At 61.6% G+C, this 57,671-nt stretch carries 47 protein-coding genes and 3 pseudogenes (1 of these 50 running past the window's edge); 13 read left to right on the top strand and 37 right to left on the bottom strand.

The features are described from left to right. Nucleotides 1-2,943, top strand: partial view of an efflux RND transporter permease subunit gene (locus tag ACODSP_RS23370; RefSeq protein WP_488967943.1) — the 3' portion only. Its footprint begins 237 nt before the window's first position; only the last 2,943 of its 3,180 coding nucleotides appear in the window; its start codon lies off the left edge, out of view; it ends in the stop codon at nucleotides 2,941-2,943. A gap of 53 nt (nucleotides 2,944-2,996) precedes the next feature. Here the strand turns inward: ACODSP_RS23370 and ACODSP_RS23365 are convergent, their stop codons facing one another. Beyond that, nucleotides 2,997-3,623, bottom strand: a complete 627-nt coding sequence (locus ACODSP_RS23365; protein ID WP_488967942.1) for a DedA family protein — start codon at nucleotides 3,621-3,623, stop codon at nucleotides 2,997-2,999. A 335-nt stretch (nucleotides 3,624-3,958) separates the two neighbouring features. Here ACODSP_RS23365 and ACODSP_RS23360 point away from each other — a divergent pair, with 335 nt between their 5' ends. The 3 genes from ACODSP_RS23360 (at nucleotide 3,959) to ACODSP_RS23350 (ending at nucleotide 6,391) form a co-directional block, all read left to right on the top strand. Then, complete coding sequence (locus tag ACODSP_RS23360) at nucleotides 3,959-5,440, top strand: methyl-accepting chemotaxis protein (RefSeq protein ID WP_488967941.1); 1,482 nt, start codon at nucleotides 3,959-3,961, stop codon at nucleotides 5,438-5,440. A gap of 451 nt (nucleotides 5,441-5,891) precedes the next feature. Next, nucleotides 5,892-6,101, top strand: coding sequence for an addiction module protein (locus ACODSP_RS23355; RefSeq protein WP_416622318.1), 210 nt, complete (start codon nucleotides 5,892-5,894; stop codon nucleotides 6,099-6,101). Continuing rightward, entirely contained in the window at nucleotides 6,101-6,391 is a 291-nt protein-coding gene (locus ACODSP_RS23350) for a type II toxin-antitoxin system RelE/ParE family toxin (RefSeq protein ID WP_488967940.1), read from the top strand. The genes ACODSP_RS23355 and ACODSP_RS23350 overlap by 1 nt, the downstream gene beginning before the upstream one ends. A gap of 51 nt (nucleotides 6,392-6,442) precedes the next feature. Here ACODSP_RS23350 and ACODSP_RS23345 read toward each other — a convergent pair whose 3' ends face one another. Both ACODSP_RS23345 and ACODSP_RS23340 read right to left on the bottom strand, forming a co-directional pair. Beyond that, entirely contained in the window at nucleotides 6,443-7,654 is a 1,212-nt protein-coding gene (locus tag ACODSP_RS23345; protein ID WP_488967939.1) for a tyrosine-type recombinase/integrase, read from the bottom strand. Nucleotides 7,655-8,269: 615 nt separating this feature from the next. Then, a complete protein-coding gene (locus ACODSP_RS23340) occupies nucleotides 8,270-8,620 on the bottom strand; it encodes a type 1 glutamine amidotransferase family protein (RefSeq protein WP_488967938.1) in 351 nt (116 codons plus the stop codon). A 114-nt stretch (nucleotides 8,621-8,734) separates the two neighbouring features. Here ACODSP_RS23340 and ACODSP_RS23335 point away from each other — a divergent pair, with 114 nt between their 5' ends. After that, a complete protein-coding gene (locus ACODSP_RS23335) occupies nucleotides 8,735-10,396 on the top strand; it encodes a hypothetical protein (RefSeq protein WP_488967937.1) in 1,662 nt (553 codons plus the stop codon). Nucleotides 10,397-10,450: 54 nt separating this feature from the next. Here the strand turns inward: ACODSP_RS23335 and ACODSP_RS23330 are convergent, their stop codons facing one another. From ACODSP_RS23330 to drmD, 9 genes are all read right to left on the bottom strand, one after another. Then, nucleotides 10,451-10,627 (bottom strand): hypothetical protein, encoded by a 177-nt coding sequence (locus tag ACODSP_RS23330; RefSeq protein WP_488967936.1) that lies wholly within the window; start codon nucleotides 10,625-10,627, stop codon nucleotides 10,451-10,453. Between the two features lie 98 nt (nucleotides 10,628-10,725). Then, complete coding sequence (gene drmB, locus ACODSP_RS23325) at nucleotides 10,726-12,591, bottom strand: DrmB family protein (protein ID WP_488967935.1); 1,866 nt, start codon at nucleotides 12,589-12,591, stop codon at nucleotides 10,726-10,728. A gap of 9 nt (nucleotides 12,592-12,600) precedes the next feature. Then, on the bottom strand, nucleotides 12,601-16,095 hold the full coding sequence (gene drmA, locus ACODSP_RS23320; RefSeq protein WP_488967934.1) for a DISARM system helicase DrmA: 3,495 nt from the start codon (nucleotides 16,093-16,095) through the stop codon (nucleotides 12,601-12,603). Then, nucleotides 16,092-16,601: a hypothetical protein gene (locus ACODSP_RS23315; RefSeq protein WP_488967933.1), complete on the bottom strand. Its 510-nt coding sequence runs from the start codon at nucleotides 16,599-16,601 to the stop codon at nucleotides 16,092-16,094. The genes drmA and ACODSP_RS23315 overlap by 4 nt, the downstream gene beginning before the upstream one ends. Nucleotides 16,602-16,607: 6 nt before the next feature. Further along, nucleotides 16,608-17,756 (bottom strand): XRE family transcriptional regulator, encoded by a 1,149-nt coding sequence (locus ACODSP_RS23310; protein WP_488967932.1) that lies wholly within the window; start codon nucleotides 17,754-17,756, stop codon nucleotides 16,608-16,610. Nucleotides 17,757-17,940: 184 nt separating this feature from the next. Further along, nucleotides 17,941-18,486 carry a hypothetical protein gene (locus ACODSP_RS23305; protein ID WP_488967931.1) on the bottom strand — a complete coding sequence of 182 codons (546 nt, stop codon included), beginning with the start codon at nucleotides 18,484-18,486 and terminating at the stop codon, nucleotides 17,941-17,943. Beyond that, nucleotides 18,473-19,912 (bottom strand): HD domain-containing protein, encoded by a 1,440-nt coding sequence (locus tag ACODSP_RS23300; RefSeq protein WP_488967930.1) that lies wholly within the window; start codon nucleotides 19,910-19,912, stop codon nucleotides 18,473-18,475. Before ACODSP_RS23300 ends, ACODSP_RS23305 begins: the two co-directional genes overlap by 14 nt. Before the next feature lie 155 nt (nucleotides 19,913-20,067). After that, nucleotides 20,068-24,063 (bottom strand): DNA methyltransferase, encoded by a 3,996-nt coding sequence (locus tag ACODSP_RS23295; protein WP_488967929.1) that lies wholly within the window; start codon nucleotides 24,061-24,063, stop codon nucleotides 20,068-20,070. A gap of 5 nt (nucleotides 24,064-24,068) precedes the next feature. Beyond that, nucleotides 24,069-27,287, bottom strand: coding sequence for a DISARM system SNF2-like helicase DrmD (gene drmD / locus ACODSP_RS23290; protein ID WP_488967928.1), 3,219 nt, complete (start codon nucleotides 27,285-27,287; stop codon nucleotides 24,069-24,071). A 549-nt stretch (nucleotides 27,288-27,836) separates the two neighbouring features. On the opposite strand from drmD, the gene ACODSP_RS23285 reads away from it, so the two are divergent. Continuing rightward, a complete protein-coding gene (locus ACODSP_RS23285; RefSeq protein ID WP_488967927.1) occupies nucleotides 27,837-28,334 on the top strand; it encodes a hypothetical protein in 498 nt (165 codons plus the stop codon). A 690-nt stretch (nucleotides 28,335-29,024) separates the two neighbouring features. On the opposite strand, the pseudogene ACODSP_RS23280 reads toward ACODSP_RS23285, so the two are convergent. From ACODSP_RS23280 to ACODSP_RS23270, 3 genes and pseudogenes are all read right to left on the bottom strand, one after another. Then, nucleotides 29,025-29,489, bottom strand: a pseudogene (locus ACODSP_RS23280) (IS91 family transposase); the annotation flags it as partial. Nucleotides 29,490-29,493: 4 nt separating this feature from the next. Further along, a complete protein-coding gene (locus tag ACODSP_RS23275; protein WP_488967926.1) occupies nucleotides 29,494-30,399 on the bottom strand; it encodes a tyrosine-type recombinase/integrase in 906 nt (301 codons plus the stop codon). 190 nt (nucleotides 30,400-30,589) lie between these two features. Continuing rightward, nucleotides 30,590-31,147: a TetR/AcrR family transcriptional regulator gene (locus ACODSP_RS23270; protein WP_488967925.1), complete on the bottom strand. Its 558-nt coding sequence runs from the start codon at nucleotides 31,145-31,147 to the stop codon at nucleotides 30,590-30,592. A gap of 79 nt (nucleotides 31,148-31,226) precedes the next feature. On the opposite strand from ACODSP_RS23270, the gene ACODSP_RS23265 reads away from it, so the two are divergent. After that, on the top strand, nucleotides 31,227-32,735 hold the full coding sequence (locus tag ACODSP_RS23265) for an MFS transporter (protein ID WP_488967924.1): 1,509 nt from the start codon (nucleotides 31,227-31,229) through the stop codon (nucleotides 32,733-32,735). A gap of 86 nt (nucleotides 32,736-32,821) precedes the next feature. Beyond that, the gene (locus tag ACODSP_RS23260; protein ID WP_488967923.1) at nucleotides 32,822-33,145 is read left to right on the top strand and encodes a DUF1905 domain-containing protein; all 324 of its coding nucleotides are present in this window, start codon (nucleotides 32,822-32,824) and stop codon (nucleotides 33,143-33,145) included. A 713-nt stretch (nucleotides 33,146-33,858) separates the two neighbouring features. Here ACODSP_RS23260 and ACODSP_RS23255 read toward each other — a convergent pair. Further along, nucleotides 33,859-34,699: pseudogene (locus ACODSP_RS23255) on the bottom strand (IS1380 family transposase); the annotation flags it as partial. A gap of 243 nt (nucleotides 34,700-34,942) precedes the next feature. Continuing rightward, nucleotides 34,943-35,968 carry a hypothetical protein gene (locus ACODSP_RS23250; protein ID WP_488967922.1) on the bottom strand — a complete coding sequence of 342 codons (1,026 nt, stop codon included), beginning with the start codon at nucleotides 35,966-35,968 and terminating at the stop codon, nucleotides 34,943-34,945. A 214-nt stretch (nucleotides 35,969-36,182) separates the two neighbouring features. Between ACODSP_RS23250 and ACODSP_RS23245 the strand changes: the two genes are divergently transcribed. Further along, entirely contained in the window at nucleotides 36,183-36,611 is a 429-nt protein-coding gene (locus tag ACODSP_RS23245; RefSeq protein WP_488967921.1) for an IS5 family transposase, read from the top strand. Next, complete coding sequence (locus tag ACODSP_RS23240) at nucleotides 36,563-36,748, top strand: transposase (protein ID WP_488967946.1); 186 nt, start codon at nucleotides 36,563-36,565, stop codon at nucleotides 36,746-36,748. The genes ACODSP_RS23245 and ACODSP_RS23240 overlap by 49 nt, the downstream gene beginning before the upstream one ends. Before the next feature lie 15 nt (nucleotides 36,749-36,763). Here ACODSP_RS23240 and ACODSP_RS23235 read toward each other — a convergent pair. The 8 genes and pseudogenes from ACODSP_RS23235 to ACODSP_RS23200 form a co-directional block, all read right to left on the bottom strand. After that, nucleotides 36,764-36,994, bottom strand: a pseudogene (locus ACODSP_RS23235) (transposase); the annotation flags it as partial. Nucleotides 36,995-37,089: 95 nt separating this feature from the next. Continuing rightward, entirely contained in the window at nucleotides 37,090-37,419 is a 330-nt protein-coding gene (locus ACODSP_RS23230) for a hypothetical protein (protein ID WP_488967920.1), read from the bottom strand. A gap of 74 nt (nucleotides 37,420-37,493) precedes the next feature. Next, a complete protein-coding gene (locus ACODSP_RS23225; RefSeq protein WP_488967919.1) occupies nucleotides 37,494-38,255 on the bottom strand; it encodes a DUF4852 domain-containing protein in 762 nt (253 codons plus the stop codon). Nucleotides 38,256-38,332: 77 nt separating this feature from the next. Next, a complete protein-coding gene (locus ACODSP_RS23220) occupies nucleotides 38,333-38,530 on the bottom strand; it encodes a hypothetical protein (protein WP_488967918.1) in 198 nt (65 codons plus the stop codon). Then, nucleotides 38,527-39,339, bottom strand: a complete 813-nt coding sequence (locus ACODSP_RS23215) for a hypothetical protein (RefSeq protein ID WP_488967917.1) — start codon at nucleotides 39,337-39,339, stop codon at nucleotides 38,527-38,529. Before ACODSP_RS23215 ends, ACODSP_RS23220 begins: the two co-directional genes overlap by 4 nt. A 2-nt stretch (nucleotides 39,340-39,341) precedes the next feature. After that, nucleotides 39,342-39,662, bottom strand: coding sequence for a hypothetical protein (locus tag ACODSP_RS23210; RefSeq protein WP_488967916.1), 321 nt, complete (start codon nucleotides 39,660-39,662; stop codon nucleotides 39,342-39,344). Nucleotides 39,663-39,744: 82 nt separating this feature from the next. Beyond that, nucleotides 39,745-41,823: a matrixin family metalloprotease gene (locus ACODSP_RS23205; protein ID WP_488967915.1), complete on the bottom strand. Its 2,079-nt coding sequence runs from the start codon at nucleotides 41,821-41,823 to the stop codon at nucleotides 39,745-39,747. Between the two features lie 477 nt (nucleotides 41,824-42,300). Then, nucleotides 42,301-42,612, bottom strand: a complete 312-nt coding sequence (locus ACODSP_RS23200) for a helix-turn-helix domain-containing protein (protein WP_488967914.1) — start codon at nucleotides 42,610-42,612, stop codon at nucleotides 42,301-42,303. A gap of 230 nt (nucleotides 42,613-42,842) precedes the next feature. Here ACODSP_RS23200 and ACODSP_RS23195 point away from each other — a divergent pair, with 230 nt between their 5' ends. The 3 genes from ACODSP_RS23195 (at nucleotide 42,843) to ACODSP_RS23185 (ending at nucleotide 47,218) form a co-directional block, all read left to right on the top strand. Beyond that, a complete protein-coding gene (locus ACODSP_RS23195; protein WP_488967913.1) occupies nucleotides 42,843-43,550 on the top strand; it encodes a hypothetical protein in 708 nt (235 codons plus the stop codon). Between the two features lie 355 nt (nucleotides 43,551-43,905). Beyond that, nucleotides 43,906-45,963: an AAA family ATPase gene (locus ACODSP_RS23190; protein ID WP_488967912.1), complete on the top strand. Its 2,058-nt coding sequence runs from the start codon at nucleotides 43,906-43,908 to the stop codon at nucleotides 45,961-45,963. Nucleotides 45,964-46,036: 73 nt separating this feature from the next. After that, complete coding sequence (locus ACODSP_RS23185; protein WP_488967911.1) at nucleotides 46,037-47,218, top strand: tyrosine-type recombinase/integrase; 1,182 nt, start codon at nucleotides 46,037-46,039, stop codon at nucleotides 47,216-47,218. Between the two features lie 378 nt (nucleotides 47,219-47,596). Here the strand turns inward: ACODSP_RS23185 and ACODSP_RS23180 are convergent, their stop codons facing one another. The 12 genes from ACODSP_RS23180 to ACODSP_RS23125 form a co-directional block, all read right to left on the bottom strand. After that, nucleotides 47,597-48,208 carry an SOS response-associated peptidase family protein gene (locus ACODSP_RS23180; protein WP_488967910.1) on the bottom strand — a complete coding sequence of 204 codons (612 nt, stop codon included), beginning with the start codon at nucleotides 48,206-48,208 and terminating at the stop codon, nucleotides 47,597-47,599. Nucleotides 48,209-48,265: 57 nt separating this feature from the next. After that, nucleotides 48,266-48,394, bottom strand: coding sequence for a hypothetical protein (locus tag ACODSP_RS23175; RefSeq protein ID WP_488967909.1), 129 nt, complete (start codon nucleotides 48,392-48,394; stop codon nucleotides 48,266-48,268). A gap of 22 nt (nucleotides 48,395-48,416) precedes the next feature. After that, nucleotides 48,417-48,839 (bottom strand): hypothetical protein, encoded by a 423-nt coding sequence (locus tag ACODSP_RS23170; protein ID WP_488967908.1) that lies wholly within the window; start codon nucleotides 48,837-48,839, stop codon nucleotides 48,417-48,419. Then, nucleotides 48,836-49,174 (bottom strand): hypothetical protein, encoded by a 339-nt coding sequence (locus tag ACODSP_RS23165; RefSeq protein ID WP_488967907.1) that lies wholly within the window; start codon nucleotides 49,172-49,174, stop codon nucleotides 48,836-48,838. Before ACODSP_RS23165 ends, ACODSP_RS23170 begins: the two co-directional genes overlap by 4 nt. Further along, nucleotides 49,174-49,986: an N-acetylmuramidase domain-containing protein gene (locus ACODSP_RS23160; RefSeq protein WP_488967906.1), complete on the bottom strand. Its 813-nt coding sequence runs from the start codon at nucleotides 49,984-49,986 to the stop codon at nucleotides 49,174-49,176. Before ACODSP_RS23160 ends, ACODSP_RS23165 begins: the two co-directional genes overlap by 1 nt. 66 nt (nucleotides 49,987-50,052) lie before the next feature. After that, complete coding sequence (locus ACODSP_RS23155; RefSeq protein ID WP_488967905.1) at nucleotides 50,053-50,331, bottom strand: hypothetical protein; 279 nt, start codon at nucleotides 50,329-50,331, stop codon at nucleotides 50,053-50,055. Beyond that, entirely contained in the window at nucleotides 50,331-50,612 is a 282-nt protein-coding gene (locus ACODSP_RS23150) for a hypothetical protein (protein ID WP_488967904.1), read from the bottom strand. Before ACODSP_RS23150 ends, ACODSP_RS23155 begins: the two co-directional genes overlap by 1 nt. Before the next feature lie 10 nt (nucleotides 50,613-50,622). After that, the gene (locus ACODSP_RS23145) at nucleotides 50,623-51,399 is read right to left on the bottom strand and encodes a hypothetical protein (protein ID WP_488967903.1); all 777 of its coding nucleotides are present in this window, start codon (nucleotides 51,397-51,399) and stop codon (nucleotides 50,623-50,625) included. After that, complete coding sequence (locus tag ACODSP_RS23140; RefSeq protein ID WP_488967902.1) at nucleotides 51,389-54,328, bottom strand: hypothetical protein; 2,940 nt, start codon at nucleotides 54,326-54,328, stop codon at nucleotides 51,389-51,391. Before ACODSP_RS23140 ends, ACODSP_RS23145 begins: the two co-directional genes overlap by 11 nt. Further along, nucleotides 54,328-55,200 (bottom strand): hypothetical protein, encoded by an 873-nt coding sequence (locus ACODSP_RS23135; protein WP_488967901.1) that lies wholly within the window; start codon nucleotides 55,198-55,200, stop codon nucleotides 54,328-54,330. The genes ACODSP_RS23140 and ACODSP_RS23135 overlap by 1 nt, the downstream gene beginning before the upstream one ends. Nucleotide 55,201: 1 nt before the next feature. After that, nucleotides 55,202-56,125 (bottom strand): hypothetical protein, encoded by a 924-nt coding sequence (locus tag ACODSP_RS23130; protein ID WP_488967900.1) that lies wholly within the window; start codon nucleotides 56,123-56,125, stop codon nucleotides 55,202-55,204. Between the two features lie 2 nt (nucleotides 56,126-56,127). Then, a complete protein-coding gene (locus tag ACODSP_RS23125; RefSeq protein ID WP_488967899.1) occupies nucleotides 56,128-57,636 on the bottom strand; it encodes a hypothetical protein in 1,509 nt (502 codons plus the stop codon). Nucleotides 57,637-57,671 lie beyond the last annotated feature (35 nt).

The raw sequence follows: 57,671 nt of genomic DNA, 5'->3' as shown, positions 1-57,671 counted from the left end.
ATGCAGTCCCAGGCCAACAGCGACGGCAACATGGCGCTGACCGTGACCTTCAAGCTGGGCACCGACCCGGACAAGGCCACGCAGCTGGTGCAGAACCGCGTGGCCCAGGCGCTGCCGCGCCTGCCGCAGGATGTGCAGCGGCTGGGCGTGACGACCGTCAAGTCGTCGCCGACCCTGACCATGGTGGTGCATCTGCGCTCGCCCGACGACCGTTATGACATGACCTATCTGCGCAACTACGCCGTCCTGAATGTGCGCGACCGTCTGGCGCGCATTTCCGGGGTGGGTGAGGTGCTGCTGTGGGGTTCGGGCGACTATGCCATGCGCGTCTGGCTGGACCCGCACAAGGTAGCCGAACGCGGCCTGACGGCGAATGACGTCGTCAACGCCATCCGTGAACAGAATGTGCAGGTGGCCGCCGGTGTCATCGGCGCCAGCCCGTCGGTGCCCGACGCGCCCCTGCAATTGTCGGTGAACGCCCAGGGCCGGTTGAAGACGGTGGAGGAATTCCAGGACATTGTCCTGAAGACCGACGCCGGCGCCGTCACCTATCTGCGCGATGTGGCGCGGGTGGAACTGGCCGCCTCGCAATATGGCCTGCGCTCCCTGCTGGATAACCAGCCGGCGGTGGCCATCGCCATCAACCAGGCACCGGGTGCCAATGCGCTGGCCATTTCCGAAACCGTTCGGGACACCATGGCGGAGCTGCAGGCCGACATGCCGGATGGCGTGGAATATTCCATCGTCTATGACCCGACCCGCTTCGTGCAGGCCAGTATCGACGCTGTGATCCACACCCTGCTGGAAGCCATCGCCCTGGTCGTGCTGGTGGTGATCGTTTTCCTGCAAACCTGGCGCGCCTCCATCATCCCGCTGCTGGCCGTGCCCGTCTCCATCGTCGGCACCTTCTCCCTGATGTTGCTGTTCGGCTTCTCCATCAATGCCTTGTCATTGTTCGGCATGGTGCTGGCCATCGGCATCGTGGTCGATGACGCCATCGTGGTGGTGGAGAATGTGGAGCGTAACATCGCCGAGGGCCTGTCGCCCAAACAGGCCACCTACAAGGCCATGCAGGAGGTGAGCGGGCCCATCATCGCCATCGCCCTGACGCTGGTGGCCGTGTTCGTGCCGTTGGCCGCCATGTCGGGCCTGTCGGGCGAGTTCTACAAGCAGTTCGCGATGACCATCGCGATCTCCACCGTCATCTCCGCCTTCAACTCGCTCACCCTGTCACCGGCCTTGTCGGCCCTGCTGCTGAAGGGTCATCATGACAAGCAGGACTGGCTTACCAAGGCCATGAACAAGGTGCTGGGCGGCTTCTTCCGGGGCTTCAACCGCGTGTTTCAGCGCGGGTCCGAAGCCTATGGCAAGGGCGTTGGCGGCGTGGTGCGGCACAAGGGCGCCATGATGCTGGTCTATGTGCTGCTGCTGGGCCTGACCTTCGTGCTGGGCCGGGCGGTACCGGGTGGCTTCGTGCCGGCCCAGGACAAGGAATATCTGATCGCCTTTGCCCAGCTGCCCACCGGCGCCTCGCTGGACCGGACCGAAGAAGTGATCCGCGCCATGACCGACATCGCCCTGAAACAGCCCGGCGTCGATCATGCCGTTGCCTTCCCCGGCCTGTCGGTCAACGGCTTCACTAACTCGTCCTCCGCCGGCATCGTGTTCGCCACCCTGAAACCCTATGAGGAGCGGCAGAAGGACGGCCTGTCGGCCAATGTCATCGCCATGTCCCTGCAGCAGCAGTTCAATGGCGTGAAGGAAGCCTACGTCGCCGTCTTCCCGCCGCCGCCCGTCATGGGCCTGGGCACGCTGGGCGGGTTCAAGATGCAGCTGGAGGACCGCGGCTCCCTGGGTTACGAGGCGCTGGCCAAAGCCGCCAATGATTTCGTGATGAAGGCCCGCCAGACCCCTGAACTGGGGCCGACCTTCAGTTCCTATGAAATCAACGTGCCGCAGCTGGATGTGAACCTGGACCGCGTGAAGGCTAAGCAGTTGGGCGTGCCCGTCACCGACGTGTTCGAGACGATGCAGGTCTATCTGGGCTCCCTCTATGTCAACGACTTCAACATTTTTGGCCGCGTCTATCAGGTGCGGGTGCAGGCGGATGCGCCGTTCCGCGCCCATGCCGATGATATCGGCCTGCTGAAGACCCGCAATGACCAGGGCGTGATGGTGCCGCTGTCGTCGCTGGTGCAGGTGACGCAGAGCTATGGTCCTGAAATGGTGGTCCGATACAACGGCTACACCGCCGCCGACATCAATGGCGGCCCGGCGCCGGGTTACTCCTCCGGTCAGGCCGAGGCAGCGGCGGAGCGGATCGCGGCGGAGGTTCTGCCGCGCGGGATCAAGTTCGAATGGACCGACCTGACCTATCAGCAGATCCTGGCGGGCAACGCCGCCCTGTGGGTGTTCCCCATCTCCGTCCTGCTGGTCTTCCTGGTGCTGGCGGCCCAGTATGAAAGCCTGACCCTGCCGCTGGCCATCCTGATGATCGTGCCGATGAGCCTGATGTCGGCCCTGGCCGGCGTCTGGATCACGGGTGGGGACAACAACATCTTCACCCAGATCGGCTTCATGGTGCTGGTCGGATTGTCGGCGAAGAACGCGATCCTGATTGTGGAATTCGCCCGCGAGCTGGAAACCCATGGCCGAACTGTCGTCCAGGCCGCGATTGAGGCCAGCCGCCTGCGTCTGCGTCCCATCCTGATGACCTCCATCGCCTTCATCATGGGCGTGGTGCCGCTGATCACCTCCACGGGGGCTGGTGCGGAAATGCGTCAGGCCATGGGTGTGGCCGTGTTCGCCGGCATGCTGGGCGTCACCCTGTTCGGCCTGCTGCTGACCCCGGTCTTCTATGTCCTGCTGCGCTTCATGGTCGGCGCGCACCGCAAGCAGCCCGAGCCGGCCCTGCCGGTCGGCATAGTGGCGGCGGGCGATTAACTCTCCAATAAAGCAAAACCCCCGCCGGATCACACCGGCGGGGGCTTTTGTTTTCAGGCCTTCCGCTTGTGCAGCTTATGCCACAGGAACAGCCCGCCCAGCCCCAGGATGGCCAGAATGATCAACGCATCGAACCGATGCAGCCAGGTGCTCAGCGTCGGGTTGGAATGCCATTCATGGCCCAGCGCCATGCCGACATAGGCCAGGGCGAAGCACCAGGGCCAGGAGCCCAGGAACGTATAGATATGGAACGGCACCTTCTTCATGCCCACGATCCCGGCGGGCAGGGCGATGAAGGTGCGGATGACGGGCAGCAGCCGGGCAATGAACACGGCGGCATTGCCGAAGCGGGCGAAGAAACGGTCCGCCATGTCCAGGTCCGCCGCATCCAGCAGCACATAGCGGCCCCAGCGCAGGATGGCCGTGCGCCCCCCATGCCGCCCCACCAGATAGGCCACTTCTGAACCCAGGTTGCAGCCGATGGCTCCCGCCGTCGCCACCAGGATCAGGTTCATCGACCCGGTGGACACCAGATATCCTGCGAACGGCATGATGATTTCCGACGGCAGCGGGATGCAGGCGGACTCGATCGCCATCAGCAGCGCCACCCCGGCATAGCCCATGGCGTCGATCACGGCGATGATGCCGGTGGCCAGGAACTCGATAATATCGCTCAACATACTGTCTGTCCGTTCGCCGGGGCCGCATCCACCCACCGGTGGACCAGTCGCGCTTATATACCGCGCAGGTTAGCGCTGCCAGGGGGCGCCATCATGGGGCTGCCTTGTGCGCGGTTGTATTGGGTGGTCTGGCTTCTGCCCCTACCAGGGGTGGGGTCACCTGTACCAATGTATAGAGTATCTGATCGGCAAATTAGGAAATATTAACGAAGTCGAGTAGTTCAACTATTTCGATTCCAAAGGTTATAACCTTCCGATTTGGTGAATTTTCGGTAAGTTCGACGTATGGTTCTGACAGGTCGATGCGCCCACTGCATGATATCTGGAGGAACGCGATGTTGTTCGGAAATAATTCAGACGCCGAAGCAATCATCTCTGCCCTGAGCAAGGCCCAGGGTATGATCGAGTTCTCTCCGACAGGAGAAATCCTGAACGCCAATGACAATTTCCTGAAGGTCATGGGCTATCGTCTGGACGAAATCAAAGGCCGTCACCATTCCATCTTCGTGGATGAGGCGACGCGCAACAGCCGGGACTACACCCAATTATGGCAAAGCCTGCGTGAAGGCAAGCCGGGTCAGGTGCAGATGATCCGGCGCTTGGCCAAGGGCGGGCGCGAGGTCTGGATACACGGTTCCTATAATCCCGTTTTCGACCGCCGTGGCCATGTCTGCAAGGTCGTGAAGCTGGCCAGCGATGTGACGGCCGACCGGCAGCGGGCGCTGGATGTGCAGGGGCAGTTGGCGGCACTGAACCGGGCGCAGGCCGTAATCAGCTTTGCCATGGATGGCACCATCCTGGATGCCAACGAGAATTTCCTGACGGCCATGGGCTATCGTCTGGACCAGATACAGGGCCGCCATCACAGCATGTTCGTCGATCCGCAGGAGGTGACGACCGACAGCTATCGCTCCCTGTGGGCGGGCCTGCGCGCGGGCCGCTTCAGCCAGGCCGAATATAAGCGTCTGGCTGCCGGTGGCCGCATCATCTATATCCAGGCCACCTACAACCCGATCCTGGATGAGGATGGCAAGCCCGTGAAGGTGGTGAAGTTCGCCACCGACGTGACTGCCGCCGTCGAGGCGCGTCAGCGTAACGAGCAGACCCTGTCGGCGGTGCAATCCTACCTGGGCGATATTGTTTCGGCAGTGGAACAGTCCAATAATCAGGCAGAGAACGCAACCCAGGCATCGGAACGCACCTCCGTCAGCGTCGCCGCCATCGCCAGCGGGTCGGAGCAGCTGGACGCCTCCATCCAGGAAATCGCTCGCTCCATGAGCCATTCCAAATCCGCCACAGAGAAAGCCTTTGAAGAGGCGACCGTGGTCGATGCCGCCACCCAGCGCCTGTTGAACAGCACCCAGTCCATGGATGGGATTGTGAAGCTGATCCAGGATATTGCTGGACGGATCAACATGCTGGCCCTGAACGCCACCATCGAGAGCGCGCGGGCCGGTGAGGCGGGCCGTGGTTTCGCCATCGTGGCCGGCGAGGTGAAAAACCTGGCCCGGCAGGCCGCCAGCGCCACCGCCAGCATCTCAACCGAGATCGTCAGCCTTCAGGGCGCCGCCGGTGACGTGGCGGAGAAGATGGACGCCATCCGGGGTGCCATCGACGCCGTGCGCGGCTATGTGGTCGGCACCTGCTCCGCCGTGGAGGAACAGAGTGCGGTGGCCCGTCTGATGAACAGCACCATGCGCGGCGCCTCGGGTGACGTGGAAAAGATCCACCATTCCATGGACGAAATCGCCCACTCCACCCGCGCCGCCAACCAGCGCATCGGCAATGTCCGCGACGCCCTGCGCCTGATCGCTTAACGCTTGCAATCCCCGATGGCGACCACGCAATGCGGGCCGTACGGACTAAGTAACTGATTTTATGAGGAAAATTGGCGGACCCGAATGGATTCGAACCATCGGCCTCTGCCTTCGGAGCGCCGAGCTTTTTGGCGGAAAAGCACCCAATCATCAAGGTTTCTGCGGGTTTCCGCTTACCGAACTGCACTGATTTTGGCGTCGTTTGGCGGGGGTTTGAGCGATGATTGAGCGATGAAACCTCCATCGCAGGGCCCACCGGCCCACCTCGAGGATCGCGTTCAACACCTCTCGCCTTCCAGCAACGAGACATCACCCCGCCGACAAACGCCGTCGTGCCTGATATCGGCTGGCTGACATGGACATTGCGGAACGGACCGCGCGGGCCCAAATTATGACCTCTGCCGCGGTGGCGAGCCACGGTACGAACGTAGGACGAGTTGGAGTGCCAAGCATGTCGACACTGGATTTCAGCCATCTTACCACCGAGCAGCGGCTCGACCTGATTGCGGACCTCTGCGACAGCATCGACCATGACGCGGTGCCGCTCACCAACGCCCAAGCCGCTGAGTTGGACCGGCGATTGGCCATGTTGGATGCCGAGCCGGGCGAAGGCCGCGACGCCTTCGAGGCGCTGGCCGACCTTCGCCGTCGCCACGCGTGATGCGCGTTCGCCTGACGTCTGCCGCCGAGGCCGAACTGGGCGACGCACTGGCGTGGTACGGCGGCATCCGCGAGGGGCTGGCCGCCCGCTTCCTTGACGAGTTCGAGCGTCTGCTGGAGCGCCTGCGCGACAATCCGCAACAGTTTCCCTGTATACGGCGGGACATTCGCCGCGTCGGATTTCGCCGCTTCCCCTATGGGCTGGTTTTCCGCATCCTCCCAGGCGAGGTGGAGATCGTCGCCTGTTTCCATGACCGCCGCGACCCACGCCAGTGGCATCAGCGCACATGACATGACGGCACCATCCTCATTTGGCCACGGAACTACGCAAATCTTATATCTTCACCCTAAAGGCTGGGGGTGTAATGGATGGGCACGCCTCATCCGTCCACCCTGTCCCAGCGCGTTGCGCACTCTGTCATGCCGTCCATCGTTATGAGCATAGACCCTCTCCGCCGTCTCCATGGTGACATCGACCCATTGACAAGCGTCGAACAGCGGCACGCCAGCTTGCGCCAGATGACTGATACAGGTGTGCCGGAGTATGTGGGGGGTGACGATTTCGGGGTCCAAGCCGGCCGCCCTTGCTGCTGAGGCGAACGAGCGCTTCACGTCCCGGATGGGCCGGTTATGCGGTCCGTACTCGAACAGATGCGTGCGGGTCCGCCGACGGGCATGGCGCAAAAACCTAAGAAGCCGGTCGGGAATCTCCAGTCGCCCACGGCGCTTTGCCGTTTCTACCCGACCCGTGGGGCGAAAATCGATCACGCCTTTTTCGAGATCGACATGTCCGCCGTCGGAATTTGGTGCCCATTGCAGCGTCAAGATCGCCTCTTTCCGGCGTCCCGTGTAGTAGGCGAGGAGAATGAAGAGCGCGAGGTGCCGGCCCGACCTCGCATCCTTCCGCGCCGCCCGTATCAAACGCGCCACCTCTTGACGCGAAAGATAGGCCTCCCGCGGGGCTGATGCGGGCGGACGCCAGACGGTCGGCGCCTCTAGCAGATGGCCTTCCCGCTGGCAGTATGCCAAGGCGGCGGCAAGCGTGGAAAGCTCCCGCCTGACCGTTGCTGGGGACACTGCCACCGACCGGTAGCGGGGAGGATGGGATTCCGGGATACGCTGCCGTTTCTTGCGGGTCTCAAGATATCTGCGACAGGTCTCCCCGCGCACCTCAGACACCGGGATGTCAGCCCAGAACGGCGATAATGCCTGGATTGCCCATCCGATCCTCTGCGGGTCGGCGGTGGTTGTCGCATGTTGCTCTGCGTAGATGGTCAGTACCTGACCACAGGTCACCGCGTCTGATCGCTTCCCCCTGACGGTCGCCATCTCGTTCTCCACCCCGGTCGCGGCCCGCTGCAGGATGAACTTGGCCAGGGCCAGTTCGGCCCCTGCCCTGTCCTCAATCGTGCAGCCGGTGGAGATATCGCGCTTCCCCTTCACTGGATCCTGGAAGCGGATGTACCAACGATGCGCCGTCGATCCGGTCGTACATATCGGTACGAGCCGCGGTCCCATCACGCCCTTACGCGGGTGATTGGTCGGGTGAGCCATCCTTGAATCACCGCGCCTTACGCTTCGTCAACGCATTGGCGACAGCCCTCAGCTTCGTCGCAGATGAACAGCAAGGCGGCCTGTCCTGCCCAGTGTTCTTTCGGGCGTGGGCATCAGGCTGTCTTGCCGTTTGAAGGAAGGCAGTCAGATCGTCATGCGTGACGAATATTCTGCCGGCAATGCGGGTAGGCCGCAACCGACCCGCGGTCACCTCAGCACGCAGGGATCTAGCCGACACCAGTCCGTCAGAGCGAATTATCAATGCCGCTTCATCAAGGGTATAAAGCATTTCATGGCACCTGGAATCTTTGCACCTACTTGGGCAAATGCTCCGGTCCATTCATGGTGATCAGTCCCGATGGATGCGCGCGGCATGCATGGCCGCCTGGCTTTTTTGCGAACCCGAAAGTGCCTGGCGGCTGGCTCCCAAAGCAGCCGATCTACAGTCGTCATCCGCAGTCATCGCGAATGCACCAGCGTTGCGGCTGCTGCTAGGCGCCATACCGGCGCAGGGCGTTGAACCCGTGCCTTCGATCTCGGCTCCAACAGGTTGTCCATCCAGATGGGCCGTCCGATCCAAAGGTCCTTTGCTTGCGTCAGCATCGCGCCCCGATGTCAGGCCTGGGTGCGGATGTCGGGCTCGCGCGCGCAGTAGCGGGTCCTGGCCGCTTCCACGAAGCCGTTTCCGATGGGCTTCACCCCTTCGTCGGGCACCACGCCGGCCTTGTCGAGAAGCGGTTGCGCGGCGGCGCTGAAACCGATGGCCTTCAGATGGCCGAAGGCATCCATCAGCCATTGGATGGCAGCACCCTCTTTTAGGAAGGCCTTGGTACATTCTTTTAGGAAGGCCTTGGTACATTCCTTCGACAGGATCATGGCGACAGCGTCACTGACCGCCTTGACCAGCGTGGCCAGTTCATCCGCGTCGCTGCCGTCATGGATGAGGGAGAAATAGCGATTGAACATGAATATTTCATGGTAAATACAGCAGTGTTTTCGCCAAAAAATGACCCACAGTGATACCTGCCGGGCATCCATTTGGCACCCGTACCCATCCCAGATATGAGGCAAGGTCCCGCCATGGTTGACGTCGAGACGACCAAACTCTGCAGCGAGCTTTACGACATCCTGGGCGCCTGCAACAATGAAGAGCTGGCTCCCATCGTTGATATGCTCACGAAGGCGCAGGTCAGCGTCCTGAAGATCAGCCGGGCCTTCGAACGCCATCACCCGGAGCATGTGCTGTACACCGACCAGATCGGCGACGAGATGTATCGCCTCAGCCTTGAGGCCCTCGGGCGAGGCGGTGGCAGTCGACCGACATACGGCGCCATCGTCAACGGGCTCTGCAAGCGGATCGGCATTCCCGCATCGTCGAACGACACTGAGGCCACCGAGACGCTGCTCCTCAACACCTTCTCGAGGCAGCACCTGTCGACCCTGTCGTCGGCCGAAAGGCAGCTCGTCGTCATCGATGCTTGTGCCGCTGCATCAGACGCAGCCGCAGGCATGTTGAGCTCCGACGCCTGGCGGTTGGTCGCGTCGACCATCATGCAGGTGGCATACTTGCGGAAGAAGCTCACCGGGGAGGGACGGCCGCACACGAAGCCGGGCGACGAACAAGCGGCTGGCGGCGTTCCGGCTCTGGTCGATGACAGTGCGGGGGCGCTCATTGTCCAAACAGAGAACGGGGATCCGATCCTCTCGGTGGCGTACCTTCGCGAGGTCGACGCCGCCGGCTGGCGGGGTATCGACGGCGGCAGCAAGGCCATGCACATGCTTACCCCGATCCTGAAGGCCGTGCAGCCGTTGGTCGCGGCCGACGAGCTTTTGAAGGCAGGCAACTACATGCGCGTTACGGTCCCGCGTGGCGCGAACCTCGTCCATAGCGACAAGTTGGGCCATCTCATCGGGATGGCCAAGGATCAGAAGGGCAGCTTCAAGAGCATACGCCTCGATCCGGCTTCCGTCGCCAAGTTGGCCTCGCCTGCCGCCCTGCTCGCGTTGGCGACCGCCATGGCGGAGCAGCAGAAGCTGGAGGAAATCGAGAGGAGCCTCGCCGAGATCAAGGCCGTGCTCGGCGAGGTGTCGAGGTTCCAAAGGGACGAGCGCCGGTCCGTCCTGACCGGGTCGATCCGCTATTTCAACCAAGTCGCGCCTTCCGTCCTGGCCGGCGAGCTCGGCAGCGAGGTGCTTCACGAAATCGAACGGCACGAGGCCGAGCTCGTCCGGATCCAGGAACACCTTGCTGAGGAGCTTCGCGGCCAGGTTTCGGCCCTCCTCGCGGTCAAGAAGGAAGGGTGGGGCTCCACCACCAAGTATGTGAAGGCGATCGAGGATGCCCAGGCGGCCTTCGACAAGGCGTACGCCGAGCTGTCGTTGTGCATCCGGGCGAGGGCTTGCGGCTACCAGCTGCTGTGCTTCTATCCGGGCCGCGAAACCGGCAAGAGGGCCCGCTTGGAGGACATTAGCGGCGCGCTTTCCGCATTCTCGGTCGCAGGCGAGGCGGTCGTGTCTATGGACCAGGTCCTGCGGGAGAAGATGAAGGGCGTATCGTCGTACGAAACAAAGGCGCTTCTCCTGAACAACGAGAACGTGCTGTTCGACAGGCTGGCCGTTGAGGGCGCGGCGATCCTTGGCGGCTTGGAAAAGGCTCAACGTGGCCTATTGGACCAGGCCGAGCCAATTTCGATCGAACTCAGGATCCAGGACGGGGAGGCCGTCGCCATGCGTATGCTCTAACCTTGAGCTATCGGTTGGGCGGGCGGCTGACCAGCGAGCGAAAGCCCCTCGCAGCTAACTGCCGACCTCCGGGAGGACGACCTCGGGGAAAATCCGGCGAGCGACGAACAGCCCGTAAATCGGCACGCAGGGGAAGCGGCCCGACAGCATGGTGTGCATGGCCCTGTAATGGGTCCCGGCAGTCAGGACGTCGTCGACGATGAAGATGACCTGCGGGATGGGCCCGGCCAATGCTTCGTCGATCCGGTATGTCAATCGGCATTGAAGTTTGGCTCTGACTCAATTTTGATGAAATTCGGGATTGTTTCAAATCAGACTCTTCAACTGGATCAAAAGAATGAAGCATCAGTTCCAGATATGGTTTTGGAGATGAGGCAACGATCTAAGAATAGATTACGGGCTTCACAACTTGTTTCAGCGATCAGTAGGCAGCTATGACAGGCAGCGCCATGAAGAGCACGGTCGTCTGTAGACGAATTGGGTTCATGATCGGCACAGATCGGATCATTTGAACAGAGCGCCAGACGATCCAATGCAGATTTTAGGATTTCAGCAAAACGACTGGAAGCGGCAACCAAACCGCCCAGAGTGCCCTGGCGACCGGTTGTCGCCGTGTAGATTAGAATACCGCATCGGTCGATAACTTCCTTACGCAAGGGGTTCGCCTGCGCGTAAACTCGTTCCTTCAGGCTGGTAGCCGGATAGCCGCATTCCAGCGCGATCTCCATCATAAGAACGTGCGACAAGCTGTGAAGCATCGTATACACGGCACCTCGGCTACCGGGCACTTGACGCCCCCTGGCCGTTTCCCAACGCCTGCGCCCTGCTTCCAGTTGTGCTACACGCACATCAACACCCTTAAGTTTTATCCATTCTGACACTGCGTTTGCGTCAAAATGGATGAACAGACCTTCCCCAAACTGCTCTACTGCTGGCAACCAATCGGTCTTTAAGCTAATTGGTGCACCATCGACCGCAAGGTTGGCATCTTCCAGATCATCATCCAACTCCGTCGGGGCCGCTTCGAAACGCGTGAAGCCATACAGACACGTAACTTCCCGCAACCGATGGACTGCAACGAGGTTCAGTATATCACGGCACCATGGCTCATCCCGCGCGTCCCATGTCGACCGGTGCAGTGTTTCAGCGAACAGCAGAGAATCCAATTCATCGCTTCCAATACTCAATTGACCGGACGCGAGAATATCAAATTCAGCTACCTTAGCTGGCGCCGAAGCACTTTGCTGTACACTGTTGCCAACAAGGCCCAGCCGGATAAATATCTCATCATTTGAGTACTTTTCTAAGGATGCTCTAAGTTTTTGGTTGAAGCGACGCGCCTGACCAACATCATCAGGATTCAAGGCGCCTTTCAGGTCGTCCCAGTTCTCTTGTACTCGGCGAGTAAGCTCATCTTCACCTTCTGGTAGAGAGATGATGGTGACTACTTGAGGGAAGTAGGCATTCGTCGCCGCACGCGTGAGCAGTTTCAGGTTTTCGGTGCATCCATCCGGGTCGCGATCATCAAGCCAGGGACGGGTCCCACGACAAGAGCCCAATCGCCCAGGCTGGAATAATTGCTCCAACGACAAGGCGCGACCGCACTCGCAGACGATCCGGGTATCGCGCGGATCAGCGCTGGTCCCCTTTTCCTCAAGCCACATAGGCTCGCGGCATTGATGTGGACCATGGACAACCCATCGCCAGTTCACATCCTCAATATGTCCTTTTTTACAGGCAGCCACGAAACGAATCGGACTGACATCAGATTTATGGCCGTCATCATGCTGGAATTGACGTTTGCCGCCAGTCGGATTGAGTTCACTCCACTGAACAAGCCGACGACGGCGCTCAGCTGTCTGTCCGGTGGCATCCCGTTCATCGGCATTGCATACGAACCACGTCGGAAAAACGGCCGCCTCCACGCCCAGAACCTGCTGGCCGTTGACGTCCCCGCTGACGGGAGGTGTCCGCAGTGTAAGGTGTCCATCCTCCGGCAGCCTGCCGTTCCTTCTTAAACGTTGCTCAAGTTTTTCAACAAGACGGGGTTCGCGGATCGGCTTGAAGGCATCACCACGGGTATCCCATCGTTCCAGGCCTCCGATGATGACCGAGCGCGTCGGTAGGTCAATCATGGCACCAGGCCCGAAGGTCATGATGATCTGGCTCTGCCGAAGGACGTTCTTATTACTCATCTTGACACCTCAACCCACATCGTCGGCCTGAGCAATCTGCCTCCAGAACGGATCCCGCACCTTCAGGACAGTGTTTGTCTCCACGTCCCGCATGGAGCGACCAGCGACAAACCGCTGGTGGTCAGTGGACAAATTGGGAATAGCGGGGTCCAGAGGCTGATAGAGCAGATGCCGCGGCGCCCCAGATCGGCTGTAGGCCTGAGCCTCGGATTTCCGGACAACGTTGCGCCAAGCATTGAACAACTGGTCAATGGCGTTAACCAGCGCCGGCTTCCCACCTGGAAGGCTGTCCGGCGCGCGCGCAATGATGGCATCACGAACCTTCGCGGCAACGTCCGGCTTTTCGCAGATATCCTGTACTGCGCGTTCCGACGTCAGCCCTGGGTCCAAATGCCGGGCGATAGCGACCACGATCGCAGCCAAGGCGCGATCCAAGGCACGGGCCGCCCACGGCGTCACGCTTGTCGCTTCAACCGACCGATAGAAGGTACGGTGGAAATGCCCGAACTGCTCATAGTGCATACGGTCACGGGGCTTGTGAACATTCAGCACGGTGATGATCAGTCCCGGTTTGGAGGGGGCACGGCCAACCCGGCTTGTGGCCTGGATATATTCCGCCGCGGTCTTGGTCTGTCCCTGCACGATCATCAAGCCAAGGCGCGTGATGTCGAGACCGACGGAGATCATGTTGGTGGCCATGGCCACATCAACGGTAGCCTCTGGGTTTCCGAATGATTGCTCCAGCCGGCGCTTCGCCTCGGCCACCTGGTCGGTCGATACCCGCGATGTGAGTTCGAGCACCTCACCAATCCTGCGATCGGCAAAGGGGTGATCCGCTGGGTATACCCGATTGCGCTTAGTTCCATAGACGGCGGCGCGGGCGCGAACCTCGTCTTCTACGATGCGGCGTGCGCCGCCGAGTTCCCGGAGTGCGTTGAAATAGCATAGGGCTGTCAGATAGGGATCGGCGGGGTTGCCGCGCCCACCACCGGTAGCCTCGTACTGGGCCTGCGCAGCCGCGATCAGCGTCGTGAGCGCCCTGAGGAAAACCAGTTTCGGACCGCGCCCTTGCGCCGCGAGGCCAAAGTAGAAACGGGGTGGATTTTTCTCATCGTTGACGGTTTGGGCAAAAAAGCTGTCCTTGCGGTCAATGCCGGGAGGCGGAAACATCGACGTCTTATGTCTGTCGAACAATGCCTGTACCTGGCCGGCGGCCCTGCGAACGGTCGCCGTGGAGGCCACGATCTTGGGCCGGACACGTCCTGTCGGCCCGTCACGGCTGGCCAGTAGATCGACCGCTACCTCGTAGAGTCCGGCAACCGTCCCCAGCGGACCCGATATCAGATGCAACTCATCCTGGATAATCAGATCGGGCGGCTCCAGCGTGAAGCCGTTGTCCAGCTTTCGTCCGCCGGCCGAGCTGGGTCCGAAGAACCCGATATCGGGCTCAAAGCGGTCCACATTGCGGAAAAATGCACCGCTTTCACCGATCCAGGGCAAACTGGCGAACTTGTCGACCGTGGCGATCAGAAATGCCGGAAGACGGCGGTAGATGGGTTCATCGACCGTTAGGACCGGGAGGGCACGGTCGCCGGTGAAGTCACATGCCGTGTTGACGCAACGGATCTCCATGTTGGTGGGCGCTGACATGTTTGGCACACAGCTGAAACTGTCAGGCGCGAACGGCTTTTGACACCAGGGGCAAACCTTGATCGGTGCCGGCGCCCCACGTCCGGTCTTCTGATAACGGCGCACACGCTTCACAGCCGTGTCATCGCGTCCCTTGTCACCACGACCGCCAAGCCGGTTGGGTGATGCGTCGGAACCGACCCAAAGCCCGATCTCAATCGGCCAATCGCCCAAAAGGCGCCGCCCCCGCGCATCGCGGAATGACGGATCAGTGCGCATCAACTCAAGTGCGCAGACAACACCGGCTGCACGGCCAAGCTGATCCAGCGTCAGCAGGCGCAGCGTGTAGCGCATGATGACGGACAGCCCCGCCCCCAGCACACCATCATTGGACAGACGCCGCATGGCGATAACGAACGCCGCCAAGCCCAAATAGGCCTCAGTCTTGCCGCCACCTGTTGGGAAGAAGAGCAGATCGACGATTTCCCGATCCGGGTGCCCCTTCTCCACCAACGAACGCAAATTCAGCAAGATGAAGGCCAACTGAAACGGACGCCATTTCGGCGCGCGTTGAGCGACCGGATCGCCATCCGGTCCCGCGTTGCGACGACGGGCCGCCCGCGCGATGGCCAAATTCATGATGCGGAACGCGAGCCTGGCACGGTCATTTTCGGCCAGCAGGAGGATACCGTCAGCGATACGACGGCTGGCCGCGCGCATGTCGGTGATAAGGTCACTGGCGGTTTCAAGCCGCCTCTGGGCCTTAATACCAGCTCTTTTTACCTCTTCCTTATCGATCCAGGTATCGTACAGCAATGTCAGCGGCGATAACCTTGCCGCCAAATCCACATTGCCGGCGGCGGCAAGCTCGGCCAGCGTCTCCATCCCGAACTCGACACCCGTGATGTCCTCATTGGGTGCCACCCGCTCGACCTCCGCCTTCGGCAGGAAATCGGTCCAGGCCCGGCGAACCTTGCCGTCTGCATCCACACCCCAGTCGGCGGCGGCATTCCGGCCAACGGCATATTCGCGGACATCGCGGTAATGGAGGTCCGCGACGCGCAGGTCCGTATCCGTGGCATTATAGCCGGAGAGGTCAAACCGCGGCATAATGCCTTCCGGACAGATCACTTCCAACTGCACTTGGAAGGCATAAGCGACGTCCGCATATCGCCTGCGAGCGGTGACGCGCCTGTTAACGAGGAAGATGGTTACCGCCTTGACCTGTTCCCGGCCATTCTCCGGATTGTCGATGGTAAACAAGCTGGAATGCCAGGAGAGTTCAAGGGCACCGCCTCCCATCTGTGGGGCCGCACTTTCCGGAACCAGCTTCTTGTCTCGTTGTTTCTCCAGGCTCACCTTAACAATCTGGCGCCGCGGTTTGCGCACCCAATGCACAGTCGGCAGGGTACGTTGTCCCCCACCGCCGTCGGCCTCATCCATGAGTATCTGCGGCGGCAGGGGCGGTTCGGTGACATAATCGCCCCAGTTCACCGCCACATCGAAAGTCGTCACCGATGCCGGCAACAGCACCGTAATGCCGATGGACGAGGGCAGGAAGCGCCGCTTCACCGTCGGCGGTTCCGGATCTTCGTCATCCTGGGGTATACTGCCTTCAAGGGCGTCTTCGTCTTCTACGAGATCAAGTTCCGGAGATGCGTTCTCCCCCTCTTCCTGGGTAGCGACATTATCCAGCGCCGCCTCCGCAGCCTCTTCCTCGGCAGGCGCGATGAAACCAGTCAGATACCAGCGGGACGGGCTTTCCGACAACACCTCATCCTGAAGGTCTTCATCAGCGGGCATGGGCGCGGGGCCGATCAGGTCGCGGCGCAGCATTTCCACGATGCGGCTACGGACGGTGGTGCTGTCGGTCATCTCGGTACTCCCAGTTCCACGACCAACTGACCAAGCACAGCGGACAGCCATGCTTGCGTAAATTGGTTGCCCAAGGACGGGCGGGCACCCGTTTCCTGAAACAGCTTCTCCAGGCTGACCATCCGGTCCCTAAATCCCAGCGCCACGCCGACCCGAAGGCTGGCCTTGTCCGGGCCGCACAGGATCCAGGCGTCGGGCCGGATCAGCGCATGGCTCCACAGATCGCGTTCACCGGGGTCAAGGTTGGCGCTGCCGGGATATCTGGCCAGCAGCGCCGACCGTTCCGCATCGCCCACGGCATGAATGGCCGCTAGTGACTGCTGAAGCGCCACCTGGTCAATCCGTTGTTCGGGGCGACGCCGTTGAAAGCCGGTATGCGTTTCCTCAACACACTTCTCGACCATCTCCACCTGGAATGTCCCGACCAGGGCGGACCAGGAATGGGTGCGGTGGCACTCGATAACGACGTTGGTGTCGACCAGAAGGGGATGTGGGCGTAATGGCATCGCGGGTCATAACCCCAGCTCGATGTCGATGCCATGGGCCGCGCAGATTTCTGGAATATCATCGATATAGATATCCAACAGGCCGGCAACGCGACGAACAGAAATGAGGCCGCGATCAATCGCCTTTGCCACCACATCCATGAACGTGGCGGAGAATAGCGGCGGTAGGGCAGGAACCTCCCCCCCCCTAGTACGGCGGGCGGTAGCATGGTCGATCAACCAGGCGTCGGTAGATGATAGCAGCTTAAGGGCGACCAGCCGCCACATGACGGCCGGCGCCGAAACCTTCAGCGTATCAGCCACATCCTGGATTTTCTGCGCCACAGCAACCCGGTCCAGCCCGGCCCAGTCACCAAAGCGGGCGATGACCTTGCGCGGCATCAGCAGGGCGGCCGCGAAATTGTTGGCCAGCAGTTCGACCCGCTCCGTCTGGGTCCGCTTGCCCCTCCGGCCACCCGTGGCGGATGACACATCGTCGTCCGCATCCTCCTCGCGGTCGGGTGGCATCTCCTCCCAGGTCAGGATATGGAACAGTTCGTGGGCCAGGTCGAAATGGCGGCGGGACGCCCCCTCATTGCGGTTGATCAGCACGACATCCAGATCGGCCAGATGGCAGGCAGCACCGGAGATACCGCGATCGGCCTCCACCATCAGCACCAGCAGGCCCAACTGCTGCTCCATGCGCTCGCCCAGCCGGTCAGCCGGTACATCACCCAGGTCCAAGCGTTCCGCCATCTGCTCCCCGGCGGCCATGGCATCTTCAAAGCTGCTTTTGGGCGTCAGCTTCAAATTGAGACCGACATAGGAGAGCGGCTTGCCGACCTGGGGGGCCATGTTGCGATAGAAGGCGATCCAGCAGCCGGCCTTGGCCTGATACTGGTCCAGTGTCGCCGGTGCCATCCCCGCCTGCCGGCGCCATGAGAAGGCACCCTCCCGACCCACCAGCCGGAACGGATCCGTGAAATAGTCCAGCGGTGCCTGCAGCACCTCGACCGCTTTCAGCAACTCTTCCGCTGACAGGCCGCGCTGACCGGTTTCAATGGCCGAGAGGGTTTGCCGGTTGTCGAAACCGAACAACTTGGCCAGGGCATCCTGGGTCAAACCCATCTCGTCCCGACGTGTCTTGATCCGGCTTCCGAACAGTTCGTGTGACATGTCGCTCCTCCAATAACTGGAAGATGCGCCACCAAAGCCAGCCTTGCAAGGCAATCTTGCAAAGTTATATTTGCAAGATTGCCTTGCGCCCTGCTACGCTGGAATGCGTCATTCCTGACCAAGATAAGCCAAGATTATGCTGAGTGGTCAGCCCCTAACCCAATGCCAATCTACCAATTAGAAACTAAACAATGGGCGGAAGAGGCACCGGCGTGCTCAACGTCATTAGGGAGCGATATGCATCCTTAGCAGCGGCAAGCCTTTCAGGACTGGCCTTTTCCGGCTTCCGCCGAGCAGTCTCCAGCCAGGGGGCCTCTTTATCACCATTCCCACCGATATTTTCCTCCGAATAGAGGAAGGCAGCTGTGGCAGCCAACTCAAGCTCAATAGCTCCAATCTTCTTCGCCTCAGCAAGGAATCTTGCCCGCCTTGAATTAGCGGGACGTTCAGGAACGGCCTCATCGCCGACCCTATAAATAGAATACCAGCCCCCCCAATCAGTCCGTCGCTCTTCCTCATGAACAAGACGGAGCCCACTGGCTATTTGCATGGCTTCGGATAGCCCCTCACTGAAAGGACCATAATGCCGGTACTCGAATTCGAATTCGTGATCAAAACCCGCCAGTTGGGAAAGGTATGCCACCTTCTGCAAACGTGTCCGACCGACCAGTTCACCTTCAGCGTCACGAACCAAGGCTGCTGCTCGCTGATGGAGATCATACGCTGCCATTGCCCGCCTCCTGTCGCTTCGATGTTCTCACTATGTTCTCTATCATAGAGCGACCTTCACTGTCATCCTCAGATACATATACACGGTACACCTCGTATGTTGCTGCACTCGATACGACGGAGGATAGGTGCGCCATGTCAGCGATCTGACCATCTGCAAGCTGGATGAGTATCTGATTAAGCGGGGTTTTGGAATCCTGAAACCGCTTATAAGGCGTTCGCCGGGACTCATCCACTAAGATGGGAGGCTTATCTGAGGCGCGGTCCTTAATCGTCGCGCTCAATGCGGATAGGATGGACTTACACTGGAGCTGGATTTTCGCATCACGCTCCTTACGGTCAGCATCCGTCATGCCCGCCTGAACAGGAAAATCGAGTTCCACCCTCCGCCGAATGTCAATGCATTTCGGAAGGCGACGCTCACGGAGTCTGAGCGCCTGTTCCATGATCAATGAATCTTCAGCTTCTGCCATCATTGGAAGGGCTCCCCAGAAAACCGTATCATCCAATGATAACGCATTGTCCAGCTTCTCGGGTTCCAAAGCAAATTTGATGATTGGATGTCGTTCAGAAAGCCCCGTTTTCGAGACGTGTCCTTCACGCGCCAAGGAAAAGGTCCGCATCATGAGATGAGTGAAAACCTTCTCTGCTGCGCGTGTCGTCTTGTGCAGATAGACATTTGGATAAAGTTGAAACAGAGAAAGGACGTAATTCTCCGCCGCATGGAATGCCTTCGGCCCCAAAACCAAGGTTTGTACAGACCCGGATCGCTCCTGATCGGCACCCGAAGGTACGTCCCCAAGCTTCAAATTAGCCAGTAGCCACGTAGCATCGACACCGCTACTTTGCACCCCAGTCATCAGCCGATCTCGCTGCATATAGTCAAGGCGGTCAGCATCGAATTGGCTGGAAACCACCGTATCATATAAACTTACTGGGACTTTTCTGCCGATGATATCCGCAACGCTCTTCGAAAAAGCAGGCCCAAGTGTATCGTTCAATATTTCAGAAATTTCACTTTCCAATATTATCTTCTCGCTAACATGCTCATGATGAGCCATTTTTAATTCTAATTTCTTTCCAATCTCTTCAAAAGAATGACTGAACATGCCGTGTCCAACATCATGAACCAAAGCAGCTACCTGTGCCGCGCGAGCCTTATGCTGAATCAACTGATCAGTTTCCCGCTCAATAATTTTCATGAGCTGCCGGGCCATATGAAAAACGCCGATAGAGTGCGCAAATCGAGTGTGTGTAGCACCTGGAAACACAAACTCCGAAAAACCAAGTTGCTTTATCCGGCGCAATCTTTGGAAGGGGCGGGTTTGAATTACTTTCCAAAGGGTGCTTTCAAGATCATCGGTACCGAACTCGATCAAATTATGAAGAGGATCGCGTATACGTTGTTCCTTCAATGGAATCGGCATCTTTTCAAAATCCCTCACCCGACGTTATAATGGACACCAGAACAGGTTCCGACGAGATATCCTTGATTTATCGACCGAAATGGGAGGCATATCAAGTCAATTTGTACCGCTACGGTTGCTTCCCAAATGTCGGAAAGTGAATTGGGAAAAGTGACTTAATCGTATTCAATCGTCTCTTCCAGATCATCCTCGCTTTGTGCCAGATCGATTCCCGCCGCTTTCTCCTCCGCTGCGCGCTCGGCGTTGAGCTTCAACAGGCGGGCCAGCACCTCGTCCCGGACATCGGCGGGCCAGAAGTAGCGGTTCTGGTACTTGGGGTCGTCCTCGTTGTCCTCGGTCAGGAATTGCGGCACGGCCAAGGGGATCAGATCATCCCATCCATAGGCCGCCAGCACCGCATGGTCCATGGCGTCATGCAACTCCCGTAGTTTCACGATATCGGCGGACAGTTCCTCCGGGTCGTGGAAGCGATTGTAGGTCTTGGTCAGACCTTCATTGCGCGTGAGCATGAGTTGGGCGCGGTGGTCAATATATTCCTGAGCAATATATTCTAAACGATTCGCATCACTATCAACGAAAGAAAATGTATAGAAACAGTCACTTGGGGTATACCTAAGATCATCTTTCATCGAAGACGCAAAGAATCTTGTCCACACCTCATGAATTCTTGACTGTATATTGAAAAACTTATCACGAAATTCATCAGAAATGATGACAAGAGTATTAGAATAAATACACCCTCCATCAACAAATGAAAATGACATATGTGGCGTAGCGCCACAATTGATTGCCAAAACAGGAAATCCACTTGTAGAAATGCGAGACAGAGCAACCCTTCGCTCTCCATATCTCCACCAATATTTCCTATATGCAGGCCGCTTATCATCTTCGCGCTGCGGCTTCACCAGCCGCCGCACAATCTCAATCAGATCCGGCCAGTCCTCCGCTACCGGCCCAGGATAGTCCTGCGGCACTGATCCATCGCGCAGGTTCTTCGCCTGCGTCTCTGGCGTCATCAGGAACCAGCCCTCTTCCCGTTCATCGCGGCGCAGCGGCATGTCGCCAAAATCAATCACATACCGGTGATGTTTCTGTTCCGGATGGTTATTGACCTCTTCCCCGCCGATATAGGGGAAAATCCGTTCCGCGTTGCGCGGGTCCTTTTCGATCAGGCGGCGCATGTCGTCCAGAGATGAGGCAGTGCCCTTGGCCGCTGCCGCATCATCGAAGGTGAAGCCCATGCCCAGCACGATGGAACCCTGGAACGCCTTACCCGCGTTAGCCGCCAGACGGGCGGGCGGGTCGTCGCGGTCCCCCTCGACCAGATAGGCAGAGATGCGGCTGACCAGTTTATTGTCCAGCACGGCCTGCGCCATCCTGGCCCAGGCGAAATGCACCACCGACACGACGACGGCGGCCTCCCCCGGCCATTTCAGGCGGCGGACGGCGCGGAAGATGGTACCACCGGCTTTCAGCAGCCGGGCTAGGCCGGTTTCGCGTGTGTCGCCCTGGCCGATTGTGTTGGTGGCGATCAGGCCGAAGGCACCGCCCATCTTGCGGATCAGGTTGCCAGCACGACGGAAGAAATGCGCCACCAGATCGGCATTGCCATGGGACTGCGGATGCAGGGTCTGCAGCCATTCGCCATAGCCGGCGCGATTGCCGGCGGCGATGGTATTCTTGCCGGCAAAGGGCGGGTTGCCGACCATGGTGTCGAAACCGGGGTCGGGCCGGGCGAACACTTCCGGGAATTCCAGTTCCCAATGGAAGGGGCGGATCGGGTGTTCCCCCTGACGCAGGGTCGCCTGATATTGCCGCGCCTTGGCCCAGAACAGGTCGCTGTTGCCGAAGACGGCGTTTTCAACCTCCTGCCGCGCCCGTTCCCGGTCCTTGGGCTTCTCCGCGCTGAAGAAGGCGCCGATGATGGCGTCGCCGACGGCGCGCGCCTCCTCCATCCGCTGCTCGATCTGGCGATGCAGCCGTTCCTGGGTAGCCAGGGTCACATTGTCGGGCGCGTTGCGGATTTCCGCGCGCATGTCCAGAGCCGCGCGGAACCGCTCGTCCACCTGCTGGCGGAACAAGGTCAGGCCGGCCTTGTCGATATTCCAATGCAGATGCGCGATCTGATCCCGCGTCAACCCGACCAAGCTGTCCCCGGTCTTCAGCGCATGGTCCAGGAAGGTGAATTCATGGTCGCGGGCCAGTGTCGCCAGCCACAGGGACAGGCGCGCCAGATCGGTGGCCATGGGGTTGCGGTCAACACCATACAGGCAGCGCTGCGCCACCAGACGGCGGGCATGCAGTTCCTCATCCTCATCCGCCGGGATCAGGGGCCGCGTGTCCGGCCAGCGCGCCCAGGCCGCAACCAGCCGCGTGGCCAGCTGGCGGCACGCCTCCACCAGGAAGGCCCCCGACCCCATGGCGGGATCGCAGACTTTCAATTCCAACACCTGTTCCGGCGTAGCATCGGGCCCCAACCGGGCGAAGGCCGGCTGTAAGGCGTGCACGACGATGGGCTGGGTCAGGCTGCGTGGCGTATAATGGCTTCCGGTACGCCGCCGTTCGTCGGTCGGCTGCAGCAGCGGGGTGCCGGGGGCGGCCACGCGCTTCTGCGGACTGGCCCTTTCATCCACGATGCCGTCCAGCGCCTGTGTCAGTTCCTCCAGGGTCTTGGCCGCCTTCACCGCCGCCAGCTGCTTTGGTGTCAGGGAGGCGCGCCCGGCCTCCTTGACCTGTTTCAGCCGGTCCACCCCCTTGGCCGCCAGCAGCGTGTCCAACTGCACGAAAACCGGCGTGCGGTTGTTCTTGCCGGCACGGATGGCCAGCGAGGGCCCCTGCGCCAGTTCCACCGTGAATCCCATCACGGTTTCATAGACGGAGCCAATCTGTTCCACATCCAGGGTGCGATAGGATAGCCGTTCCCCCTTCAGGGTCAGCAAACCGTCCAGCACGCGCAGCACACAGCCATCGGTGACCTTAAGCACTTGTGCCGGTTCGCCCGCCGCCAGCCGTCCTTCCAAGAAAGGGAACGCCTGGGGATCAAACAGCTTGCCGCCACGCGCACGGATCCATTGGGCTGTCATGTCACCCTGATAGATCAACCGGAAGGTGGCCAGCAGCCGGCCCCAGGCACCCCGCCGCTCCTCCATCGTATCCGGGTTGCGGGCGGCATCCTCCAGTAGCTTGCCGTGCAGGGTCCGCACACCATAGCCTTGCTGATACAGGTCGCGGGCCTCGGCATCGGACCGGGACGGGATCAGATCCCGGTCTTCGGCATAAAGCACGAAGACAAGCCGCATCAGGACGGTCAGCAACCCCTCATACAGATGGTGTGACTTTGATCCCGCCAACTCCCGCACCAAATTGGGATCGGCGGCCGTCAAACCGCGCAGAAGCTCATGCAACGCCCCCAGCACCTGTTCCGACAGCTGTGTGGAGACATGGGCCTGTGCCTCGCGGCTGCTTTTCAGCAGGGCCGGCAGGCGCTGCGGTTCTGCGGCGTTGAACAGGCGGAAGCGGTGCAGCATCAGCTTCAAGCCGCCCAGCATAGGGCGGCCCGCCACGGTCGCCAGCGGCCGCAGGGGGAAGGACAGCCAGCCCGAGGTTTCTCCCTTCGGCACGTAGACCAGCCGGATCTGCGCATCGCTGACCAGAATGCCGGTTTCCACCCCGGTCTCCCGCAACAGGCGCTCGAACCGCTGGTGCGGCGTGGCTTCCCAGCCCTCCAGCGCGTTGCGGTCATCCGGGGCCACACCGGCCTCTTCGATGCGCACCAGCAATTGCCAGCCCTCGGCATCCTTGCCGGCGGCACGTACCGCCCAGGTGGGGATCAGCGTCGTTTCATATTCCGGCAGATGCCGGGACAGGGTATCCGGCACCAAAGGCCCGCCCGGCGCACCGGCGACCAAGGACGACTCCCATCCCAGGATACGGCTGAAAAAGACCCATGGGTCCGCCAGCAGTGGACGGGCCGCGTCACCATCCGCGTCGGTATCTGCCAGCAGCTCCGCGACCGCCGCGCTGTCGCGCTGGGTCTGTTGCTGCGGTGCCAACCCCAGTTCCTTCAGCAGGCTGGAAGCGACAACCAGGCCCACCGGCTGCACATGGTCCAGCCATTCCAAATCCGGATCGAAAGTTGTGATGTTAGTCATGATGGTCAATTCGATGCCGGCCAGAGATAAACCAAACCAACCGGCTCCAGCCGGTGGGCCACAGGCGCGTAGGATTGACGGACACGCGCCGGCTCCTCGGCGATTTCCCGGTCAATCTCCGCTAGGCGTCTTGTCCAATGTGAACGTTCATGATTGCGCTGGCGTCGCTCTTCGTCCCCGACACCGGGCAACAACAACTGATTGGGATTGAACCCCTTTTCCGCCTTCGCGATACGGGTCCGTTGATCCTCGAGCAACTTCGCCAGGGATCGTGCCTCCTCCTCGCCGCGGGCCGCCAGATCCTTGGTTACCTTGGCCAGTTGGGCGGTGGCACGGCTTTCAAATTCGTTACGCAGGTCGGCCGCATCCTTCGGCACCAGGGTACGAAGGCGGGCGATTACCATCGGTGCGGGTTCCCGCGCGTCGCGAAGCGCTTCCTCCAACTGATCCATCGTCGTTTCCAGACCGCGTTCGCCAAGTGGCCGCAGGGATTTACGGTCTCGATCTGTCTCTGTCCAGACGGCAGTGACGGGGATAATCTCCTCGTGCAGGCGCGCCGCACCCGGACCATAGACCGCCAGACGGCCCAGCAGCACGACGCGCGGCTGGGCACCGGGACCGATGATGGCGCAGGCGCGTTGCAGATCGGACTGGAAGCCCTGGGACATGAACCGGGACAGAAGCCGGCGGACCAGCCGATGCTCCAGATGGACTTGCACGACATGCGGGGCATCCGTGCGGTCGTCCTTGATCGGCGGCTCGAAGGAGATGGCGCGCACGGGCGCTTGCTTGCGCCAGTCGCTGACCCTCTCCCCCTTTTTCCGCCGCCGTTCCCGCAGGTCATCGAAGGCCTCACCCCAACTGGAGTCATCCGCGAAGGCCGGGCTGTCCGGATCGAAACGGAAGGTCTGGACCTTGCCCACCTTGTCCGCCTTCAACTCCTCCAGGCGGGCATGGGCCCTGGAAAGAGCGGTGGCCACGACCTGCTCCAACTGGTCGGCCTTGACACCCACGCGCTCGCGCGACCGTTCAAGATGCCGGCGCAAATCATCCAGATCCTTGATCAGCCGATCGTGACGGGCACGCTCCTCATCATCCATCTCGGCGCGGGCAATGGCTAGGCGGGCGGGGTCATCTTCGTCGCGGATGCTATCGGCCAAACGGGCAGCCTTGCCGCGCTCGATACCGTCCTCCGCCAATTTCCTGGTGATACGCTCCTCGATGACCTGGCCAGCCGATCCCAACTGCGTACGAATGCGCTCCGTCTTCCAGACAAGGGCATCCAGAACGACATCCTCCTCCCGCTGGGCATATTTGAAGTATCGGCAGAACACCGTGGGGGATGGCTGCAGCTTACGGTCGATGCGACCGTTGCGTTGCTCCAGACGGGATGGATTCCAAGGGAGATCGAAATGGATCAGGTCATGGCAACGGGTCTGCAGGTTGATGCCTTCCCGCGCTGCGTCCGTACAGATCAGGATGCGCAGCGGTTCCTCGGCAGGGTCGGCGTTGAAGGCTCGCTTCACGGCCTCGCGCCGGTCTGTCCCCGTAATGCCGGTGAAGACACCGATACGCTCATCAATGCGATCGGTATCAGCCAGGGCCTCAGTCAGGCGCCGCTCCAGCCACCTTCTGGTATCTTCATATTCCGTGAAGAGGATGAGACGTCGGCTGTTCCAGGCATCGCCCACCAGCATGGTGTCACGGATCCACTGGACCAGCCAACGCACGCGGCAATCGGGCTTTCCGGCATGCTGCTTCGCCAGGGCGAGCATGTCATCAACAAGTGCGAGTTCAGCATGCAGGGCCTCGGCTGATGCGCCGATTGCTCCCATTTCGGTGGCGGCTTCCGTAGCGGCATCTTCCTCGACTTGCAACATATTCCCGGCGGCGTCCTCCGTCAGATCCAGTGGCAGCTCTTCCAAACCCGCTTCCAGATCGAGAAAGGCGCGCGCCGCGGCTTCCGGTGCCACCTCAACGACGCGGTCGATCGCAGCAGCCAATGATTTACGGTGCTTCTCCAGGGTCTTCGCAAAGGCGTTGATGGAGGAAAGCAATCGCTGCTGCAATCCGACGAAGACCAACTTGGCGCGTATCTGCTCCTTGCGCGGAAGCATGGCCAACCGCTTTCCCCGCAACAACGCATATTCAGACAGTTTGGCGGATAGACGCAGTTCCGGGGTTTCGTCCGGCAGATCATCCAGGAGGATGGGGACGATTTCCCGCTTTGGGAATGATTCTCCCAGGCGTCGAAGGTCCTCCTTCAGTCGCCGGACCATCACAGGCTCCAGGTCCTTGGGCCGGACCTCGACACCACGGGTGAAGCGCTGGGGATCCAGCATTTCCAGCAAGGCGGAAAAACTGTTCGAATGACCATTATGCGGTGTTGCGGACAGGAATAGCCGATGTTCAAACCGGCCCGCCAGATCCCGTACGGCCTTAGTGAACTGGCTGTCGATGGCATACCGCGCTCCACTTGCAGGAGCGGCATGATGTGCCTCATCAAGAATCAGCAAGCCACGCGCCCTGAACGTCCCCAGAATGTCCCGCAAGCCAGCCGTGTAGGTTTCATCCGTCAAAAGACGGTGGGAAATAATGAACCGCGAGCCGGTCGCCCAGGGATTAACCCCGAATCCTCGTAGCCGGCGGAGTTCCGCCAGCCTTTCCCGATCAACCACGGTGAAGCTGAGACCGAATTTGGCCTCCAGCTCCTCTTGCCACTGGAGCGTCATCGCTGGGGGAGCTGCCACGATGATGAAGTCGACGCGGCGGCGCAACAGCATCTCCCGGACAACCAAACCGGCTTCGATGGTCTTGCCCAAGCCAACATCGTCCGCGATCAGCAAATTGACCCGGGGAAGTTTCAACGCCTTGCGCAAGGGGAGCAACTGGTACGCGTCCAATCTGATCCCGGCCCGAAAGGGTGCCTGAAAGAGATCTCGATCAGCAGCCGTTGCCGTATTCCATTTCAAGGTTCGTAAGTATGCGGCAAATGTGGCGGCATCGTCAGTGCCACCGGCAGCGAGACTCGCCCACAAATCATCAGTCAGCACTTTCGTGCCAATCTCTGCTTCCCAAGCGATTTCAAGGGCTTCTCCCTGCGCATCATCCGATATGCATGCCAGTTTGAGAGTCGATAGCCCCATGCCCCGATCCTGTATTGCCTCCACCAACCAGGGGCGACTGCGAACTTCGACGAACTCACCGACTTTGGGCAGCATCATTTCGAACCAATCAAAAGCTGGGGCAGATGGCCGCCCGAATTTCGGATAGGAATTTAGCTTGTATGGGTGCTCGGTGCCACTAATTGCCGCTTATGCAAACAACCATGACGGCGCCCACTATAGCCTTTTGGCGTCAACTACGATCTCAAACCTGTGGATTCAGAGGTGAACCGGCCATCGTTCCGACGTGAATTCAAGGGGCGACAATCCGTGCCAAGGAAGCCGATTGGTACCAGACGCCCTTCCTGCTGCGCCTCTTTCCAGTCACGCTGGTCGCCATGCTATCATTATTGTCGCCATTCCCGCATACGGCGCCAATCCTGACCCGCGGCGGGCGATTTATCAGAGCACGGAGGCGGACTATGATGCTCTGCGCGACTCTGAACACCAATGTGGTCGCCGTGTATTAAGTCGATGGTACGGTAACCTCGGTCGAGATGTTTGATCCGGCCCGATACCAGTTGTTTCTCGCTGACGAGGACGATTTCCGTCGGGCGGCTGGCCGTCCGGAGGGGCTTGAAGGTAACCCGGCATCCAGATCTCGCGGAGTTGGACGTGCTGGTCGGCCAGACACGATCCCTTCGCCGGGGGCTCGACAAGACGGTTCACCTGCCGGCCGGCGATATCCAGGTGCTGGTCGTACATATGAAGAGTGGTTGTTTCGATAATGGCCATGAGTGCGAGGCGTGCGAACAGCTGGCTCAGCAGGTGGTAATCCTCGGCACCTGGATCGACGTCCGATGGGCCGAGGGCGGCGATTTCGTCATCCTCGGCGATTTCAATCGCCGCATGGGCAAGGCGGACGACAGCGTGTGGCAGCAGTTGGATAACGGCCATTCCCCGTTGGTGCTGGCGACCGCCGGCACGCCGTCACCTTGTTGGGGGGCGAATATCCAGACCCCATCGACGATCTCATCTTCAGCAATTGTGCCGATCACCGCCTGCGGTCCGCGCTCCGGCAATGTTGGTCTACATGGAGACGGACAAGGCGGAAAAACCCGCTTATCAGACCATTGCCCCGTGAGCGTGACCCTACGTCGAGCGTAACGAAGGCGCGTCGTCCCTTTACAACAGAGCCACCGTCTCCTTCCGTTGATTGAGAGGAACTGCCGGATAGCCCCCTCCGGCAGGGGCTTGCTGTGCCTGGGCAAGTCTTTCCCTCCCGTTACATCAGGTTTTGACGCTTCGAAAATGGGCGTTTTATGTACACTAGCGAAGAAAGCAGATATCTACCATAAAACACATTAAGTCATTGATATTGCCCACATCTTCGACTGCCAGCTTTTAAGTGCGCCACTAAGCCTGGACGGTAGGCCCATAAAACGCTCTTAACTATTGATATACAACGATCTTCATCGTTTTAAGGACAACCTGCCGGATTGGCGAAGAGGGGGCCCTCCTCTGCGAAAATGGCATTGCCCCCAACCAAGAACTGAACCCAAGGCGACAGATCAGCAAGTTGATCCGCTAGTATCCGACCCTGCTGGCCTTCCATGCCTAAGGGTTGGCTACGCCGCGCGGGCACTGCTGAGTCAAACCATAGTCGCGGCGCTTCAGCATGTCGTCCCGACCGCCGGGGAGGTGGATTGAATACGTTCGAACCCGGTGCCGCGCTTCCGCGTTGTCGGCCGGCCCCATAGAGCGACGTGCCCACGCCGTCAAGCGCACACAAGCGCCACCTGCCATCATCACCTCGATCACCGGCGCTATCGGCAATGGTGGAACTGTCGGCGCGGCCATGGCCGAACCCCAGCTGTGGAGCACGGCGGTGATGCCGATCCTGGCGCCGAGGTGCCTGGGATCGGCGGCGATGGTCAGCATGGTCTGCGCGGCCGCCCTGAACAGCAGATCGTAAACGAGCGCCTTGTTGTGGAAGGCGATCTCGCCGATCTCGGCCGGCAGGGTGAAGACGACATGGAAGTAACCGACGGGCAGCAGGTCGGCCTCGCGTTCGGCAAGCCAGGTACGCGCGGCCGCACCCTGACACTTCGGGCAGTGCCGGTTGCGGCAGGAATTGTAGGCGATGCGCCGATGGCCGCACGCATCGCAAGCCTCGACGTGACCGCCGAGTGCTACAGTGCGGCAGGCCTCGACCGCCGACATGACCTTGAGCTGATGCAGGCTCAGATGCCCCTCATGGGCGGCCCGGTAGGCCGGACCGGCAGAGCGGAAGATGTCGGCGACCTCGAGCGGGGCCGGCACTGTCTCAACTGTCGGGCGTCCCGCTCCCCATCAGGGCCATCAGCCGTTCAAGCGGACTGGCCACAGCCTGGATCGTCCGGGTGGAGACCTTGGTGTATAGGGCGGTGGTCTCCAGCTTGGAATGGCCGAGCAGGACTTGGATCACCCGGATGTCGACATCCTGCTCGAGGAGATGGGTGGCAAAGCTGTGGCGCAGGGTATGCGGGCTCACGCGCTTGCGGATGCAGGCCCGCTCCGCCGCCTCCTGGACGGCACGGTGCAATTGTCGGGTCGAGATCGGTTCCGTCCGGCCTTGCCCCGGGAACAGCCAGCCATGGGGCAGCATCACCCCACGCTGCTTGCCCTCGCGCCACCAGAGGCGGAGCAGGTCCAGAAGCTGCGGGGAGAGCATCGCGTTGCGATCCTTGCGGCCCTTGCCCTGCTCGACGCGGATCAGCATGCGCGTGCTGTCGATATCGTCGACCTTGAGATGAGCTACCTCCGAGACCCGCAGGCCTGCGCCATAGGCGACACCGAGCGCGGCCTTGTATTTGGTCCCCGGTGCTGCCTCCAGCAATCGGGCGGCCTCCTCGACGCTGAGCACATCTGGCAGCTTGCGGTTGTAGCGGGTGACGACCAGGCTCCGGGCCAGATCGGGGCGCCCCAGGGTGACGCCAAAGAGGAAGCGCAGCGCCGAGACGGCGCCATTGATGGACGCCACGCCGACACCATTCTCGTGCTGATGAAGCTGAAAACGTCGGAGCTCCTCGCTGGTCGCGGTGTCGGGCGAGCGCCCGAGGAACGCCGCGAAAGTGCGAACATGGCGCACGTAATCCTGCCGAGTATGCTCTCCAAGCCCCCGGATGAGCATGTCATCGAGCATGCGCTGGCGGAGCGGGCTGACCGGTGTGGAAGGCGAAACATTGTCCATGGCAAGGTTCCTCTCGCATTGAAGGAACCTCCATGGTCAGGCAGCGGTTCAGCCAGGCTCAACGCCTCCCTGTCTCTCGCGACAGCACAACTCGCGCCTATCCCGCGAAGCGGGTTCGTGCATGCGGCGCATTCCAGACACGCAGACCGTCATATCGCTATCCAAAAGCAGTGGCTACTCCGCGTAACCGTCAATCGCTCCTCACAGGCGAGGCTGCCAAGGCCAGGATGTCGGCGAACGTTGCCTTCCAGCTTTCGTCATCAAGGTCGATCAGACCGAAGGCCCGCAGGAAGAACGCCCCTTCGCTGGCCAGGAAGGCCAGGCGCAGTCGGCGCCCCTCCTCGCTGGCCGGATCGATGCCGGCCATGCGGCCATTGTACCAGGCCCTTGTTTCGGCGACCTGTTCCGGGCTTTGCAGCAGAGCGGCCATCATCACGGCGGCGCGAGAATCCTCCGCCGCGTCGATCCGGCAGCTGGCGGTGATATGGCCGCGGACCACGGCGGCAGGGTCCGCCCGGTCGCCGGCCAGCGCCACCACCTCCGCCTCAAACCCGTCGCCCCAGCGCCGCAGCATGGCCTGGATCAGCTGCTCCTTGGTGCCGAAGCAATATTGCACGCCACCCTTGGTGATGCCGGCCGCCTTGGCCACGGCATCGATGCTGAGGCCCGCCGCACCGGTGCGCGTCACCACCGTCTCGGCGGCATCCAGCACCTTGTCGCGATCAATCGTCCGTGGCCGTCCCGCCATCTCTGCCTCTTTTAATTCAATACGATCGTATTTATATACGGTGCCGACACACGGCATCTACCCTATCCAGGTTCGTTCCATGACACAAAGCAACCGCTGGCTCATCCTCGCCATCATCTCCAGTGCCCTGTTCCTCATCGTCATCGACATGACGGTGCTCTACACCGCCCTGCCCCGTCTGACCCATGACCTGGGCGCCACGGCATCGGAGAAGCTGTGGATCGTCAATGCCTATCCGCTGGTGGTGGCCGGGCTGCTGCCGGGGCTGGGCACGCTGGGGGATCGGCTGGGGCATAAAAGGCTGTTCATGGCCGGGCTTATGGTGTTCGGCATCGCCTCCTTCCTGGCGGCCTATTCACCCACGCCCGCCCTGCTGATCGGTGCCCGCGTACTGCTGGCGGTAGGGGCGGCAATGATGATGCCGGCCACGCTTTCCATCATCCGCCTCACCTTCACCGACGAGAAGGAACGGTCGCTGGCCATCGGCATCTGGGCGGCCATCGCCGCCGGCGGTGCCGCCCTGGGCCCCGTCGTCGGTGGACTGCTGCTGGAATATTTCTGGTGGGGATCGGTGTTCCTGATCAATGTGCCCGTCACCATCGCCGGCTTCATCCTGGCCGCCTTCCTGCTGGCCGACCGGCCGGGAGAGGCGGACCGGCCCTGGGATCTTGCCGGGTCGGTGCAGATCATGGTGGGGCTGGTCGGGCTGGCCTATGCGATCAAGGAGATGGGCAAGCGCGACCCGGCCTGGGAGGCGGCGGCACTGACGGCATTGGCCGGGCTCGCCGCCATGGTGCTGTTCGTGCGGCGGCAGCGGGCCAGCGCCCATCCGCTGATCGACTTCGCCCTGTTCCGCGACCGGCGCTTCTCCTCCGGCGTGGCGGCGGCCATGGTGGCGTCGGGGGCGCTGATCGGCGTGGAACTGGTATTCAGCCAGCACCTGCAGCTGGTGCTGGGCCTGTCACCGCTGGAGGCCGGGCTGCTGATCGCGGCACTCCCGCTGGCCGCCTTCATCGCCGGGCCGCTGGCCGGCATCGCCCTGCCACGCCTGGGTGCGACCCGCGTGCTGTGGAGCGCGCTGGCCCTGTCCGGGCTGGGGCTGGGCGGGTTCCTGTTCACCTATGATGCAACCGCCGCCGTCTGGCTGTCGGCCCTGGCAGTGATGGGGTTCGGCATCGGTGCCGCAATGACGGGCGCCTCCAGCGCCATCATGATGAGTGCACCGGAGGAACGCGCCGGCATGGCCGCGTCGGTGGAGGAGGTCTCCTACGAACTGGGCGGCGCGTTGGGCATCGCCATCATGGGCAGCGTAATGTCGGCGCTCTATACTGCGGCCCTGGTGCTTCCCGATGAACCGACCATCGACCCACGGGCCGCCGACAGCCTGGACGAGGCACTGATCGCCGCTGCGCGGCTGGCAACGCCGCAGGCCGAACAGTTGGCAAGCCTGGCGCGCACCGCATTCGACCAGGCGTTCATCGGCGTCATCGCCATCGCCACCTTGCTGCTGCTGGCAACAGCGTTGGGGATATGGGTGATGGGGAGAACGGTTTCGCAGGGGTCTGCCAAAGCCGGTGCATCAAGCTGACGGTCTGGCGGCAGGAGGCGCAGATGACGCTCGCGAGCCTCATGCCACAACTATCCTCTGTTTTTGAATTGCAATAGGCTGGTGCCATGCCGTCTGACATCCCCCCGCTCGTTCATTTCACCTTCGTTGGATCCGTCATCGAATGGCGTGGTCCGGCGCCGTTCTTCTTTATCGCCCTGCCGCCGGACCGTGTGGGCGATGTGCGCCAGGCGGCCCGGCTGGCAAGCTATGGCTGGGGCGTTGTGCCTGTGCAGGCCATCGTGAATGACGCTTCCTTCACGACATCCCTGTTTCCCAAGGATGGCGGTTATCTGCTGCCCCTGAAGGCGGCCATCAGAAAGACAGGCGCGATCTGTCTGGGTGACGAGGTAACGGTCGAAATTCGGGTGACGGCGAACGGCAGCCTCTGAGATTAACTCCCCGTGACATGAACCGCCGCCATGACCCGGCTGGTCAGCAGCGATCGCAGCGCCGACACGGCGACGCCGCCCAGCGCGAACAAGGGTGCCACGGCGTCCCGCCATCGTCAGCGACATCGACACCGTGGAGATTGAGGGTGGAAGGATCAGACGCCTCTGGGTGCTGCTCGACCCTCCGTCCATGGCTGCTTCACAGCGTTGAGGCTTGCCTACCCCGCCCCCTCGGCTTGGCGCCGACGGTCGGGGCAGGCCAGGGACCGCGATCACACCTGGACCGCCCGGTCGTCTACTGTGGCGATGATCCCAACGGGTTCGAACAGAACCTGGCGGGGTTCATGCCCTGATGGATGGCCTATGAGATGCGCCTGATGGCCGAGCGCTATGTCAACGACGGCATGAAAAGTTCAATATGGAAGAATAAACTTCGTCTTCTTTATCATCTTTGGGCCCCGTTACATCAGTTTACCAATTCTGTTTTGAACTCCTTTCTTGCAGCGTTTTGAACCTTACCGGAACCGTTTTGTTCCATTTGGTTTAACGTTTTGTGTCCTTCTGGTGCACCGTTTTGTGCTCCCACTGAAAGCGCTTAAGGATGCTGTGGGAAAACGCTTCTCTTCTATCATCCGACGTAACTCGATCCCGTTGAGTTTCGGCAGGAGTGAGCCGATATCCGGTCCGTTGGCCTAGGCCTTGGGGCAGGCCTACAGGGTCTCGACGTGGCGGCGGAGCGTCATGGTCTGGGGCAGGCCAAGGATGAAATCGACACCGGCACCCCGGCACCAGGACAGCGCCTCGGGCGTAGCATAGTGCCCGTCGCCGCGCAGCAGGAGTCGACTCTGGGCCAGTTGGCTCGGGTGGCCCCGACAATGTGCCGCAGGTCGGCGCGGATTTCCTTGCCGGTGGGGCGCTTGCCCGGACGCAGGATGGCGGTGACGATGCGGCCCTTGCCGTCAAACACGACTATGGGCTGGAAGCCATATTTGTCATAGTAAGCGTTGAACAGATGCAACTGCTGGCCGCCATAGACGGTGTAGAATGATCGTCGATGTCCAGCGCGATCTGCCCCGACACCTAGCGGAACGTAGCACAGTAGAGATCCACCATGGCGCGCCCCATGCGGATCAGGCCCTTGGTGTCGGCTAGGTTCTCCAGGCGGGAGATAGTGGGCAGGGAAGACAGATCGGCCCCGCCGGGCAGCCGGTCACAGGCCAGTTTGAATGCAAGATCAAGGCGCAGGCTGTCGGCATCGTTGCCGTCCTCATACCCGCAGGCGATCATCATCATGCTGAACCGGATGATGTCAGCCAGGCTGCGCCCGATCCGCTCCACCTACCGGTCATCCCGCAGACACGCCACCAACCCGTCGGCAATCCTAAGCCGCCTATCCACCTCCTGCAGGACCAACACGCTGATGTCGGAGGACAAGCTGCCGCCGTCAAAACGGGCCTCAATCGGCTTGGCAGAAACGGGGGACACGACCAGCAGGAGTAGCGTATTTCGCCCACGGCGGGTGTGCTTCCCCTGAACGGTGAGTTTCGGTGTCAGTAACAAAACTCTATATCAAATTAGGGATTTAGCGCTACACCCGCCAACCCAATGAATTTTCCAGGTAAGCTCATCAATCTGTCCGATTTCCCGGAGCCACCTCTGGACAACCAGCCAGACAAGCCGGAGAGAACGGCAATGCCGCCGCTGCTACGCCACCGCCAGAAACGTGATCTGCTTTTTATATTCAGCCCGAACGGATACGGCGGCCCAGTCCATCCTTGTCCCCAACAGAACGGACGCCTATTGCCAGTAGATTCTAAGACGACGGTCGCTATGTCCGTGCCTTGCCCGAATGAAAGCGTCCTTGCCCGCCAGCGCAGAAGAGTCAGCATAGCCAAGCCCTCGAGCTATCGTTTCGAGAGGAAACCCGCTTCGGTGAAGATCGCAACCGAATGCCTCCCGGATCGCTCCTGGGACGATTCTCGTTCGAAATCCCAACTGCTGCCCCGCCGCACGGACGGCCTTGGCTAAACCTTGCGTCGTCCCCCCGGCAAGGTCAACCGACGACTTACTCGCAGCCAAAGCCAATGCCGTCTGATAATATGGATCTTCTTCTAATATATCTACACATCTCATCATCCCAATTCTAGATTTTGCATTCTTTATGAGAAGTCTTATTCCGCCACATTCTAGTGAAGTGATGGTAATATTATTTTTTATTTCTTCAGGACGACATCCTATAAGCACCTGAGCCGCAACTGCCCTCCAATACATACTGGAAGACCCACCAAGATAATTCAACAACCTCATTCTCCAATCGGCGGGCAATCCATGCAATTTTCCTTTCTTGTCGGAAGCCGAGAGCGGTTTCTTACTTACTATACCAGGCGACTCAGCGCCAAAAATATCTGACCTCATCCATAGTTGAATATCCAAATACTTGTCAATAAATTCTAATTTTAATAGAAAATAATGACATAAATACCGATTTATTGACAAATAATACGGAATCTTGTTAAGTATATATTGTTTATATTCAATCGTCGCATAAGCAAGTGATACAAATCTATTTCTTACAGTGTCGCGATTTTTTGTATCTTTCCACAATACCTCTCGTAATATCTCTATCGGAGACTGTTCCTGCGCCTGATAGGAAGCATTTATAAGGTTACCGATACGACTTGCGTTGGAGATATAGGTTCTTCTGCTATTTTTATTTGGCTTCAAAGGCACGCCAAGCTTCTTCTTCTGCTCAGCAAAATGATGCTGCGCCTTGATGAGACGATCCTCAATATCCAGAGTATAGGTCACAAGTTCCTTGCACACACCCTGTTCCTCCCTTGTCGATTGATGGAAGTTATGTGGGAGAAGGTATCCGGGGCGAACACCCCCAAAAAAAGCAGTGATGGAAAAATGAAGCATGGGCTCGTCGTTACACTGATCATGCGCAAGGGAGGGGTGCCACCTAGGGCCTGTTGACAAAGGTGTTTCCAAACGTTCTGTGACGTGATTCAACGCTGACCTTTACGGAGGTTGGTTGATGCGTGGTGACGTTACGGACGCGGAATGGCAGATCATCGGTTCGCTGTTACCGACCGAACGCGGTCGGGGCTGCCGCCCTGCCCACGATAATCGGCGTTTCCTGAATGGGATGCTTTACGTTCTGCGTGTCGGCTGTCCATGGCGCGACATGCATGAACGATACGGCAAATGGAACTCGGTCTATGTGCGGTTCCGGCGGTGGGCGGAGCAGGGTGTATGGGACGCCTTGCTCCAGACGCTGGTCGATTTCGGCCTGACCGACGACTGGCAGCACATGATCGACAGCACGACCATCCGGGGCCATAGCCAAGCCGCAGGCGCAAAAGGGGGACTCATAAGGAAGGCTTTGGTCGAAGCCGCGGCGGCTTTACGAGCAAAATCCACGCCCGCGCGGACGGTCAGGGACGCCCTCTCGGCTTTGTCCTGACCGGTGGGCAGGCGTCCGATTACGAGGCCGTTCCAAGCCTGTTCAACCTGGATGTCCCCAAGCCCAGGCTGATGCTGGCGGACAAGGGCTATGATGGCGACGCGGTCCGGCGGGACTATCGGGAATTCCGTGCTTAGCGGAGCGGTTTGAAATCAGGCGTTCATTGCCTTTGTGAACCTCTCACCGAACAGGACAGCCATCTGCGCCTTTGCGGCGGCCCATTCCCGTGGCGGCATTTTCCACTCTTTCTCGGCCCTGTTCAAGACCAGGAACAGCAGCTTCAGCGCCGCGTCGTCATGGGGGAAATGCCCCCTGGCGCGGACGGCGCGGCGGAGCTTGGAATTCAGGGCCTCGATGGCGTTCGTTGTATAGAGGATGCGCCTGCGCCGGGGCTTTCGGGGCGGCGTGCGCCGCACCCGCGCCCGGCACATCCGCACCCTCACCCCGTTTTTCCCGCCCCCAGTTGGCCTCTCGCCCCCTACTGCACCACCACCCACCCATCCTCCCCCTTCGCGAACCGCATCTCGGTCGTCCCGGACGCATCCATCATCGGCCCCTTCATCCGCACCGTCACCGTGCAGGCATAGGCGGCCGTGCCCCCGGCCTTGGCGCAGCCCACCTTCTCGAATTCCTCCAGCACGGTCTTCGCCCCCGTCGCGCCGTAGGCCGCGGCCATCTTGTTCGCCTGGTCGATCTGCGCCTGCAGGGCGTCGCGCATGTCGCCCTCGCTGGGCTCTCCGCCGCAGCCGGCCAGGGCCAGCACGGAAACCAAGGCCAATGCACGGCCGGCCATCATCATCATCTTCATGAGATCCACCTTTCAATTGTTTTGTCACGACACCGGAACGATCCCGCCGGCTTGCTCCCGGCGGGATCCCCGGCTCACATCTCGGCAAGGATGTTGCCGTTCTCGTCCCTCAACTGGACCTTCACCACTTCGCCCATCAGCACAGGCTGGCCGAGCTGGGCTTCGGCCGCGAAGACGTAGATCGCTAGGCTCATCCGCTTGTAGCTGGCCCTCAACGCCTCGATCCGGCGGGCCTGCGCCTCGTCAGGGACCGGCAGGTTCTGGAACTGCTGGGCGTTTGCGAAGTTCAGGCTGAACGCATTGTTGTCCGAGAAGTAGATCCCGGCCCCGTTGCCCGAGAAGGTACCGACCCGGAACGACCTCGTCGCGAAGTCGTATTTTTCCAGGTCGGCGCTGCCGACCATCCGGTAGTAGCGGTTCGCCTTGGCACGCCCGACCTCGGCGTCGATCCCCGGCTTCAGCGCGCCCAGCAGGTCGCGCCGGCGGAACTCGTCATTGGAGCGGGCGTATTCCGCCGAGACCAAAGCCGCGATCCTCTCGTAGTCGATCGGCATCGTGTCCACCGACAGATAGGCGAACATCAAGGTCCGCCCGGTGTCCAGGACCTTGTAGTCGGACAGCAGCCTGGACCTGTCGGCCTTCTCAACCGTCCGCGGGGGCGGCGCTTCGACCCTGGCCGGCTCCACCGGCGCCGTGGAAGCTGCGGGCGCTGCTACTGCCGAAGGCGCCGATGGGGTCCCCGTCGCCGCCGGAGCCCGGGTGGTCTCGTCCTTGGAACATGCCGGCAGCAGTGCCGCGCACAGCAGGATGATCGCGAAGCATTTGGCATTGGCCATGGTTGTCGAACCTCTCGTCGTCATTGAATGAAGGGTTTGGCTTCCTGCGGGCCCCTTGCCGGCCCGCCGAACCCGAACTAGATCCCGCGCATCAGCCTGGTGCGGATCGTTTCGTTGATCGGGTAGAAGATGTCTTGCGCGCGGACGGTCCATTCCAGCAGGCCGGCCGTGGGCCGCCCGCGCGCCTCCCCGACCCGTGCAGCCACGAAGCCGGTCGCTGCCGCGTCCAGGTTCGCGTAAGCCTGGGTACCGACCACCGCGTTGGGCCGCGTCATCGGTCAGCCGGCTTGGGCTTGGACGGCGGCTTGTGCCCGCCGGCGAGGACCTGCTTGGCCTTGGCCTCCGCCTCGGCCTTCTCCACTGCCCGCGCGGCGTCCCGGCGCTGGAAGTCGTCGACGAGTTGTTCGAAGCGCAGGACCTTGCCCTGGTGGTTCCAGATGGCTACCCGCATGAGCAGGTCGCTGAGCCGCCTGTACTCGTCCATGACGTGCGGCCCGCCGAGGTTCCCGCCCTCGTAACAGGTTTCGCTCATGCCGTCCGCCGTCCTCGGGCAAGGCGTGATCTTCCCGCCGATGAACCGGTACCAGTAGACGATGTGCGCGTCGTCCGCGGGGATATGGAAGCCGCTGTGGTTTCCCCACGTCCCCACGACGAACTTGTTGGCGGGCGTAAGATCCCAGTTCAGCGGCGACCGCCCGGACGTCCAGTCGAAAGTCCGGGTCGCGGCTACCAGCTGGTTGCCGGTGACGGTTGAGGTGAACTCCGCCGTCACTTCCTCGGCCGGCGTCGCGCCGGGCTTCTCCAAGATCAGCCTGGAAACGAATTCCGGGGTGCGCCAGACAACGACCTCATGCTGCTTGTAGTTGAGTTCCTTCTTATGCTCGTCCTTCACCTTGAAGCCCTTGGGCTCCAGCACGGCACGGACCTCATCGGGCGTCATGCCCGGCAGCACGCCGAGGACGTCGATGGGCCGGCCATCGACCATGGCGATAACCGGCGGGGCCCCTTGCCCCAGGGCCGCGGTGGCGGACAGCCCCGCGGCGGCGACGAGCGCGGCGAGGAGCTTGGTCGTCAGCAACCGCATGCTCAGCCTCCCGACTTGATTGAGGCGAGGTACTGGTCGCACGCGGCGTTAACGGTCTTCACCCGCTTGCCGAAGAACCAGACAAAGACAGCACCGAACACCAACAGCGGCAGGCCAATGACGGCGCCGATCACGGTGATGCTGGCCAGGACGCCGAACCCCAGCAGCCAGTAGCCCAACCGCTTCAACATGGCGGCGCTGCCGACCATCTGCACGCGGAGGGCTTCGACGCGGGCCGGGTCGTTGCCCGCTTCCAGCGTCAGGGCGGCGCGGATGGCCTCGGGGCTGCCGAGCGCGATAGCCGTCGCAGCGGATTCCTTCATATTGCTCTCCTATGGATGGAGCCGGCGGGACGCGGCGTCCCGCACCGGCGATGTCTTTGCAGGGAGGAGACGGCGGCGTGGCTCAGCCGACGTAGGTCCAGTCGATCCCGATGTCGGCGGTCGCCACCAGCAGCCTGCCCTCGGCCTGGCCGTAGAGCAGGTAGTGCGTGACCGGGTTGACCCCGGCGGCCGCCAGGTCGGCGTTGGCATCCAGATAGGCTGACACGTCCAGGTACTCGGAGGGGTCGCGCCCTTCCCGCCAGCCGAAATTCATGAAGTGGGACCAGGGGTCCACCCCGGCGGCCCTCACGTCCGGGTTCTTGGACAGGTAGTAGGCCTTATCGAAAAGCGGGGTCGCTGTCCGGCCCTCTTCCTTCCCGAACGCCTGATAGTGCGCCCATCCGGTCCGGTAGCTGCCGGCGGCGACCGCACTGGCCACATCGGGATTGGAAGCGAGGTAGAAGCTCTCGTCGAAATAGAGGTCCGACCGCGCGTCGATGGCGAAGCGTCCCTCCGCCTGGCCGAACTTGATATAGTGCTCGAAGCCGCTGGTCAGCGCCTTGGCCGCCACGGCTGCGGCGACGTCGGGATTCTTCGACAGGTAGTAGCCCTCGTCGAACCCGCCGCCCAGCTTGGTGCCGGCGTTCCAGAACAGTTTGTTGCCATCCTTGAAGAGGACCAGCTCGACGCCGGCATAGGTGTCGACACCGTCCGCCCTGGTGACCGTCAGCGTGCCGTCAGCCGCCCGGGCGATCCTGGCCTGCGACGCCGATCCGGCCAACCCGGCGACATCGATGCCGGTCCCGCCGTCCACGATGTTGTTGCCGCTGCCGGCGCCCACCCGGTCGTTGCCGGCGCCCAGGAACAGGCGGTCGTCGCCGGCCCCACCCCAGACGCTGTCGTTGCCTGCCCCGCCCCAGATCTCGTTGGCCACGGCGTTGCCGTTGATCCGGTCGTTGCCGCTGCCGGCTCGGACGTTCTCGATCGTGCCGACGATGCCCAAGTTGTTCTCGCCGGTATAGAGGTTCGCGGCGTTCTGGGCGCTCTGGTAGATGGTCGCCGTATTGACCAGCTTCTCGGCGGTCGTTACCCGCAGGTTGATGGACGACAGGCTGTTGGGGGTCAGGTCGATGGCAGACCGCATAGTGGAGGTGGACAGGTCGATCGTGTCGGTCCCGCCAGCATCGTAGATGGCCGTGCGGAAGGCCGTGTCCTGGGCCCAGGTGTAGGTGGTGTCACCGGCGTTGGTCTTGGTGTTGGCTCCGTAGAGGTGCTGGATGGCCATGATATCGAGGATCTTGAGCTGGCTGTTGTCGACTTGCAGGGCCCCACCGCTGGCGGTGTAGCCATAGGTCAGGCTGCCCACATCGTCATAAGCCATGATGGTCAGCAGCTTGACCTGGTAGTCGGCCGGCAGGTTGATCTGGCCGTCGAAGCCATGCGAGAGGCCGAGGGCATGGCCGATCTCGTGGGTGGCCACGGCGGCAATCGAATTGTATTCGGTTGTGCTCAACGAGCCGTCGGCCTGCATGCGGTCCAGCCAGGCATTGTCGATGCGGACGTCCCCGGCCAGAGGCGTGAAGGACAGGCTCATTACCTTGTTGTCACTGGACGTAACATAAGTCACGGCACTGGGCAGATACCCAAGACCGACGGCGGGGACGACGGGTCTGTCCGCTGCCGTGAAAGTGTCCGTGCTGAACATCAGCGTCTTGCCGGTGTTCTCGGTCGTCTCGGTGAAGGTGACGTTGGCGACGGCAGCCCACTTGGCCAGTTGCTCGACGACGATCTGCTTCTCGATCGTGTTCATGGGACGGAAGCCCGTCACGGAACCACTGGTAGTCTGCGCGAAACTGTACTTCAGGTCGACAGCGGTGCCGACGCCGATATCGGAGTTCAGCATCTCCAGGATGGTCAGGCCTTTGCCGGCTGCCTGGTCAATGTTCCAGCGGGCGTTGCCTAACGTGAAATTGCCGGCGGCATCGGAAGTGCTGCGGTAATACAGCAGGGCACGGATGTCGACGGTGGACAGATTGTAGGCAGAAACGCCGGGAACTGTAGTGGTCAGGGCGGTTGCGGCCTGGAGCGCATCGCCGTTTAGGACTCGCGCTACGCAGCAGGGGCAGGTGGACGGGTGGGCAAGGGGGTTGGCGGCGCTCATCTTGTCTCCTCGTGATGACAAGCGCACCTATTCCGATCCCGGCTGGCGCCGGGCGGTTGGTAACGCGTTCACGAGGACACGCGCCCCGCCGGTTTCCCCGCGAGGGTTTTATATGCCGGTGGGCCGCCCGACATAGCGGGAAGCCTCGTGAACGCGCCATGTGCGCACCGCTTCCGGGTTACCAAGCCCGTCGGCAGCAGGGGGAATATGCCATGATGCCCCCATTACAGGAAACATCATTTGTGACGCACACCCCTTCCGTTCCGGCATTAAAGAGCTTGCCACAGGCGAGGTCGGGCAGACATTGGCTGCTCGACAAATATTCGTCAAATTGTCTGATTTATTGATATGGTAAATTCATAGAAATTATGCCCAAATTATTAGATATTGTTAGAATTATATTATATAATATCCATGGTATTTATAAAGTAACTTGATTTGTTTTTTATATTTTACTGCCATTGCACGGAGGAAATTCTATGGATCACCAACCAAATCCCGGAGCGCCTGCGCGACAGCGGCCGGAATTGGGACGTCACCACTTTCATATCTTGAAATTGTGCGGGTTCGCTTCCCGAGGTCGGATGCGAGGTCCTCTTGGGTTCGCCCAAGCTTCTTCCGGAGTTCCCTAAACTCCTCACGGGGCATGGCACCATCAACCTTAAGCGACAATATGCCAATTGCCTTGCGCACGCGCGACTCTACCGCTGCGGTAAGCCCTTTTTCTTCAAGCACTTCCTGCAGAAGCGTGGTCGCCTCTGCAATGCCGTCCCAGTTTGGTCGCGCCATCTGCTTTTCCCCGCTCCGCCTCATTAAATTCGCACCTTATCGCGATCCATCATTTTCACAAGGGTAGGCTCTTGACATTCGTCGAAACATGACATATTTCTGTCTAGACACTAGATGTCACGACACAAAACCCACTCACCTATACCCACCCCACTCGAACACGAAAGCAAGACAACATGCCCATTCAAACCAACTCCTCCTTCATTCTCCCGCAGACTGTCGAGCTCCTGATGAGCCAGAACATCGACCGTTTGCGCAATCTCACGATCCACCCGGATCCTATCGTCCCGAAGTCGCACCTGCGTGCCTATGGGGTGATCACGTCCGCGGTCCGGTCGGATGGCCGCATTCTGGAGATGGCCGTTGTCGAGGCATTGAAGGCCGTACCGCATCTCAAGGTATTCCAGGCCCCGGCTATCTTCATCCCTCCTGAGGTCGATCAGTTCGTCTCCGGTAGCATCAGCCATGATGCGCTCATGCAGTCAGATCTGCACTATGCGGACGGTACCGGCCGCAAGATCGCACCCGACTTGCTGATCCTCGATGCGGCACGCAAGGCGATCGACATCTTCGAACTTAAGAGGGGGTTCGCCAAGACCGACGCCGGCAAGACCCGGCAGACAGTTCGGGATATGCGCTGCATGCGACTGATCGGCAAGAGCTATGCCGAGGTTATGCTCAACACAAAAGTCTTCGAGTCAACCGCCGCTGTCTGCGCAGTGCATGGGGCATCGGCAGTGCCGCCGGACCTTCGGGTCAGCCTTGAGCAACTGGAGGCGCGGTACAATACCATCCTCAGGTCCGTCATCGAGAACACCTACCAGGAATTCGGCCGGCGTCTGGAAGCTTTGCTTTTCGAACAGGATCTGGAAGATGACCTGTCGAGCCTTATGGCGAGCTTCGAGATCGTCCCGCCCACCGCCGGCCTCATGGGCTGATCGCCGCCAGGTTCATCTCATCCTACATGTATATCCTGTATTGAGTTCCACTTCACATCGCTGGCCACCGTGATCGTCCCTGAAAACCCCGAAAAGGAAGGGGATCGGATCACCGAGAGCGTTGCCTGGCGTCACATTCTGGGACTCGGCCGCCGGCTCCTGCCGCCGCGCTCTTTTTCTGGTCCGTGATCTTCGACACGGCCCTCTTCCCCCCATAAAGCACGCCGCCGACGCCAGACAGTCGGCCATTGCCCCCCCATGCCTGCATTGCCGGGCGTGCCCTCCAGACACCCCTTCGCGCCGCCTGCCGACCATCCGGCGGGAACACCCCTCCTTTATCCCCAAGAGGCCAAACATGAATGACAATGCCGCCACGGCCCCGACCACCCTGGCCGTCATCGCCAAACAACACAACGCCAGGGCTGCCGCTTCCCTCGAAATGGAGCAGGGCACACGCCCTTCTCCCACAATCACAACCGGAGACTGTGCCGCCGCGTGGGCATTGTTGGATCGCGGTCTGGCCGCATCCCCGCGGATCGCGGACGCGCTGGACAAGGGCGGTTGCCTCATCATTGTTGAGGTGCCCGCGCAGGACTGGCTTCGCCCCGTCCGCGAAACACTGAAACTCTACCTTTCCGGCCCCCTGGAATTGGACGATGCGCAATTCACCACCATGATCGAAGCTCTGGCTCTCGGTGACGACGAGGAAACTGCGCTCCCGGAAGTACCCGACACCCCCGCTCGCCCGGAATGGGCATGGTTCAGCGGGTCAGGCGAGAAGGATAAGCAATGGAACGCGTCGGACATTGACATCATGACGACAGCTCTGGGAAGCGGCAAAGGCGCCATCGTGTTGGCCGCCCGGCTGGATAGCCTCCCGGCCTCTGTCAGGCTCACCGCCGATCACCATCTGATCCTCCCAATGCTGGACGGTGCTGCCATGACGGTGGCCGCCCACGTGCTGACGGGGCATCACCCTGCTCTCACCATTGAAGACCGTCTTTGCACCTGTCTCACCCCGGACATTCTCCGCGTGTCACAGCGGCCCGGGGAAGACGGCGATGCCTGGATTCAGCGTCTCCGGTCATTTGCAAATCGCGCATCGGAAGTCATCCCGTACGACGGTCCCAAGCTGGTCGATCTTTACGGAATGGATGATGCCAAGCGCTGGGGCATTAGCCTCGTCCAAGATCTCAAGGAATACCTAGCCGGACGATTGCCCTGGAAGGAGGTCGATAGGGGGTGCCTGTTGGTCGGCCCTACTGGAACCGGTAAGACCTCCTTCGCCCGGATTTTGGCGGGGACCACCGGGCTGCCGCTTGTGACCGGGTCGCATAGTGAATGGCAGGCGGCAGGGCACCTTGGTCTTATGCTGGCGGCAATGCGCAGCACGTTTGAACAGGCACGGGCGCAGGCCCCCTGCATCCTGTTCATCGATGAGGTTGACGCCTTCCCGGATCGGCAATCCCTGCGGAATAATCAGCGGGACTATAGCATCCAGGTCGTCAATGCGCTGCTTGAGGCGACCGACGGCACCCTCGCGCGGGAGGGGGTTGTGCTGCTGGCGGCGGCCAACAGCCTGTCGGTCGACCCGGCGTTGGTCAGGCCCGGTCGGCTCGACCGGGTGATCATGGTGTCCTTGCCCGATGACCAGGCGCTGGCCGGAATCCTGCGCCAGCACCTCGGTCCGGACAATCTCCCCGGTGTCGACCTCCTACCCTACGTGGCGGGCATGACCGCATCCGGCGCTGAAGCCGAATTGTGGGCCCGCGACGCCAAGCGTCAGTCCCGTCGCGCCGGGCGGCCGATGACGCCTGACGACCTGCTGGCTCATATCCCGCGTCCTGAAACCGTTTCCGTCGCTCTGCATTTCAGGGTCGCCGTTCATGAGGCTGGCCATGCAATCGCCGCTGCCGTCGAGCTGCCGGGCCAGGTCCAGATGGTCAAGGTTCAGGGCCAACATGCCGGTGTCCAGTTCGAACTGAGCCAGTTCGACACCGAAGCCGATGCCCGTGCTCATATCCGCATCCTGTTGGCGGGTCGCGCGGCAGAGGAGCTGTGCCTGGGAACCGCTGGTTTCGGGTCCGGCGGTCCTGCACACAGCGATCTTGCGCGCACCACCAGCCTGGCAATCGCCGTGTTGGCTGGCCATGGGTTCGGTGACCGACTGCTGTGGCTTGGCAACGCCGTCCCCGAAAATACCCATTGGTTCTTGTCGGCTCACCCCTGCTTGGCGGAACAGGTCAGCCGCATGCTGGCCGAAGAGTATGAACGGGTGTTGGCGCTTCTACGACCGCGCCTGCCGGCCATCGACAAGGTTGCGTCCATCCTGGTTGAACATGGAACGCTGACAGGTACGGAGGTCGAAGAACTTGTCGCTTCCATGCCCATCGCGCAGGATTTGGTGCCGTGACGGCGTGTCGCCACAAACTGCAGCAGTCCAAACGAAGCGAGGATCAACGGCCTTCGGTCAAAGGTGAAACAAGATGGCCATGAAGAAACCCCGCCAAGCCACCATGGGGCCGCGACTGGTGCCTCTGTGCACGAAAGGATCGGCAACTTACCGCTGGTATATCCGATACCAGGATCCCGCCAGGGGGAAGCGGGACATCTCCACCGGTTGCCCGGTGGAGGACAGGGGCGGGGCTGAAAGAGCTTTGGCCGAATTCATCCTGGAGCAGCAGGCCGCTGCCATCGCAGCCGAGAATTCAAAACCGGATGCGGCGAACCGGCGCGCAGAAGTCATGACATGCGGTCAGGTCCTGTCCATCTATATTGACCAGCATGCGAATACAACGGCCGCCCCGCAACGGATTGGCTGGGCTATCCAATCCATGACCCCATTCTGGGCAGATGTCCTTGTTTCCGACATCAAGGGCGAACTTTGCCGCCAGTACCTGGCCAGTCGGAAGAAGAAGCAGCGCATTCCAGATACCGATCCGCCGCGCTACCGGACGGTGCCGGTATCCCCGGCAACGGTACGACGTGAACTCGCGACCCTCGCCGCAGCCCTGGGATACTGCCATCGCGAGGGATATATTCCATCGATCCCTGCGGTCTGGCTGCCGCCAGCATCCACGCCGCGGGAAACATACTTGTCACGCAGGGAGGTCGCCAAGCTGATCCGCGCAGCCAGAAAAGACCGGCGGTCAGCGCGGCACTTGTCCCTATTCATCCTCGTCGCTTTTTATACGGGCCGGCGCAAGGAGGCGATTCTCTCCCTGCAATGGGCACCGAACCTTCAGGGCGGCTGGGTCGATCTTGATAAGGGCGTGATCGATTTCCGGCCTGTTGGCCGTGCTGAAACGGCGAAGAAAAGGGGCAGGCTGGAGGTTCCGGGTAGGCTGCTTCGGTTCTTGCACTACACACGCCAGCGGACGAAAACTCACGTTTTCGAGTACGGCCCCCACAACCGCCATATCAAAGATCTGAAGAGGTCATTCGCATCGGCAGCAGAAGCGGCGGGCCTCGATCCCGATGTGGTCACACCCCACACCCTTCGCCACACCTGCATCTCCTATTTGGCCCAGTCCGGCGTTTCCCTCTTCGATGCTTGCGGCTGGGTCGATGTGACCATGGAAACGGCGGAACGTGTGTACGCCCATCACGATGGGCGGCATGACAGGGTTCGAGACCTTTTGGGCAAAGGCGGCCGGGGGCGGAAATGAAAATGGCGGAGATTCTGCATCCTTCCCGCCAGGGCGGTCAGCACGGGGTGCAGATATTCCCAAACGTAATTGAGCGATGAGTTGAGCGATGATTGAGGGACCAACGCCCCGCTATCATTGTCAGTCTATTGATTTCATTGGGAAAAATTGGCGGACCCGAATGGATTCGAACCATCGGCCTCTGCCTTCGGAGGACTGTATTCCGTGTGGAACGCCAAGCGTTCTAACGGAGGGGGCGCTGTTCGCCTCGCCTTTTTCGGCGCTGTTTGCCATGTTAAGGCATGTGGCGCGGTTCATATGAACCATGGCGCACTGTCCTGCATTTGGCGCGAACATTGCAGGAACGGCCAGGCGGTCGCGCCAACGGCAACTGCCCCTCTACGGGCTCTCCAGGTTCGCGTCCGGCACGATCTCAATATCATCGTTGTGCAGTGGAACGGCGATGCGCGGGATATCCGTCGAAGGCGCCGTGAGCCAGTCCTGCATGGCCTGCCTGCCGATCAGGATGACGGGCATAGCCTTCTCATGGATAGGCCGTACGACGTCATTAGGATCCGTGGTCATGAACGCGAAGATGTCCAATGCGCCCGCTGGCCTGTTCCGGCCCCAGCCGCGCCATATTCCGGCAAAGGCCGCCGGGCGGTCATCGGTGGCCCGAAACCACACTTCCTTGCGGGGCTTGGGGCCCGGAGCATACTCCGCGAACATCGAGAACGGCACCAGGCACCGGTTCGCGGGACTTAGCCACGGCGTCCAATAGGGGCTATGATAATTTCGGACATTTGTGACCACGCCGGTCAGATCGCCTGTCGGCTTGGGAAATCCCCACTTCATCGCGTCGGCGCGCAGTCGCTCATCGTCACCGATGCGGAGGACCACGCCCGGTCGGTTGGGAAACACGTCGATCTTCAGATCGCTGAATTCCTCAAACCCATAGACATCAAGGCCCAGGTTCTGTTTTGAAATCGGCCCGCGATAGTGATTGCACATGCCTGCCTCCGCCGCCCAACTGGAACATAGGCAGAACGAAGGCGCGGGCGCAAGCTGTCATGGTGCGGGCCGTTGGCGCTGCCCCTCCCGCTGCCGGGCCAGCACGTCCGCCAGCTTGTCATAGCAATCGGCCCAGGCATCCCAGACGGCGCCGGCATATAGCATCAGGTCGGCGTCGCTGGCCATCGCGTCAGGCGGGGCCGGAGCCTTATCGCAGGTCAGAAGGCTTTCCGGGATCGGCGACCGATCCTTCAGGACCACCTGCGGCACGGGCGGCGGCACGGCGGCGCAGCTCGTCAAGGCCAAGACGGACAGCAGGGCTATCCAGGCACTGGCGCGTCGATGGCGCATCGCGCAATTTCCTTTCCATCTGTTCGGAATCCCGTGCCCGCGCCTGAGCGCGTCGGGCCGCAGCCTCCAGGGCCTGCACATTGCGGGCGGCATCGCGCTGGACGGCGTCCACGGCGGCGGCGTTGCGGATTGCTGCCTCTGAAATCAGGGCTTCGTTCAGCCGGGCCCGCTCCAGATCCTGGCCGCGGCTATGCCACTGCCAGGCCAGCAGCCCGATGGCGGCGGCGCCCAGAAGCGGGAGCCAGTGGCCGCGCAGCAGCGCGAGTACAGTCCCGATCATGGGCCGATTCCCCCATGGCCCGTCCCGCCAAACGGCATCGTCACGGGCGGTTGCGGGGGATATGCTGGCAACGGAGACGGGTCCGCCATGACCGGCATGCCGCGCCGCGCCGACAGCCAGGCCGCCGCCCGCTCTGAACTGGCACCGCCAATCACGAACAGGCCGGCAGCCATCATCAGGGTCGCGCCCTGTTCGATCAGCAGCGCCCCGCGGGCATCGCTGACGATGGGGCAGGCCCCCAGCGCCACCATGGCCCCGCCGGCCCCCAGAAGCGCGCGGGCGACGGCCCGGCGAAAGGGTGACCAGGGAGGGGTGTCGGGGAGGTCGGCCATCATCACCCGCCGATCATGGCTTGCAGCGCCGCCAGCGTTGCGGCATCTGCGCGACCGGTGACGGGCAGCGCAGCGCGGGCCTGCACCCTTTCAACGACCAGACCGGTCATGCGGCCAAAGGCGCCGTCATCACTGATGTCATGACCGGCGCGGATCAGCATCCTTTGCAGCACGGCCACCGCTTCCCCCTTGTCACCGGGACCCAGCATGCCGTCGGCCAGGGCGCCGGCATTGACGGCATAGGCGGCCGCCAGCTTTTCGTCATACCGGTTTTCGCGGTACGCGCTGCCATTGTAGCCGGCCGCAAAGGTCGCCCAGTCCCTGGCCCGCAGCGCCGGCACCAATCCGCGAGCCTGGATGAAGCGGATGAAGGCGCCGATATGCGCCCCTTCCGTTTCACACAGCGCCGCCACCATGGCCTGGACACTGGCGAATCCCGCCATCTGATAGTTGGCACCCAGGATCTGGCAACCGCCCCAACTGGCCGACATCAGGGCTGCATCGCGGGACAGAGCCATGGCCCGCGCCAGACGCGCATATTCACCGGCGCGGGTGGGGCTGTAGAGCGCACGGCTCCAGGTGGGACTGGACACGTCCGGGGCCGCCGCATCATGCACGCGCCCGGTCAGGCGGCTGAAGATGTGCGCCTCGAACAGGATGGCCGGCCGGCCATCCCGCAGAAACGGTTCGCCGGCGCATTCCACCGTCCAGACGGCCAGCATGGCCGCCAGCTCCACCCCCAGCACCCTGGCCGATGCCACGAACCCCTCCAGCGTGGCGCGCGGGCCACGGCCACGGAAATCAGCGGGAATCATGCGAACCCCCATGAAAAAGCCCGGCACGAAGGCCGGGCTGGTCAATGTAGTGATGTTGTGATGGCCTTAGCGGGGACCGCCCGGTCGGGCGTCTTCGCGCGGCAAGCGAGCGGCGATTGTCTCCAGCAGGATCTCCACCCGCGCCAGTCTCTTGTCGATCAGCATTTCGGTTTCCGTGCGGCTTTGGACCTGTTGCTTGAGGGTGGCAACCTCAATGGTAAGGGCCTGCACCGCTGCATGCTGCATCGCTGCGTACCAGATGCCGCCAGCAATGACGGCTGCGAACATTGTCGGGAACATCATCATGCGCGATCCAACGCGCATCGTGTCTTCGGTCTGCGCCATTATCCCCCGCTCCCATCACCAATATCTATCCCCTCCATCACCAGGATGGGAATGTGTTTGATCCAGGCCCGCCGGCAATGGTCGGGCCGCGTGAAAAACCGGTTGATCCATTCGATCAACGGAAGCAGCACCCGCGCCCGCCGCGCGCCCTGTCGGTGCAACTGCCATGTGCCCGCCGAAAGGGTCAGCTTGCGATGGCCGGTTCCGATCAGGATGTTGAGCGCGCAGCTCCCCAGCGACGCCGCCTCGCCCAGGCGGCGCCCCACCTCTTTCCAGATCATGATTGCCCCCCTAGAGCGCGGCAGCCGCGCGGAAGATTGCGTCGATATCGCCCGATGTCAGGCCCAGGCCCGCCGCCATATCGGCCAGATGCGGACTATCCCGCTCCATGCTGGCGGCCCCCCACCGCTCCACCAGCTCCATGTCGCCGGACAGGATCACGGCGCTGTCTACGATATCCAGCAGGTTGCGCGCGGCCAGCGCCAGGCGCAGCTGCACCCGCGTCACGGTGGCCGGCACCGGCGGCGGGCGCAGGGGCCAGATGGCCCGCTCCGCATCGGTCAGGGGCCGCACAGTCCAGGCCAGCCCATCCCAATCCGCCGCCTGCGCCACCGGGTCAAGATCCGGCACGGGCGGCAGGGACAGCGTCCAACCCACCTCCTCCACCCCGCCCGCATCAACCGTCAGGGTCCCGGCGCGGGTGCGCAGCAGATGCTGCAGGTCTTCATCCCCCGCCGCATCGGCCACCAGGGCGCCCGCCGTTACCCATGCCAGCCACGCAGGATTATCGATCTCCACCGGCTCCCCATCCAGCCCCGCCGCCATCACCGTTTCCGGCGGCGGCTCCCGCACCGATAGCAACGCCGCCGCCTCCACCGCTTCGGCCCGCGCGGCGATGCCGGTCACCGCCCGATTGACGGCGATGGCCGCCGCCACAGCGGCGGGATCGGCGCTGCCCAGCACCAGGGCCGGTACCTGACAGCGCGGGAAACCCGCCACCATGGTCCAGACAGCAAGGTAACGCCCTGCACCATAAAGGCCGGTGCCGATATCAATGCTACGCGGCATAGGATGCCTCCTCCGAAATGCGGGTGATGATGATGCGGGCGGTCCAGACCAGGCGGGTGGCCGCCACCCCGGTCACACGCGGGGTCACGGTCTGGGCTGCCGTGTCGATAGACAGGGTGACATCCATGCCGGCGGTGGTTTCCTGGTCGGTGCCGATGGTCTGCACCGACCCGGCCAGGGTGACGTTGCCGCCGGCATCGCGGATGTAGCGGGCCAGCCGGCGATAGGTGCCGCCCTGCGTGGATGCCGCGCCATAGGTCCGGGCCTGCACGGTGACATCCAGGGTCACCGCCTCCCGCTCCCCGATAAAGATGCGGGGCGACAGGTCGGTGGGTGTGGCATCCGTGGTCACCCCACGTGCCACAACCACGGATGGATCAGCTGCACTGACGGGCCGCACAGGGCCGGCAGGCGACAGCCTGTCCCGCGCATTGACGGCATCGCTGATCAGTCCGGCATTGGCGCTGGTGCCGATCAGCATGTGCGGGCCACTGGCCGACACGGATACGATGGCGTCATTCCCGATGGCCGCCCCGCCGCTGGCCCCGTCCAGGTACTGCACCCGCCCCAGGCCAGCAAAGACCGACACGCCGTCACCGGTGCCTACCGCCAAGGTGCCGTTGGCATCATTGGCCGCCAGCGCCGTGACGTTGTTGGACGTGCCGCCCAGAGTGGCGGGGGTCCCGCCGATAATCAGCGCCCGCTCATCCTCATAGATCTTGCGGATTTGCGCGGGCGTGGGGGCGTAGGCGGATACGCGGAACATCCCCAAGGATGAGCCGGCAACACTGAAGGGGGAGACTCCGGCATATGTGAGGCCGAAACGTAAAACGGCGGCACTATTACTCAGGGACCCCATGCCGGAAAGCGATGCGATCGAAACACGGACATCGTTAATCCAGATTTCAAGCGAAAGTGACCGCCTCACAATGGCGACGAGCGTTGCGGCTGATGTCGGCAGCGCAGTGCCGGTGCCGACATAGTTTGACGTCCCGTCATTCAGAATTGCCCTAATGGCGCCGGTCCCACCGCCCGTATCAATGATAATCGATGCGCCGGATGGCCCGGACCGTGACAGGATTGTCGCGGTCCCGGCGATGGCTGTAGCGCCACAAACTACCCATCCAGCAATACAGAAATCCCCGGTCCCGAAATCCAGGTCAGGATTGTACGGCTGCTCAAGGTAGTTCGCGGCGCTGAAGCCTGAAACCGCCACCAGCCCACAGGGCAGCGCCGTCCGTTGCAGGCTACCGTTGACCGTCAGCCCACGGCCCTTGTAGCTGCGGTCTGGCAGGGCGAGGCGACACGACACGTTGTCGAAATCCGTTGCGGTCGAAGTGTTGAGATTGCCAAGATTGATGTAGGAGGTGGTGGCCGTCGCCGTGAACTGCATTTGCCGACCCAGGCCGGTTGTAACAGCCGTGGCGGCCCCGACGTTGTTGACGCCTGCCACTGTGCCGACGCCGATAAACGCTGTGCCGCCCGATATCGTGCCAACATCAACGGACAGCAGATAGGTTTGCCCCGTCACCGTGGAAATCGCAGTAGAGGCGGTCCCATTGGCAGCAGCGTTCGTTATCCGCAACTGGCCCGACACCACCGACAGACTGGCGCTGTTCGCCGGTGACCAGCCGGCTGTGTCGGTCCCAAAAGCGCCATTGCTGACCAGTTCGCCAGACCCGGTGATGTTGCCCGTCGTGGTGTCGCAAAGCCACGCGCCCCGGATGTCGCCGGGCTGCCAGCCGGTGGCGTAGTTGATGGCGGCATAGGAGACCATCCCGTTAGCGGGGCTGGCGATGTCTTCAGCAATAATGGTGACACCGGCACCGCCCATCGCCAGATTACCGCCGGGCGTCACATTTATACCGCCCAGATTTCCGCCTAGCGTAACTAGTGATGGTGCCAGTGCCAGGGCGGACGAATAACGCGCTGACCGGGAGGAGAGTGTTACATCGCTATATGGCAGCGGGTGGACATCTATCAGGCCCGCCGTAGCTGCATACAAGCTGCGATCCCCAAGCCACGCCTTCGTCAGCCCCCCATAACCGGTAATATCATAAACCGCGCCCCACGGATGGATAACCGACGCCCCGCCCGCCGTCGCCACGGCCACAGTCGGGACCGGCAGACCAGCACTGTCCAGCGGCGCGCCGGGCAGGACACGGGCATGGACGGCGCTGCAAGTCGCCGACACAAGCGCTCCGGACGCCTGGGCGCCACCATAGATGCCAGCCTGGGTTAGTGTGCCGCTCCATGTGCGCAGGTCGGTGCTGTCGCGGCGACGCGCGGTGTTGCCAGCAAAATCAAGCGTGTACAGTCCTGTGGAGCCTGTAACGTACACGCGCCCCTGAAGGGCGAAGACGCCGGTCGGCGTCCCGTCCAGGATCCCACCGGCAGCGGCAGCGACCGTCCGCCACAGCGTCGGCACCGACTGCGCATCCAGGAGATGCATGTCATAGATTGCCAGCCGATTAGCCGTCGATGTCCGAACCACAATACCCATGACCGCCGGACACCCAAGTCTGGCCCGCCACGCACCGCCATCGCTGTCCAGGCGCGTATCATAGACAAAGGTCGCCACCACGTCCGCCGCCGTCGCAAAGCTCTTGGTCAGCGCCCCATAGACCAGCCCCGTGGCCGTGCCTGTGCCCGCCGACCCCACCAGCGCCTCAACCGCCGCCTTGGCCGTCGCCACACTGGCCTTGTCCGCCCCCACCGTCACCCGATCCGCCGCCGCCGCCCCCGCACTCCCCGCCGCCGCGTCGCGCGCCGTGATCGTGCTGGCCAGGGCGGCATCAACCGCTGCGGCGGTGGTTTCCACACCGCCGATCTCCGCCATGACATCGGTCCAGAACGGGTCCCAATTTTGGTAATAGTCGAACGGGCTGAAATCATCGCGCGTCCAGTCCGTGCCATTGATGATGGGCATCAGATCAGCTCCTCAATCTCGAAAGTCACGGACCAGCGCTCGCGAGTCGTCAGCGCCACCTCTCCAGTGGCGGCCAGCGCGCCATAGATGATCTGGCGGCTCATCACCGCCGCATCTTCGCCAGGGTCCCAGACCATGAACAGGTCGCCGGCAATACCCTTCATCCACATCAGATCGTGGTAGACGCCCATGGCCGCCCGCACGTCCTGATATTCCAGACTGATTTTCCAGGTGCGCCAGCGGGCGCGGCGGCGCACCAGCCGGCGGCCGCCATCCGTCCGTTTCTTTTCCGACGGGTCCACAATGCCGATGGAACTGCCATAGGCCATGTTGATGGGCGGCTGCCATGCCACCCCGGCCATCAGGCGTCCGGCCTGGAAATATCCGGCGGGATTGCCGGCATCGATGAAATCAACGCCCAGGTAACGGGCAGAGACAGGCTCCGTCAGGCGATGCCAGACCACGGGGGTGCCCGGATAATTGGCGATATCGATGCCTGAAAACGGGAAATCGCCGAAGGGGCGCGATCCCCAGATGAAGGTGGCGCCCCACATCGCCATTGGGTCCGGCTGATAGATCGGCGCTGATAGATCGGCATTGGCCGACAGCAAGGGCCGCCAGGTGGCCGTCTCGCTGCCAGTGTGGTTGATCACGGCCACGATATCGATGGGGCGGGCCCGCTCCATCGCGACCTTGACCCGCGCGGTGCTGCTGGCGATAGCCGTATAGCGCGCCACGGCCATTACATCGTCGGTGCGCAGGTTCTGGACGCTCAGCCCCCCACTCTCCACCCAGGATCCGGGGCTGGTACCGGCAGCAGACAGCGTGCCGGTGTCGGACGCGATGTCCCACAGCATGAGCAGCGAGGCCATGTCACATCGCCTTCAGTTCGATTTTGCGGGCGGTGCCGTTGATCAGCACCTCCAGATATTCAGATGTGGCGCCGGCTGTGGCGTGGGTGACCAGCGAACGCAACGCCGACCCGAGCACCAGCTGATTGTTCTTCGTCGGTATGGCGCCGGCACCGATGACAATGCAGTTAGATCGGCTGCCGATATCGACATCCGCTGTCCATCCAATAATTGTATTTGATGAACCACTTGTTAAAGTGTCTCCTGACTCCAGACCAATGCATGTATTGGAATGCCCTTCCGTGATATTTTGTAAAGACCTGGACCCAACAGCAACATTCATTGCCGGAATAGACGCAGCTGTCCCCTGCATGGCCTGCGATCCGATAGCCACGTTACTGTCACTATCAAGAAGATTTTTACCAGCTGCATAGCCCACAAAAATATTGTAGTCGAAGGTCGTTGTTGTCGGACCGCCCATTGCAGCCTGATACCCGATGGCGATATTGCCGTTGCGGCCATCCAGACTGAACTGCGCCCGGTACCCGATGGCAATATTAAATGAACCATCTGTATCACTCGCCAAGGCGTCGGTACCGATCGCGACACTGGCCTGTGACTCCAGCGCATCCGCCAACGCATTGGTCCCGATGCCGATATTGTCATTGCCATAGATTGAACCTTCAATCTTTGAACCGGCACCACGCCCAACCAGGATGTTATCGCGGAAGTTACCCTCCAAGTCAGAAAGCCTGATCCAACGCAAGGCCGCCGGATTATCATCAATGCAGCGGTACAGCTGCGGGTTGGCGGCGTTTGTCGTGTCCAGCCACTCGAACCCCAAACGGATATCGTACCCAGTCACGTCCCGGTCATTGGATGCAGGCGGGGGCGCCGCATCCTCCAGAAGGACGGGCGGGCCCAACGGGCGGAATTTCACGGCCATGATTATCCCCACAGGGTCAGAAGATGTTCTTCGGCGGCGGCATCGCGCTCGGCCGCCATCACCACGAAGCGCTTGCCGCCCGACAGCCCGTGTCGTTCATGCGTCACCGAAACCGTGGCGCCGGCGTCAAGGCCGGGCGTGAACGGCACCCGCAACTCAAACGCCTGCCGGCGGGGGCCATGCAGGCCCACCCGGCGCTGCGCCTCTGCTGCCGCATCGCTTTGCGACATCAGGCAGGTATCCACCCGTTCGGTGCGGGCCAGCATGCTTTGCGCCACCACCGCGCTGTCGGTATAGGACGCCGACTGCCATTCCTGGCCCAGGGCGTCACGGCCCGACACGATGCTGCCGGCGATCTCGGAATCGGAAAGAGGCAGCCACCGCCGGCCAAAGCCGATGGTCTGTGTGGCCAGCCGCCGATCTGCCGCCGCCGGTTCGATGGACAGGATCTGCCGCTGCACAAAGCTGTAATCCGCCGTCACCTTTGGCGTCGTGAAAAGGCCCAGCCCCAGCTTTCGATCCAGATCGAAGCCCCAATGGGCGCCGATGCTTTCGGCCCATTCATCGATCACATCGGCGAAATTCACCTCGCCCGAACCGTCATACCAATGACCCAGGACCTGCGGGCAGAGGCTGTTCATGGCTGCAACGGTGCCGGTGGCGAAATCACCGCTGGTCAGGCTGGTGTCGATGGGCAGAACCACCGACAGCATATCGGCGAAGGTCAGGGCCGTCGACCCACCCAGCTTGCGCCCCTCAACATCCAGGGTGACCGGCCCCACGGGCTGTGCCGCGAACCGGATCAGGCCCAGGGCATTGCAAGTGACATAATCCAGCCCCGTCATGCTGGCCGCCGTCATGGCGGCGTAGGTCGAATAATCCAACCCGACCGCTGTAAACAGATCGGCCCGGTCATAGGCCGCCAGGACGCCACCACAGGGGCCATCGCCATAGGCATAGACGACGGGGCTTTTGCAGATCTGGACAGGCGATATCTGCCGGGGCCGCCCCATGGCCCTGGGCTTGCGTCGCCCCGCCAGTTCCGCAAAGCCCTCCGCCCCGCCCGTGCCGGCGAAGCGGTTCGCCTGATAGGACCGGTCCAGCAGCAATTGCAGGTCGCGCAGTTCAACCCGCACCTCATCCGTGCCGGGCACGAACCGTTCCGCCGTACCGCTCCATACCAGCGTGAAATCGGCCCAGACCGGCTTTTCCTTGGTGCTGTACCAGATGTCGATGCGGCGGCCATCCCAATCGTAACTGGCCCACCCATCCAGCGCGCCATCCAGGTTCTCGGCAATTGTGACGCCCGCGCCGATCTCCGACCGGCCTCCAACATCACCACCGGCAAACAGGGACCGCTTCAATGACAGGGCGACACGCAGGCGCCGATCCCAATAGACATTGGCGGGGCTGTCCCCTGGTTCCGTGATGAAACCCACGTCTGACAGGTATAGCGACACGATGCCAGACGCCACGGCACTGTAGGGCTGGGCGCGGAACAACCAGGCCATGGATCAGCCCCCCGTGGGGGGGGGGGGGGGGGGGG

The sequence above is a fragment of the Niveispirillum sp. FG156 genome, assembly GCF_057809555.1.
Note: the sequence above shows the minus strand (reverse complement) of the source record. Positions and strands in the feature narration are given on the sequence as shown.

Bases quoted from the DNA above. Each gene is read 5' to 3' on its own strand.
- ACODSP_RS23230 (WP_488967920.1), bottom strand. From the start codon at position 37,419: ATGAAGATGATGATGATGGCCGGCCGTGCATTGGCCTTGGTTTCCGTG.
- ACODSP_RS23315 (WP_488967933.1), bottom strand. From the start codon at position 16,601: ATGCCATTACGCCCACATCCCCTTCTGGTCGACACCAACGTCGTTATC.
- ACODSP_RS23155 (WP_488967905.1), bottom strand. From the start codon at position 50,331: ATGGCGCAGACCGAAGACACGATGCGCGTTGGATCGCGCATGATGATG.
- ACODSP_RS23180 (WP_488967910.1), bottom strand. From the start codon at position 48,208: ATGTGCAATCACTATCGCGGGCCGATTTCAAAACAGAACCTGGGCCTT.
- ACODSP_RS23200 (WP_488967914.1), bottom strand. From the start codon at position 42,612: ATGGCGCGACCAAACTGGGACGGCATTGCAGAGGCGACCACGCTTCTG.
- ACODSP_RS23335 (WP_488967937.1), top strand. From the start codon at position 8,735: ATGGTTGACGTCGAGACGACCAAACTCTGCAGCGAGCTTTACGACATC.
- ACODSP_RS23350 (WP_488967940.1), top strand. From the start codon at position 6,101: ATGCGCGTTCGCCTGACGTCTGCCGCCGAGGCCGAACTGGGCGACGCA.
- ACODSP_RS23260 (WP_488967923.1), top strand. From the start codon at position 32,822: ATGCCGTCTGACATCCCCCCGCTCGTTCATTTCACCTTCGTTGGATCC.
- ACODSP_RS23340 (WP_488967938.1), bottom strand. From the start codon at position 8,620: ATGTTCAATCGCTATTTCTCCCTCATCCATGACGGCAGCGACGCGGAT.
- ACODSP_RS23210 (WP_488967916.1), bottom strand. From the start codon at position 39,662: ATGAAGGAATCCGCTGCGACGGCTATCGCGCTCGGCAGCCCCGAGGCC.
- ACODSP_RS23175 (WP_488967909.1), bottom strand. From the start codon at position 48,394: ATGGCCAGCGACGCCGACCTGATGCTATATGCCGGCGCCGTCTGGGAT.
- ACODSP_RS23195 (WP_488967913.1), top strand. From the start codon at position 42,843: ATGAGCCAGAACATCGACCGTTTGCGCAATCTCACGATCCACCCGGAT.
- drmA (WP_488967934.1), bottom strand. From the start codon at position 16,095: ATGACCGACAGCACCACCGTCCGTAGCCGCATCGTGGAAATGCTGCGC.
- ACODSP_RS23345 (WP_488967939.1), bottom strand. From the start codon at position 7,654: ATGGCTCACCCGACCAATCACCCGCGTAAGGGCGTGATGGGACCGCGG.
- ACODSP_RS23265 (WP_488967924.1), top strand. From the start codon at position 31,227: ATGACACAAAGCAACCGCTGGCTCATCCTCGCCATCATCTCCAGTGCC.
- ACODSP_RS23220 (WP_488967918.1), bottom strand. From the start codon at position 38,530: ATGACGCGGCCCAACGCGGTGGTCGGTACCCAGGCTTACGCGAACCTG.
- ACODSP_RS23310 (WP_488967932.1), bottom strand. From the start codon at position 17,756: ATGTCACACGAACTGTTCGGAAGCCGGATCAAGACACGTCGGGACGAG.
- ACODSP_RS23215 (WP_488967917.1), bottom strand. From the start codon at position 39,339: ATGCGGTTGCTGACGACCAAGCTCCTCGCCGCGCTCGTCGCCGCCGCG.
- ACODSP_RS23360 (WP_488967941.1), top strand. From the start codon at position 3,959: ATGTTGTTCGGAAATAATTCAGACGCCGAAGCAATCATCTCTGCCCTG.
- ACODSP_RS23275 (WP_488967926.1), bottom strand. From the start codon at position 30,399: ATGGACAATGTTTCGCCTTCCACACCGGTCAGCCCGCTCCGCCAGCGC.
- ACODSP_RS23185 (WP_488967911.1), top strand. From the start codon at position 46,037: ATGGCCATGAAGAAACCCCGCCAAGCCACCATGGGGCCGCGACTGGTG.
- ACODSP_RS23125 (WP_488967899.1), bottom strand. From the start codon at position 57,636: ATGGCCTGGTTGTTCCGCGCCCAGCCCTACAGTGCCGTGGCGTCTGGC.
- ACODSP_RS23355 (WP_416622318.1), top strand. From the start codon at position 5,892: ATGTCGACACTGGATTTCAGCCATCTTACCACCGAGCAGCGGCTCGAC.
- ACODSP_RS23270 (WP_488967925.1), bottom strand. From the start codon at position 31,147: ATGGCGGGACGGCCACGGACGATTGATCGCGACAAGGTGCTGGATGCC.
- ACODSP_RS23145 (WP_488967903.1), bottom strand. From the start codon at position 51,399: ATGCCGCGTAGCATTGATATCGGCACCGGCCTTTATGGTGCAGGGCGT.
- ACODSP_RS23170 (WP_488967908.1), bottom strand. From the start codon at position 48,839: ATGATCGGGACTGTACTCGCGCTGCTGCGCGGCCACTGGCTCCCGCTT.
- ACODSP_RS23295 (WP_488967929.1), bottom strand. From the start codon at position 24,063: ATGACTAACATCACAACTTTCGATCCGGATTTGGAATGGCTGGACCAT.
- ACODSP_RS23245 (WP_488967921.1), top strand. From the start codon at position 36,183: ATGCGTGGTGACGTTACGGACGCGGAATGGCAGATCATCGGTTCGCTG.
- ACODSP_RS23150 (WP_488967904.1), bottom strand. From the start codon at position 50,612: ATGATCTGGAAAGAGGTGGGGCGCCGCCTGGGCGAGGCGGCGTCGCTG.
- ACODSP_RS23160 (WP_488967906.1), bottom strand. From the start codon at position 49,986: ATGATTCCCGCTGATTTCCGTGGCCGTGGCCCGCGCGCCACGCTGGAG.
- ACODSP_RS23225 (WP_488967919.1), bottom strand. From the start codon at position 38,255: ATGGCCAATGCCAAATGCTTCGCGATCATCCTGCTGTGCGCGGCACTG.
- ACODSP_RS23300 (WP_488967930.1), bottom strand. From the start codon at position 19,912: ATGCCGATTCCATTGAAGGAACAACGTATACGCGATCCTCTTCATAAT.
- ACODSP_RS23205 (WP_488967915.1), bottom strand. From the start codon at position 41,823: ATGAGCGCCGCCAACCCCCTTGCCCACCCGTCCACCTGCCCCTGCTGC.
- ACODSP_RS23140 (WP_488967902.1), bottom strand. From the start codon at position 54,328: ATGCCCATCATCAATGGCACGGACTGGACGCGCGATGATTTCAGCCCG.
- ACODSP_RS23305 (WP_488967931.1), bottom strand. From the start codon at position 18,486: ATGGCAGCGTATGATCTCCATCAGCGAGCAGCAGCCTTGGTTCGTGAC.
- ACODSP_RS23130 (WP_488967900.1), bottom strand. From the start codon at position 56,125: ATGGCCGTGAAATTCCGCCCGTTGGGCCCGCCCGTCCTTCTGGAGGAT.
- drmD (WP_488967928.1), bottom strand. From the start codon at position 27,287: ATGATGCTGCCCAAAGTCGGTGAGTTCGTCGAAGTTCGCAGTCGCCCC.
- drmB (WP_488967935.1), bottom strand. From the start codon at position 12,591: ATGAGTAATAAGAACGTCCTTCGGCAGAGCCAGATCATCATGACCTTC.
- ACODSP_RS23135 (WP_488967901.1), bottom strand. From the start codon at position 55,200: ATGGCCTCGCTGCTCATGCTGTGGGACATCGCGTCCGACACCGGCACG.
- ACODSP_RS23190 (WP_488967912.1), top strand. From the start codon at position 43,906: ATGAATGACAATGCCGCCACGGCCCCGACCACCCTGGCCGTCATCGCC.
- ACODSP_RS23365 (WP_488967942.1), bottom strand. From the start codon at position 3,623: ATGTTGAGCGATATTATCGAGTTCCTGGCCACCGGCATCATCGCCGTG.
- ACODSP_RS23165 (WP_488967907.1), bottom strand. From the start codon at position 49,174: ATGATGGCCGACCTCCCCGACACCCCTCCCTGGTCACCCTTTCGCCGG.